Genomic DNA, 57,671 nt, shown 5'->3' on the forward strand with positions numbered 1-57,671 from the left:
ATTTATGTATATAAAAAGGACATAAAAAACGAGCCTCATATTTATATTGCAACGTGTGATTGGAGGGTATTTTTACTAAATAGATGAAACTATTTTAGGCATGGGGATTTTATGCTCCATGCTTTTTTGATATAAAAGATCAAAATATAGAAATATAATTTTGAAAATAGTATAATAAATTTTAAGGTTGACTTTTTTAATTAAACATATTGTAAAAATAGTAAAATTGTTGGTGCAATTTTTATTGTTTCAAACAGGAGAGAAGTGGGGAGCTGAAAGGGGATGACTATAAGTTCGGTATATAATGAAATGTTTGATATAAATCGACAGAAAGATATGAGAAAATTTTTCCTTAATATAGCTATACAGGGATATAAAAAGAGTTTTTTGAAAAATGAAACTATAACAATTAATTATAACAAACCATATATTGCCATAATAACGAAAGGGTTGATAAAGCAATTTATTTCAAATAAAAATGGAAAGATAAAAGTCCTTTATTTGTTGCAACCAGGGGAAATATTTGGAGAATTTTCCTATTTAGGAGGAGGATTTGATTTAATTGAAGGTCAAGCTATAAAAGATAGTGAAATATCTATTATTTTTGAAGATAAATTAAGTTCTATTCTGGAAACAAATCCTGATATGTATAAATATATTGCTCATAGCATGAGCAGAAAATTTAGAATTGTTACTATGCAGATGAGCGATTTAATTTTCAAAGATTCAATGGGAAGACTGTGCGATTTTCTAATTAGATTATTCTATCAACAAGGCAAGAAGATAAAAAAAGGTTATATAATAGATATTCCTTTAACCCATGAGAATATTGCCAATTTAATAGGATGTGATAGAGTAACGGTTACAAAAGGACTAAATAAGTTAAAAAAAGAAGGTTTAATTGAGATAGATGGAAAAAAGATTATAATAAAAGACCTTCGCTACCTTGAAAATTATGTGGATTCATAACATTTAAGCATGATATAATAAATAACAACCCCGCCTTTTAAGTGGCGGGGTTAGTAATTTGTGAAACATATAGTTTACTTAACCTTTTCAATTATGGCTTTTACAAAAGCCACCAAATCATTTGGAGTTCTGGAGGTTATTAAATTTCCATCTACAACTACTTCTTCATCTACATACTGGGCTCCTGCATTTATTAAGTCATCTTTTATTGAGAAAAAGCTTGTCACTCTTTTTCCTTTTAAATTGCAAGCGGAAGCCATAATCCAGGGGCCATGGCAAATAGCCGCTATTGGTTTTTGTAGTTTGTCCATTTCTTTGACAAAATTAATAGTGTCATTACATCTTCTCATGTAATCAGGTGAATAACCCCCAGGGATTATTACTGCATCATAATCTTCTGCTTTTATATCTTTTGAAGCATGGGTGCTTTTCATTGGATATCCATGTTTTCCTGTGTATACTTTGTCTTTTTCTGGACCTATTAAATGTACTTCATATCCTTCTTCTTTAAGTCTATAGTATGGATATAGTAGTTCTGGCTCTTCATACATATTCTCAATTAATATGGCAAATTTTTTCATAAGAATTCACCTCTCTAGGATTTTTATGATTAATATTATTGTAACTTTTATGGCAACTTATGTCAAGAAATTAAAATTTCACATTAACCACCTCATAAGTTTTCACTTATATGTTGTATAAAATTATATTATTTTACTTATGTCAATGCAAGTTTTAAAATATAACTATGAAAGAGGTGGTCAATGTGTTATTAAAAGAAGGGAAAATAGGGAATATTAAGTTAAAAAATAGGATAATTATGTTGCCTACTGTTACAAATTTATCAAATGAGGGGTTTGTAAGCGAAAGAGAAATGGAATATTATAAAAGAAGGTCAAAAGGTGTCTCATTGGTCATTGTGGGTGCAAGTTACGTAAATAAGCTGGGGAAATTTTTTATAAATCAAATAGGAATAGATGATGACGACAAAATACAGGGACTTAGAAGATTATCGGAGGTAATTCACCAAAATGGGGCACAAGCTGCTATTCAACTTGCAATGCACAATCCAAAATACAAGCCATCAGATTTTACAAAACAACAAATACAAGGCTTTGTACAAGATTTTGTAAGTGGAGCAATAAGGGCGAAAAAGGCTGGTTTTGATGCTGTGGAGTTGCATTTTGCTCACGGATGGTTTGTAAATCAATTTTTATCTCCTGATACAAACAAAAGGACTGACGAATACGGAGGAAATTTTGAAGGAAGGACAAAGTTTGCACTTGATATATTGCGAGAAGTTAAAAAAACTATTCCGGAGATGACGGTAATTTGCAGGATTAATGGCAGTGATTTTACAGATAGAGGCTTTACAATTGAAGAGAGTGTAAGATTCGCAAAACTGTTAGAATACCATGGTGCTGATGCTTTAGATATATCGGGAGGTGTATCTTCCACATCGGAGTACCATATCTCTCCTATGGGGATTGAAGATAAGCCTTTGATTGGAATTGTAAAGAGGATAAAAGAAAATGTAACTATACCTGTTATAGCGGTTGATAAGCTCGGCAGTGTTTATGATTGGGAAAAAGTTTTAGAGGATGGCATAGCTGATTTTATAGGGATAGCTCGTGGTTTCATAGGAGATCCGGATTTGGCGGAAAAATTGATAAAAGGACACGAAGAAGATATAAGGTATTGCATTCACTGCAATCAGGCGTGTATTGCATACATTCAAAAAGGACTTTCTGTTTCTTGCATGATTAATCCAGAGGTAGGAAGAGAAAAAGAATTTGAAGTAAAGACCGATAAACCATTAAATATAGCTGTAATTGGCGGCGGGCCAGCGGGCATGTCTGCGGCCAAATATCTCGCAAAAAAAGGCCATAACGTTACTTTGTTTGAAAAAGAAAATAAACTTGGTGGACAACTAAATGTAGCAAAAGTGCCTCCTCATAAACAAGAGATAGGAAAAGTTATTGAATATCTGGAAAATGATTTAAAGAAATACAATGTCAAAGTACATTTAAATAAAAAAATAAGTTTACAGGAAATAAAAGAAATGCCTTATGATAAAATTGTCATTGCTACAGGCTCAAAGCCAGCTAAAATCAATTTGGATGCGGATATAAATCCCTACATGGCTATTGAAGTATTGGAGGGAAATATTCCAAAAGGAAGAGATATTGCAATAATTGGTGGAGGCCTTACTGGACTTGAAACAGCCGAATACCTTGCTGAAAAAGGGAAAAAAGTGACAGTTTTAGAAATGAAAGAAGAAGTTGGCGAAGGGATATACCCAATGGTTAAAAAACTGATTTTAAATAGATTAAAAGAACTTAAAGTTGATATAATCACAAATGCTTTAATAAAAGAAATATCTGGGGGGAAACTCATGTATACTTCCAAGGACACATATAAAGTAGTCAAAGTGGAGGATGTAGTTTTAGCAGTTGGAAATTTACCTGATACTGAATTTGAGGAACTAAAAAATGAGAACAGATATTATTTCATTGGTGACTGCAAAACTGTTGCTTCTGCAGTAGAAGCGATAAGGGATGGAGCAGAGCTTTCACTCATTATATAGAGGTGATTTAAATGGTTATAAAAGGTGAGTATGTAAATATAAAAGGCAGTAAAATTCATTATTTAGAAATAGATAAAGAGAGTAGCAAAGATACAGTGATATTATTGCATGGCAAAAGATACAATGCTTATGATTGGATAAATTCAGGGATAGCTGAAAATTTATCTAATCAAGGATTTAAGGTGATATGCTTTGAGTTTCCCGGATATGGTTCTTCCGAAGAGTGCGATTTAGAAAAGGAAGAGGTTTTATTAGAATTTGTAAAAAAATTAAATATATCTTCTTTTCACCTTGTAGCTCCCTCTTTTAGTGGGGAGATATCTATAAAATTTGCTCTCAAATATGGCGATATGCTTAAAAGCTTGACAATTGTAGATAGCATAAATGTAGATAAATACAAAGAAAAATTAAATGAAATATATGTAAAAACATTGATTGTATGGGGGAAGAAAGATGAAATTGCACCCTATGAATTTGCGGAAATATTGAAAAATAATATTAAAAACAGTACATTGTTTGTGTTTGAAAATTTGGGACATACCTGCTATTTTGATGATGCAAAAAAGTTCTCTGAGGTGTTGATAAATTTTATAAGAGCATAAATTAAAGGGGCTGTCTTTAGGATGGCCTTTTTTTTATGTGCGCCCGGCATGGGCGATAACTAGGCGGTGAAAGTCCGCTGTGGGCTTGGTAGTGGGAACCACTAGCCAAGAGCAAGGGTGTCCATCGTGAGGTGGAATCTGAAGGAAGCTTAAGGCAAAATCTCGGTCTGATGAACAAGAACCAGATAAGAGGCTGAATTGGGATGGATGAGTTTGCGTAACAAAACGAAGTCCAACACTACCCGAATCCCATACAGTAAATCTGGCAGATATATGAGATGAAAGTTATCGTTCTTACCCGGGGAGGTCTCAAGGATAAGTCACTAAAGTGAACTCTGAAGTGACAACCCATACAGTGATGTATGGTTGAACCTTGAGAAGTCAGCAGAGGTCATAGTACTTATCTAGTCATGAATAGATAAGGAAGGGCCGAACGTTAGGAGGTTTTGGAAATCTTATGGACTCGAAAGATATGCAGAGACTGCAGACAACTCAACAAAGAGGCTATCCGTTGAATAGAGAAATGGAATTTCAAAAGACAACGGAAGTGCATAGTATATCATCGGCGTCAAAAGATAGAAGAAACGATGTACAAAGATATACCAGCAAGATGCTTGAAATGATAGTAGAACGAGGAAACATGAGAGCAGCATACAAGCGCGTTGTTGCAAATAAAGGAAGCCATGGAGTCGATGGGATGGAAGTAGATGAACTTCTACCGTATCTCAAAGAAAACTGGGCAACCATAAAACAACAACTGCTGGAGGGGAAATACAAACCACAACCAGTGCGAAGAGTAGAAATTTCCAAACCAGATGGAGGAGTAAGACTACTAGGAATACCTACAGCACTAGATAGGCTAATACAACAAGCAATAGCCCAAATACTAAATAGAGTCTACAACCATACATTTTCTGATAGCAGTTATGGATTTAGACCAGGACGCAGTGCAAAAGACGCAATAAAAGCCGCAGAAGCATATATAAATGAAGGATATACATGGGTTGTAGATATGGACTTAGAAAAGTTCTTTGATAGAGTAAACCACGACATAATAATGTCCAAACTAGAAAAGCGGATAGGAGACAAAAGGGTACTAAAGTTAATACGAAGATACTTAGAATCAGGAGTAATGATAAACGGAGTCAAAGTATCAACAGAAGAAGGGACACCCCAAGGAGGGCCATTAAGTCCCCTATTAGCAAACATAATGTTGGACGAACTAGACAAAGAACTTGAGAAACGAGGGCATAAATTCTGCCGATATGCAGATGACTGCAACATATATGTAAAAAGCAGGTCTGCAGGAAACAGAGTAATGAAGAGCATAAAGAAATTCATAGAAAGCAAATTAAAACTAAAAGTCAACGAAGCAAAAAGTGCTGTAGATAGACCATGGAGAAGAAAATTTCTTGGATTTTCATTCTACACAAAAGAAAACGAAGTAAGAATAAGAATCCATGAAAAATCCATCAAAAGGTTTAAGGAAAAAGTAAGAGAAATAACCAATCGGAACAAGGGAATAAGCATGGAAAACAGAATAAAAAGACTAAATCAAATAACAACAGGATGGGTCAACTATTTTGGATTAGCAGACGCGAAAAGCATAATGAAAACCCTTGACGAATGGATAAGGCGAAGACTAAGGGCATGTATATGGAAACAATGGAAGAAGATAAAAACGAAGCATGATAACTTAGTAAAACTAGGAGTAGAAGAACAAAAAGCCTGGGAATACGCCAATACAAGGAAAGGCTACTGGAGAATATCCAATAGCCCAATCCTAAATAAGACTCTTACAAATAAATACTTTGAAAGCATAGGTTATAAGAGTTTATCCCAAAGATATCTAATTGTACACAATTCCTAATGAACCGCCGTATACCGAACGGTACGTACGGTGGTGTGAGAGGACGCTGAATAAAATAATTATTCAGCTCCTACTCGATATTTGCCTTTCTACTAATTTAATCCTATGCATTGTAGAAGGATGAGAATAAGAAAACCATTCTATAAAAGGCGGCGGAGCTACATCCAATAAACTTTTTTTAGCAAGGTCAATCTGAAGTTTTATTACAAGTTTTTTGTCGCGAAGGTACTCTACAGATAGTAAATCTGCTTGTTTTTCCATCTGCCTTGATATGTAATTTTGTATTGGACTTGTGTCAAAATTTATAAGTAGTATAAACAAATATATCATCGCTAAAACAGCAGGAGTCATTCTTTTACCATAAGGGAGAAATAGGCTTGAGTGAATTAAAATATTAAGAAAATAAAGGCCTATTACAAGTCCTACTATGCCTATTAACATACTTTTTAATACGTGATTTTCTTTCCAATGACCTGCTTCATGAGCTATAACTGCCTTTATTTCATCCTCTGGATAATTTTTTAATAATGTATCATACAATACAATCCTACTTGTCTTTCCAAATCCATAAAAGTAGGCATTGGCAAGAGTAGTCCTTTTACTTGCATCCATTTCTTGAATCTTATCTATTTTTATTCCCGCATTTTTTGATATTTCCTTTACCATGTTTATTATTTTTTGGTCTTTGATTGGGGTGAATTTATTAAATAAAGGTGCTATAAAAGTAGGATAGACGTAAATTTGCACAAACATAATTATCGTCAAAAAGACTGCAGCACTTACCCACCAGTTATTAGGCCATTTATTTAGAGCCACAAATAAGAGCAATACTCCCATTGACGAAAAAACAAAGTCTAAAGCCGCACTTTTAAAATAATCACTCCACCAAGAAGCCATTGTCTGTACAGAAAAACCCCATTCAACTTGAACAGAATGGCTTAAAAGGCTAAAGGGTAGAGATATTAACCTTAAAATTACCCATAAGGCAATGAAATATAAAAAGACATTCACATAGTATTTACCTGAAGCTAATTTTTCAGTATAATATGAAAGCTTGATAGCATTATTCCCAAATACAAACCATATCAAAAAAGCTGCTTTTGTCAAAAAAGAAGTTATGTAAATCAATCGATTTATTCTGTGATACTTTTGCGCTTTTGATATTTCTAAAGGAGAAAAATATTTGTAGACTTCACGAGGTATATTTCCTGGAAATAATGTATAATAAAGGTATAAAGCAGAAAATATTGTGGTAATTAATATAAGTGTCAGCCACAATTTATTGAATTTTATAAAAGACATAGTCTTCAATCCTTTCACAAAGTTTTACCTAACAATATTATATCTCATTAGAGGAAAAAATAGTTTTGCAAATAAAATTATTTGCTTTTTTGTATAAATACTTATATTATATATTTGTAAAATGTAGTAAAATGCGAGGGATATATATGAAAACACTTCTTGTAGGAATCAATGCAAAATATTATCACACCAATCTTGCTATAAGAAATATAAGAAAGTTTTGTCATCCTTATGATATAGAAATTTTTGAGACTACTATAAATGACAGTACAGATTTTATGCTAGAAAGTGTTGTAGAAAAGGAACCAGACGTAGTAGGTATATCTTGTTACATATGGAATATAGAAATAGCATTAAATTTGGCTGAAAATATAAAAAAAATACTTCCGAAAGTAATATTGGTTTTGGGGGGACCTGAGGCTTCTTATGATGTAGATAATCTTTTGTCAAAAGGCTTTATAGATTACATAGTTTTAGGGGAAGGGGAAATTGCTTTTAAAGAATTATTGGAAGCGTTAGAAGGAAAAAGGGATATAAAAGAAGTTGCAGGAATTAGCTATAAGGTTGATGGGCAAATAGTAATTCAACCACAAAAAGATTATGTCAACTTAAATGAAGTTCCCATATCTTATGAGGAAGAGGAAGATTTGAGCAATAAGCTTGTGTATTATGAGACCTCAAGAGGTTGTCCTTTTAAATGTGCTTATTGTCTTTCTTCTATTGACAATAAATTGAGATATGAAAGCCTTGAAAAAGTCGAAGGGGATTTGAAGTGGTTTGTAGATAAAAATGTGAAAATATTAAAACTTATTGATAGGTCTTTTAATTCAAATAGAAAGAGAGCAAGAGAGATTTTAAATATTATGAAAAAAATAGGTGGAGATACTGTATTTCACTGCGAAGTTAACCCTGAGCTTGTGGATAAAGAGTTTATAGAAGAATTAAAAGGGTTGGAAAAAAGAATACAGTTTGAAGTAGGAGTTCAGACTACAAATAAGAATAGCTTAAAAAAAATATCTCGTATTACTGCAGTTGAAAAAGCCTTGAGAGGAATAAAACTGCTTAGAGAAGCGGGAATAAAACTGCATGTAGATTTGATAGCGGGACTTCCTGAAGATAGTTTTGAAACTTTTAGTAAAGCTTTTGATGATGTGTATAATTTAAAACCTGATGAAATACAGTTGGGATTTTTAAAAGTATTAAAAGGTACTCCTTTAATGAGAAAAGTGGAGGAGTTTAAAATAGTTTATGATAATAAGCCCCCCTATGAGATCTTGTATACAAAGGATGTTAGTTATCAAGAGTTAGTCATTTTAAAAGGTATAGCATTCCTTTTGAACAAATACTATAATTCCGGAAAATTTAAAAAAACTCTTGAATATTTGGAGAATAAATTTGAAAGGCCATTTGACTTTTATCTTGAATTTTATAAGTACTGGAAGGAAAACGAGCTATTATATAAAAATCATTCATTAAAAGCCTTATACGATATTTTATATAAATTTTCTATTGAAACACTCGATGTTGATGAGGATTTAATAAAAGACGTTATAAAATTTGATTTTTTGTATTTTAATGCTGCCAAAGATTTACCTGATTGTGTAAAAGAAAAATATGAGAAAGGTCAAGAGATTTTTAAAAAGTATATTAAAGATGAAAATTGGTTAAAAGAAAATCTTCCACAAGCTGTTGGACTTTCCAGCCTTGAATTGTCAAAAAAAATAGTTTATGAATTTTTTAAACACGATGTGACAGCAGATTTTAAAAAAGAAAATTTAATAATAATTTTCCTTCATGGAAAAGAACAAACTTATTATGCAAAATTAATTTTGTGAATTTGTTTTTAAAGGTAAATGTGATAAAATTTGTATAGTAATTGAAAAATGAGGAGGCATATTTATGAAACCTTTAGTAATCGCCCATAGAGGAGATTCAAGAAATGCTCCAGAAAACACATTAGCATCTTTTAAAAGTGCTTTAGAAATGGGAGCTGACGGTATTGAATTGGACGTGCAGCTTACTAAAGATGGACAACTAGTAGTTATTCACGATGAAAGGGTAGACAGGACTACAGACGGAATTGGCTTTGTTAAAGATTTTACTTTAAAAGAGCTTAAGAGGTTAGATGCTGGCATAAAATTTGACAAGAAGTTTGCAGGTGAGAGAATACCAAGTCTTTATGAAGTTTTTGAACTCATTGGACATAAAAATTTTATTGTAAATATAGAGATAAAAAGTGGAATTGTACTTTATCCAGGAATTGAAGAAAAGCTTATCAAAGCGATAGAAGATTATGACTTTGAGGATAGAGTAGTTATTTCTTCTTTTAACCATTATAGCTTAAGGGATGTAAAGAGAATGGCACCGGAGCTTAAAATTGGGCTTCTTTATCAATGTGGGCTTGTAGAACCATGGCACATGGCAATACGAATGAAAGCGTATTCTCTGCATCCTTTTTATTTTAATATAATACCTGAATTAGTAGAGGGATGTAAAAAGAATAATATAAAATTATTTCCTTGGACTGTTGATAGGAAAGAAGACATGGAAATGATGATAAAAGCAGGTGTTGATGCGATTATCACTGACGACCCACAAACTTTGATAAATCTTTTAGAGAAGGGAGAATAATATGTCCTCGCGATTGAATTATTTGAAGATATTTAATTTAGGCCTTGGTTTTATGGTAATTTCCATGATTTGGGCAGCATATAATGCCTATATGCCCATTTTTCTTGGTAATTTTACAAAAAGCAATACTTTAATTGGGTTTGTAATGAGTTGGGACAACATTGCTAACCTTTTTATACTTCCATTTTTTGGAGCTTTAAGCGATAATACGCGAACAAGAATAGGCAGGCGAATGCCATATATACTTGTAAGCATGCCTCTTGCTGGCGTTTTATATGCTTTGCTTCCACTTCAGACAAAACTTTTATCGCTTCTCGTTATAGATTTGTTGTTTAATATTGTTGTAGCTACGTATAGGACTCCTATGGTAGCTTTAATGCCAGATATTGTAGAAGAAGAGCACAGAAGCAAAGCTAATGGAGTCATAAATTTTATGGGAGGATTAGGTTCATTAATAATATTTTTTATTGGATCTCAGCTTTATAAAATAAACAAAGCATATCCCTTCTTTTTGTCAGGGATTTTATCATTAATTATACCTATAGTTTTATTTTTAACAATTAAAGAACCTAAAATAGTTGTTAATGAGGAAAAAAAAGAAAAACAGAGTATTTTAAAGGCACTTGCTACTGTGGTAAAAGATCAAAATAAAGCACCCTTTTATACTCTCCTGTCAATTTTTATGACAATTGCAGGTTTTTCTGCAGTTGAAACTTTTTTCACAAGGTATTGCAAAATAGCTTTAAGGATAGACGAAAGTGTTTCTTCTTTTGCAATGGGTTTTTACGCTTTGGCATTTTTAGTTTTTGCTTTACCTGCTGGATTTATAGCTACAAAAATAGGAAAAAGAAAAACTATGATGATTGGAGCTTTTGGACAAGGAATTTTATTTTTAATATTTATGATAGTACGTGATTTTAGGACAATCCAAATTTTGATGCCTTTTGCTGGAATGTTTAATGCTTTATTTACAATAAATTCTTATCCTCTTGTAGTGAGCTATACTTCAGCTGAAAAAATAGGAACATATACAGGGCTTTATTATTTCTTTTCATCCCTGGCAGCAATAGTTACTCCTTCCTCTTTTGGAGCTATTATGGATTTTATAGGATTTAACAAGTTATTTTTAGCAGCGTCTATATGTTTATTTATATCTTTTGCTTTTCTATGGATAATTGGTGAAAAATATGAAAACACAATGTTGTGAAAATATAGCTTTTTTGTGGTATAATCTTAATTGAAAATAAAAATAAAAATTATAGGGTGATGAAATGAAAGAAAAGATAAAATTAATAAAGGGGAATATTGTGGATCAAGAAGTAGATGCTATTGTAAATGCTGCAAATTCTTCTTTATCTGGAGGTGGTGGAGTAGACGGAGCTATTCATAGAGCGGGTGGCCCTTCTATCGCTGAGGAGTGCAGAGTTATAAGAGAAAAACAAGGGGGTTGTCCTACAGGTCATGCGGTTATAACTGGAGCAGGTAATTTAAAGGCTAAATATGTGATTCACGCTGTAGGACCTATTTGGAGAGGTGGCAATCATAATGAAGATAATTTATTAGCAAGTGCTTACATAGAAAGCCTCAAATTGGCGGATGAATATAATGTAAAAACTATAGCTTTTCCTTCTATAAGCACAGGAGCTTATGGTTTTCCTATAGAAAGAGCGGCAAAAATAGCTTTAAGAGTAGTATCTGATTATCTTGAAGGTAGCGATATAAAAGAAGTGAGATTTATACTTTTTAGTGATAAAGACTATGAAGTGTATTCAAAAGCTTATGAGGAACTGACTTAAAGAGAGATAGACCCTCAATACGGGCCTATCTCTCGATTTATTTTACTATTTTTTCTGCCACAAGTAATATCATCAATACACCTACAGCTAGTCTATAATAAGCAAAAGGTTTTAAAGAATGCCTGGTAAGATAAGATAAGAATTTATCGACGACAAATAAAGCTGTTAAGAATGACGTGATAAAGCCTACTGCCAGGGCTTGCCATTCCAATAAAGACATGGCGCTAAAGCCCTTCAAAAGAGAAAGAGTCGTTGCAGCAAACATTGTAGGTATTGCTAAAAAGAAGGAAAATTCCGCTGCAGCTTTAACTGACAATCCTGCGAGCATACCTCCCATTATAGTAGACGCCGACCGTGACATTCCTGGAAACAGGGACATAACTTGTGCTATACCTATTAACAAAGATTTTTTTGTATCTACTTTGTCCATGTTGTCAATTTTATATCTTTTTCCGAAAGTATCTTCTATGACTATCATCATTATTGCACCTGCGATGAGGGCAATTGCTACAGTGAAGGGCGAAAATAAATGCTCTTCAATGTATTTGTGAGTAAGTAGTCCTATGACAGCTGCTGGTATAAAGGCTATAAAGATTTTGAACCACAAATTAAATCCCCAACTTCCGGGTTTCAAATTTTTAAGAGAAGCAAATATTTTTTTTCTGTAGTGGAATACAACTGCCAAAATAGCACCCAACTGAATGACGATTTCAAACATGGTGGCGAAGTTGCCTGTAAAATGTATAAATTTTCCTACGATGATGAGATGTCCCGTGGAAGAAATAGGTAAAAATTCAGTTAATCCTTCTACTATTCCCATTATAAAAGCTTTGATTAATAGTTCCATTATCATACCCCTTTGTCTTAAATTTTGTAACCTCTATTATTTTATATGATTAATAAAGACTAATCAATCAAAAAAATGTAAATTTAAATTTATTTTTAATTTGCAAAATATGATATAATGTAATCAAGATATGCGAGGTGATTTGCATGGTGATGGAAGGGACTTTTTCGTTTATTGTTGCTATTTTAATATTAGTTTTTATTTTATGGCTTTTAGGTAAGTCTCTGAGATTGATGTTAAAGTTTGTACTAAATGCCTTAGTGGGTTTTGTGATGCTTTTATTTTTTAATTTTTTTGGTGTTCTATTTGGGGTTTACTTGCCTGTCAATATAATTACCTCTTTTATTACAGGAGTTTTTGGGATAGTTGGTATAGTAATTTTGTTAATTCTTAAATATTTATTCCATGCCATTTAGGTTTAAGTTCCTTTTTAGGAACTTTTTTGTTTATTATTTTTTGTTTTGGGTATTATATTAGTGAATCTTACAATTGGAGGTATGTTATGGACATAAAAAAAGCTGTGCTTGACAACTTAAAAGGAAGAACAAAAGAGGAAATCAAAGGGTTTATACAGGAGGTTGTTGACAGCAAAGAGGAAAATGCAATACCAGGATTGGGGGTGATTTTTGAGGCGACGTGGGAAAAGTTGAGCAATGAGGAGAAAGACAGTATGATGAATTTGATAATGAGGGGAATATCTTAAAAGCCGAGGTTTAGTCCTCGGCTTTGTAATTATAATAAAAATATTGTCACAAAATATGCTGCTATAAGACCTGCTATTGCAGGTACCATGTTTTTTTTAGCGATTTTTTCGGCTTCTACGTCTATTACTGTAGAAACAGCTACGGTACTCCAAGGTATTATTGTACCACCTCCTGTCCATATTGCGGCTATCTGCCCTATAGAAGCTAAAATTGCCGGGTTTAGATTTAAAGTTGAAGAAATTGTTTTAGCAATAGCACCTATTAAAGGAAGGCCTGAGAATCCAGAACCAGATAAACCAGTCAGAACTCCTAATGAAAATTCTAATAAAGAAACAGTGTACTTATTTAATGGAATGTGCTGAGATAAATACATTCCTAAATCTACAAGATATCCTTTTGCATGAGGACTTATAACTTCCTTTGCCATGCTTGTTTCTCCAAGGAGAAAAAAAGCGCTGATGACTATAATTGGGGAAAAGGTTCTCATTCCAGTTATAAAACCTTCTCTTAAATATTCGCGGGTTTTGTCTAAAAAATTTTTTTGTACTATTGTAGAGGCAATTAAAACTATTATAGATGTTCCTCCTATCAAAGCAGTGGCCGCGTTAGAGTGAATTCTAAATAAGAGCATCAGAATTATATCCAAAATAAAAAGTACTACTGCGATTATTGAAACCACAAAACTACTAAAAGGAGGAGAAGGTTTGTCAATGCTATTAACATCTAAATGATTGTTTTGCTGTTGTATTTTACTTTGCTGCAATGTGCTAAAATAAAGTATAAGAATGCTTACAGTTGAGGCTGTAGCCCAAATAGGTAAGCTTGTCAATATCAATGTATGAATTGGTATACCTGCTGCCCTGGCTGTTATAGAGGGAGCTCCTTGTATGAAAAAGTCACTTGACAATGCTACCCCAAAGCCAAAAATTGAAACAATAGAGGCAAGACTTATTTTGTTAATACCCGATTTTAAAGCGGGATTGATGAGGACTGTGCCGAGTAAGCCCACTGCAGGTGCAGGCCATATAAAAAATGATAAAAACATCGTTAAAAAGCCGATTATCCAAAAAGAAAAAGTAGGAGTTTTTAAATATTTTATAAAAGGTTTTGTTATGATTATATCTGCGCCTATGTCATCTAAAGCTTTTGACATAGATATTATAAGAGATATTATTACTATGATTTGCCACAGCCTTTTTCCTGACACAAAAATTGCAGTGTAGAGTATTTGAACGGCTTTTAAGATATTTCCAGTTGATAGAAATCCAATTAAAAATATTGCTAATATTATGGGTAGAATTATATCTTTTCTCATTAAAAGTAAAATCAATATAATTAAAATCATTATTAGATATGCTATGTGGGATGCAGTCAAGGTAACCATTTCAACACCTCTCAATATTTTTCATAGTTTTATGATAGCTATATTTTGAGTTTTTATACCTTTTATAAAGTGGTATAATTGTTATGAGGTGTTATAATGAACAAGATTGCAATGATTGCTTTATTAACTTTAAATGTATTTTCTTTTGTTTTAATGGGTATTGATAAATATAAAGCGATGCATAAACTTTGGAGAATAAGTGAAAAGACCTTTTTCTTTTTAGCACTATTTGGTGGTTCAATAGGCGTATGGATTGGCATGTGTTTTTTTAGACATAAGACAAGACATAAATTATTTGTATTTGGCATACCGATGATTATTCTTTGTCAAATTGTTTTAGTTGCTGTCATAAAATACTGGTAAAATAGTGCATATAATAAAAACTTTTAAGGGTCTGTGCAAAATGTCAGCATATTATTCACCTACTAGCTTTTGACACACACCTTTTAAGGAAAATTGTTTTTTTATAAGAGTTTATTTGCTATAATATAGTTGAGAAATTAACAAATAGGAGGGGACATCGATGAAAGCAATGACTATAAAACCAGGAGTAAGTAAAATTGGCGCAGTACATTGGGAAAGAAGATTATTCGACTCTTTAATACCCCTGCCAGATGGTACGAGTTATAATGCCTATTTGGTAGAAGGAAAGGATAAAATAGCCCTTTTAGATACTGTAGATCCGATGACTTCAGAGATTTTGATGGAACAGTTAAAGGATGTAGAAAAAATTGATTATATAATAGCACATCATGCCGAGCAAGACCATTCAGGATGTATTCCTTTAGTCCTTGAGAAATATAAAGAGGCTAAGGTGATATGTACCCCTAAAGCAAAAACTTATTTGATGGATTTACTTTTAATACCTGAAGACAAATTTATTACTGTAGAAGACGGTGAAACTTTAGATTTAGGAGGAAAGACGTTAAAATTCATACATGCCCCGTGGGTACATTGGCCAGAAACAATGTTTACTTACCTTGTAGAAGATAAAATCCTTTTTACGTGTGACTTTTTAGGTTCCCATCTTGCAACTTCTGAACTTTATGCAACAGATGAGTGCAAAGTGTATGAGGCAGCAAAAAGATACTATGCAGAAATAATGATGCCTTTTAGAAACTTTATAGAAAAGGACTTAGAAAAAATAAAAGATTTGGATATAGATATAATTGCTCCTAGTCATGGTCCTGTGTACAATAACCCTAAATTTATCTTAGATGCTTATAATGAATGGGTTTATGCAAAACCTAAAAATATAGTCGTAATACCTTATTCTACCATGCACGGCAGTGTGAAAAAAATGGTGGAATACCTACAGACTGTTCTTGTGGCAAAGGGCGTCATTGTAAAGCCTTTTGATTTGTCTGTTACAGATATAGGTGAATTGGCTATGGCATTAGTGGATGCTGCTACAATAGTTATAGGTACTCCAACAGTACTTACAGGTGCTCATCCAATGGTGGTTTATGCTACTTATTTGGCCAATGCTTTAAAGCCGAAGACAAAGTTTGTTTCAATTATAGGCTCTTATAATTGGGGTAGCAGGGCACAAGATCAGCTTTCTCAAATGATTACCAATTTAAAAGTAGAGGTTATTTCACCAGTTTTCATAAAAGGATTCCCAAAAGAAGAAGACTTTAAGGCTCTTGATAAGTTAGCTGAAGAAATAGTGAAAAAACATGAAGAGGCTGGAATTTTATAATTTAAAAGCACTCGTGATTAGTGCGAGTGCTTTTTTATGTCTTCTATCAAATTTTTTACATTTTCTTTGATTATATCTCTTATTTCACGAAATTTATTTAAAACTTCTTCTTCTGTGCCTGTTGCTCTTGCAGGGTCTTCTAAGTCCCAATGGAGGCTTTTTATTGAAGGAGGCAAAGCAGGACATTTATCTCTTGCATCACCACATAAAGTTATCACATAATCTGCTTTAAAAAGGATATTTTCATCCAATAAATCGGAAGTTTGATTGCTTAGGTCAATTCCTATTTCCTTCATAACTTGTACAGCTTTTGGGTTTAAACCGTGAGCTTCTACACCACCACTATATACTTCAAAATCATCTTTTCCATAATATTTGCCAAAACCTTCTGCCATTTGACTTCTACAGGAATTGCCAGTGCATATAAAATATAAAATTTTTTTATTTTTTGACACGTAACATCCCCCTTTTTTGTTTATTCACAAATTATTATAGATGATTGTAGATTATAAAACAATCCGCTTTTTGTTAAGAATATGTTAAATTCTTTTGAGTAAAATAAAGTAGAGGTGATGTTTAATGTTGAATTATCCATACGGGCAAAATTCCATAGCGCCTGGTATAATTGTTACACCAGACAATGGAAATGCAAATTTAAAAGTACCGACAGATACATTTAGTATATATGTAAATGGGGAATATGTGGGAGAAAAAATCCTTATTGCACAAGGAGATTTAGGGGAAAACTCTGTAAAAGAGTACCTTATGAATCAAGGTTTTACGGATTTTAGCTATACAACTGATGGGAAAAATATTTATATAGACACATATGAAGAAAATGCTAAAAATATGATAAATTATTTAAAAGTGTATTTAAGAATAAGGTAAAAGGGACTAAAATGGGTCCCTTTTTAAATTTTGTTATATTGCAGATAAAAACAAGGAAAAATAATAGTGTAAAGGTATTAAGCAGGGTTTTTCCCTGCTTTTTAAATGAAAGCATGTGAATTTCGTCATTTAAAATTTTAAAATGTGTGATATAATTATATAACACCCTCAAGTAAAAAATATCACATAACAATAATTATTATTAAGGAGGATTTATATGAAGGTAGGTTTAATTGGATTAGGACGAATGGGATTTAATCTTGCTTTAAATATGAGAGACCATGGGCATGAGGTAGTGGTATATAACAGGTCACCTGAGAAAATAAAAGAGGCTGAAAAGGAAGGAATAAAAGGAGCTTATACAATTGAAGATTTAGTAAAAAACCTTGAAAGAAGAAGAATAATATGGCTTATGGTACCTGCAGGAGACCCTGTTGACGAAATGATAGAAAAATTAGTTCCCTTGCTTGAAGAACATGACATCATAATAGACGGCGGCAATTCCTACTATAAAGATACTTTAAGAAGGTATGAGATGCTTAAAGAAAAGGGAATTGATTTTGTAGATGTTGGAACAAGCGGAGGAATTGAAGGAGCAAGGCATGGGGCTTGTACCATGATAGGAGCAGAAGATGAGGTCTTTAAATATATTGAACCTCTAATTAGGGATATAAGTGCGGAAAACGGTTATTTACATACAGGAAAAAACGGTTCAGGACATTTTGCAAAAATGGTTCATAACGGCATAGAATACGGAATGATGCAGGCTATAGGAGAGGGTTTTGAAGTTTTAGAGAAGAGTCAGTTTGATTTTGATTTAAAAGAAGTGGCTAGAGTTTGGAGCCATGGCTCAGTAATTCGCGGATGGCTTATGGAGCTTATGGAAAAAGCTTTTGAAAAAGACCCTAAATTATCTGGGATAAAAGGAATAATGCACTCTTCTGGAGAAGGACTCTGGACGGTAGAAGAAGCTTTAAACCTCAAAGTGCCAGTGCCTGTAATTGCACAGTCTTTATTTATGAGATATCGTTCAGAGCAAGAAGATACCTTTGCAGGAAAGGTTGTAGCTGCTTTGAGAAATGAGTTTGGAGGACATGCGGTGGAAAAGAATTAACACGAGGTGGTTTATATGGTTAAAAATAATATATCTAATATAATGGTTATATTTGGCGGGACAGGGGATTTAACTCACAGAAAACTTATACCTGCTTTGTACAATTTGAAATACCAAAAAATTCTTCCTGAAAATTTTGCTATTGTATCCATAGGAAGGAGAGATAGAACAGAAGAACAATATAGAAACGAAGTATTAGAGTCAATTAAAAATTATTCGAGATTTGACATTGATGAGAAAGTTTGGCAAAATTTAAGTGAGAGGATATTTTATAAAAGGTTTGATTTTGTATACGATAATGGATATATAGAGCTAAGTTCTTTTTTAAAGGACCTCGATGAAGAATATAATACAAAAGGCAATAGGATATATTATCTTGCAGTAGCTCCAGAATATTTTGGTATAATTGTTGAAAAACTTTATAGGCACGGCATGGTAAATAATGAGACCTCTTGGCAAAGAGTGGTTATAGAAAAACCTTTTGGAGAAAACTTGGAATCGGCGCGGAAATTAAATAAAATGATAACTGATGTTTTTACAGAGAGAAATACCTATAGGATAGATCATTATCTGGGAAAAGAAATGCTTCAAAATATAATGGTAATTAGATTTGCTAATGTATTTTTTGAGCCCGTATGGAACAGAAGGTATATTGATAATGTTCAGATTTCTTCAAGTGAAACAGTCGGAATAGAAAATCGCGGTGGATATTATGAAAAAGCTGGGGCCTTACGAGATATGGTACAAAATCACATGATGCAACTTCTAACTTTAACGGCAATGGAACCGCCTGTAAATCTCGATACAGAGTCTATAAGAGATGAGAAGGTAAAAGTTCTGAAGTCTTTAGAGATATTTACTCGCGAGGCTGTTGAGAAAAATGTTGTGAGAGGGCAATATGTAGGATATAGACAAGAAGACAAAGTTTCCCCTACTTCTAATACAGAGACATTTGTAGCTTTGAAAGTGCATGTGGAAAATTTTCGCTGGGCAGGAGTACCTTTCTACATTCGCACAGGCAAAAGAATGCCGGAAAAGTCTACACAAATTGTAATACAGTTCAAACCGTTGCCAGGAATCTTGTATTTTAAAGAATATAAAAATTTATTGCCAAATTTATTAGTTATAAAAATTCAACCTGAGGAAGGTGTAAAGCTTCAATTTAATGCAAAAGTTCCTGGGGCAGGAGATATCACCATACAACCTGTAGATATGGATTTTTGTCAAAATTGCCAGATTTCTAGTAATTCTCCAGAAGCTTATGAAAGACTTCTTTACGATGTCATGAGAGGAGATTCTACTTTATTTACGCGATGGGATGAGGTAGAATATTCTTGGAAGTTTGTAGATGCTATTGCTGAAGCATGGAAAGACAAAACGCCTGACTTTCCTAATTATCAACCGGGGACATGGGGACCTAAAGAAGCAAGTGAGCTGTTACTAAGGGACAATAGAATGTGGTGGAATGTATAAAAAAAGGGGGTAAATTAAATGAAAATATACGATATTTCGATGGAAATTCACGAAAATATGACTGTTTACAAAAATAAAAAAGAAAAAAGGCCTAAACATACTATTACCGTTGATAGTGGCGATGTGAGAGAGTCCCGTATTAGCATGGACATGCATACAGGAGCGCATATTGATGCTCCTCTACACATGATTAGGGGAGGAGATACAGTAGAAAATATAGACCTCAATAAGGTTATAACTAAATGTAAAGTATTTGACTTTACAAATATATCTGATAAAATAACATCGGAAGACCTTGCAAGTAAAGACATTCAAAAAGGAGATTTTATAATATTTAAAACAAGAAATTCTTTTAGAGAGGATTTCGATTTTGAATTTGTCTATTTAGATAAAAGCGGTGCCCAGTTTTTAAAAGAAAAAGGTGTAATTGGTGTAGGTATTGATGCATTAGGAATTGAGAGAAATCAGCCAGAGCATGAAACTCACAAGATTCTTTTAGGAGCAGGTATAGTTATTCTTGAGGGACTACGGTTAAAAGATGTAGAAGAAGGAGAATATTTCTTATATGCTGCGCCTTTAAAAATTAGAGGTGCCGAAGCCTCCCCTACAAGAGCTGTTTTGATAAAGGAAGAGTAAAAAATCATGAAGTTAAAATGGTCTAAGGGCAAAAATTTTGTTTTTGGAAAAATCTCATATGATGAAGAAAATACAGATGAATATATAGAGCTTTTATTTGAAAAATTCGGCAAAGAATTTTTTGAAGAAGTATATTTAGAGTATCAAAAAGGTACGACTATTGACGTAGCTTTTAAAGAGGTGCTAATCAAGCATAATAAGCTAAAACCCTTAAATATAAAAAAATTGAAAATAAAAAAGCAATAAGTCAGATTTACTGGCTTGTTGTTCTATTGCATTTTTATAGGGCTAAAGGTACAATATAGTTAAGAAAACTTTTACGTAAGGGGATTTTGTATGAGAGAATACAGTGTATTTGATATTATGGGGCCTGTGATGATTGGACCCAGCAGTTCTCATACAGCAGGGGCCGCAAGGCTTGCGAAAATTGCTCGTGAAATTGTGGAAGAAGATATATCAGAAGTGGAATTTGTATTGTATGAATCTTTTGCCCGTACATATAGGGGACATGGTACGGATAAGGCTCTTGTGGCAGGGATATTAGGTTTTGACCCAGATGATGAGAAACTGCCTCATTCTTTTGAAATAGCAAGACAGCAAGGGATAAAGTTTAAATTTACTGAAAGTGACGAAGAATCACCACATCCCAATACTGTAAAAATGATAATAACAGGTAAAAGTGGACAGAAAAACAGCATTTTAGGATGTTCTATTGGTGGAGGAAATGTGCTTTTAAAAGAGATAAATGGCATAGAGGTAGAGTTTACTGGTGAATATGAAACGTTGATTACAAATCACATAGATAGACCAGGGATAGTGGCAAATGTCACTAAAATTTTTGCAGATTACAAAATAAATATAGCTTTTATGAGAGTGTACAGGCATTCAAAAGGTGACAAAGCTATTATGGTCATAGAATCAGACCAAAAAATACCTGATGTTGCAAAAGAAACCATAAAAAACATTGATGGAATTTTAAATGCCATAATAATAAATCCTATGTAATGGAGGTATAAAATGTATCAATTTAATCATGGTTATGAACTATTAGAACTTACAAAAAAATTTAACTTACCAATATCGCAAATTGTGGTGCTAGCGGAGCAAGAAAAGACAGGAGAAGACCTTGATACAATTTTTCAAAAGATGAGAAATAACCTCAAAGTAATGAAAGAAGCTATTAATAAAGGTTTAAATGAAGATTTAAAATCAGTAAGTGGTTTATCAGGTGGAGATGCAAAAAAACTATATGAAAGAATAATCATTGGCAATACTCTTTCTTGTGAAACAATGGCAAAAGCTGCTGCTTCTGCTCTTGCAGTGACAGAAGTAAATGCTTCTATGGGTAAAATTGTTGCTGCTCCTACTGCAGGTTCCAGTGGAGTTATTCCGGGAGCTCTTATTACGGTGGCGAGAAAATTTGGCAAAAGTGATGATGATATGACAAGAGCTCTTTTCACTGCTACCGGCATAGGTATTATAATAGCTAAAAATGCTACTTTATCTGGAGCTGAGGGGGGATGTCAAGCAGAAGTAGGTTCTGCTTCAGCGATGGCTGCAGCAGCTTTAGTAGAACTTATGGGGGGAACACCAGAACAGTGTTTGACGGCAGCTTCTTTTGCTATAATGAATTTGCTAGGGCTTGTATGCGACCCAGTTGCAGGGTTGGTAGAAATCCCTTGTGAAAAGAGAAATGCCCTTGGGGCGCTTAATGCTATGATATGCGCTGATTTTGCAATAGCAGGAATGGACAGTGTCATACCCTTTGACGAAGTGGTAGAAGCTATGTATAAAGTAGGGAAAGCTATACCTTACGCTTTAAGGGAAACTGCAGAAGGGGGACTTGCAAAGACTCCTACAGGGATAAGGCTTAAGAAAGAGATATTTGAAAAAGTTGAACGGGGGGATTAAAGTGGAGGTTTTAAAAGATAGAAGCGAAATTGAAGATAAGTATAAATGGCGACTTGAGGATATATATGAAAATGAGAATTTGTGGGAAGAAGACTATAACAAGACAAAAGAGCTTTTAAAAGAAATTGTAAAGTTTAAAGGCAAAATTAACACTTCAAGAAATTTATTAGAGGTACTAAAACTTAATGACCAAATTGGGATGACAGCCAGCAAAATTTTTGCCTATGCCCGTATGAGAAGAGACGAAGATAATACTAATCCCAAATATCAAGCTTTGACTGACAAGGCCATGAGACTCAATATTGAAGTTATGAGTGCTACTTCTTTTATAGCTCCAGAGATTTTATCCATTGATACACAAAAATTAATGGAAATGATAGAAGGATTAGAAGAATTAAAGATTTATAAGCAATATCTTGAAGATTTAATCAGGTTTAAACCTCATGTACTTTCATCGGAAGAAGAAAAAATATTAGCAGAAGCAGAAACATTGGCAGAATCTGTTTCAAATGTATATACTATGTTGAATAATGCTGACATGAGATTCTCCACTATTAAAGATGAAGAAGGCAAAGAAGTAGAATTAACTCATGGCAATTTTGTACGCTTCATGCAGAGTAAAGACAGAAACGTCAGAAAAGCCGCATTTAACGCCATGTATGACACATACAAAAAATTTATAAATACTTTTGCTTCTACAATGGCAGGAAATGTAAAGAAAGATATTTTCTACGCGAAGACACGGAAATATAATTCTTCATTGGAAGCCTCACTATTTGAAGATAATGTAAGTGTAGAAGTTTACAACAATCTTATAGAGACAGTACATAGTAGACTTGATGTATTACATAGATATGTGAGGCTTAAAAAGAAACTTTTAGGTTTAGACGAACTTCACATGTATGACTTGTATGTGCCCTTGATACAGGAATATGATAAGAAATTTACATATGAAGAAGCAATTAACCTCGTGCTAGAAGGACTACAACCGTTAGGAGATGAATACATAAATTTACTAAGGAAAGGGTTTAATTCCCGTTGGGTAGATGTTTATGAAAACCGAGGTAAAACTTCTGGAGCTTATTCATGGGGAACTTATGGCACCCATCCTTATGTACTTTTAAACTATCAGGGCAAATTAAATGATGTATTTACAATTGCCCATGAAATGGGACATTCTTTGCATACGTATTATTCAAATGCGACACAACCATATGTGTATGCAGGATATAAGATTTTTGTGGCAGAAGTAGCTTCTACTTGTAATGAGGCTCTACTGATGGATTATCTTTTAAAAAATTCAAAAGACGAAAAAGAAAGACTTTATCTTTTAAATCACTTTTTTGAGGAATTCAGAGGAACAGTCTATAGGCAGGTTATGTTTGCTGAGTTTGAAAAACTCATACACGAAATGGCAGAAAGAGGAGAACCTCTTACAGCGGAAGTGTTAAACAAAAAATATTATGAATTAAATAAGCTCTACTATGGAGATGACATAGTAGTAGATGAAGGAATAAGCTATGAGTGGGCGAGAATCCCACATTTTTATAGAAATTTCTATGTCTATAAATATGCTACTGGATTTTCTGCGGCAATAGCTATTTCTCAGATGATACTAAATGAGGGGGAAAAAGCTGTAGAAAGATACAAGGAGTTTTTAAAGAGCGGGAGCTCTGATTATCCTTTAAACCTTTTAAAGAAGGCAGGAGTGGATTTAACTACTCCAAAACCAGTAAACGATGCTTTGGATGTTTTTGAAAAATTGCTTGATGAGTTTGAAAAAATGCTATAATGAATCAAGAGGGCAGTAAAAGAGACTGTCCTTTTTTGTTTTTTAATAATCAGTAGAACCAGAATTTGAAGACATGTACCTCTTTTATTTTGATAAAGAGCCAGAAGAAGTTTAAGCTGAAATATTGTTTTACTCATTTTGCTTAACTTTTTCTTTTTAATGATGTATAATATTAAAATAAAAAAGTGTGAGGTGTGAACTTTGGATTTTATAACAATTGATTTAAAAGAAAGGTCTTATCCTATTTATTTTGCCTATGATTCTTTTGATAAATTAGGAGAAATAGTAAAGAAACATGTAAGAAGTAGTAAAACATTTATAATAACTGATTTTAATGTTTATCCTTTGTATTTTGAAAAACTCAATGAAAGTCTTAAAAAAAGTCGTTTTGATGTGTCATATGAAGTTATTCCTGCAGGGGAAACAAGTAAAACAATGGAAATGGCACAAAGGCTTCTTGAAAAAGCTTATGACTATGGACTTTTAAGAGACAGTTCAGTTATAGCTCTTGGAGGAGGCGTTGTAGGAGACATAGCGGGATTTGTCGCAGCAACTTACATGAGGGGAATAGACTTTGTGCAAATTCCTACGACTTTGTTGGCGCAGGTTGATAGCAGTGTAGGGGGCAAAGTAGCAGTCAATCTAAAAAAAGGCAAAAACATAATAGGAGCTTTTCATCAACCTAAAATGGTATATATAGACACCGCCGTTTTAAACACGTTAGATAAAAGAGAAATACTTGGTGGATTAGCTGAAATAATCAAATATGGTATTATATGGGATTTTAGTTTATTTGAGTATATTGAAAGCAACATTTATGAAATTTTAGATTTAGAAGAAGATAAATTAAGGCATATAATCAAAAAATCTTGCGAAATAAAAGGGAAAATCGTATCTCTTGATGAAAAAGAAGAAAACCTGCGTTCAATATTAAATTTTGGCCATACAATAGGACATGCCATTGAAGCTTTAACAGGTTATGAGAGGTATATTCACGGTGAAGCTGTTGCTATAGGTATGGTATACGCTTGTAAACTTGCATTAAATTTAGGGTATATTGATGAAAAATATTTTGAAAGAATTTTTTCTTTAATACAAAGGACAGGATTACCTACAGATTATGAGGATTTGCACAAAGAAGACATCGTAGAGGCTATAAAACTTGATAAAAAGAGTAGAGAAGCCAAAATAAATTTTGTTCTTCTTCGTGGTTTAGGAAAAGCTGAAGTTACGACTGTTAAAGAGGAAGAAATCTTAAAAGTTTTAAAATAAGCGGGTAACCGCTTTTTTCTTTATCTTTTTTAGACTTTATGAAAAATTTACTTGACTCTACTTATGCAAAGTATTAAAATATCACTAATATTATAATTTGCAAGGGGGTGTTGGATGAAAATTGGCTATTTGGGTCCTAAAGGAACATTTTCTGAAGAAGCTGTTATAAAATACACACAAGGTGTTGAAAACTGTGAAGTTGTAGAGTTTAACACCATTCCGGAAGTCATAAATTGTATAAGCAATAGCTTATGCGAAGAGGCAGTAATTCCTATTGAAAACTCTATCGAAGGTTCTGTAAATATTGCCGTAGATATGCTGATAAACGACGCAAATGGGATAATGATAAAAGGAGAGGTGATAATACCTATTTCCCATTGCTTGATTTCGGATGCTCCAGTTGAATTTAAAGATGTACATTGTATACTTTCTCATCAGCAGGCAATTGCTCAGTGCAGGGAATATATATCTAAAAAATTTCCCAATGCGGAAGTAAAAGCTACAGACAGTACTGCCCAAGCAGTCTTAGGTGTCAAATCTAAACCCGGAGTAGTGGCGATAGGTCCTGAAAGAGCAGCTGTTATTTACGGCATGAGAATAATTGATAGAAACATACAAGATGTGAAAGAAAATTATACGAGATTTTTAATTCTTTCTCAAAAAGATTGGGTTGTCACAGGTAAAGACAAGACCTCAATAGTATTTTCTGTTCCCAATGTTCCAGGCAGTTTATATAACGCTTTAGGTGTTTTGGCCAACAAAAAAATTAATATGACAAAAATAGAATCTCGACCTTCAAGGAAAAAACTTGGGGAATATGTTTTTTGGGTGGACATTGAGGGGCATAGAGAAGATGAGATAGTAAAGGATGCCTTAGAGGAGTTAAAAGGTAGAACGGATTTTTTAAAAGTATTAGGTTCATATCCTAAATTTAAGTAGAACGGTAGAATGGAGGAATTGAAAATGGTAATTGTTATGAATATTGATGCCACTGATAAGCAAATCTCTGATATTACAAATCTTTTAACATCTCTCGGTTTAGGTTACCACATTTCAAAAGGTGAAGAAAAAATAGTCATAGGTGTTATAGGTGATAAGAAAAAATTAGAAGGTAAGGCTATAGAAATGATGGAGGGAGTAGAAAAAGTCATTCCTATTGTGGAGCCTTACAAACTCGCCAGCAGAATTTTCAAACCAGAGCCTACCATCGTGGAAGTAGAGGATGTAAAAATAGGTGGAAACAACATAGTTATAATGGCAGGACCTTGTGCAGTAGAAAGCAGAGAACAACTTTTTGAAAGTGCTATGGCGGTTAAAAAAGCGGGAGCTCAATTTTTAAGAGGAGGGGCATTTAAACCGAGAACATCTCCTTATTCTTTCCAAGGTCTTGAAGAAGAGGGTTTAAAGATGCTTAAGGAAGCAAAAGAACTCATTGGACTTAAGATTGTGACAGAGGTCATGGATGTACATTCAGTTGAACTAGTGGCACAATACGCGGATGTTCTACAGATAGGTGCGAGAAATATGCAGAATTTCCCATTGCTTAAAGCAGTGGGTAGAATTAACAAGCCTGTTTTATTGAAGAGGGGACTTGCTGCAACATTAGAAGAGTGGTTAAGTGCTGCTGAGTATATTTTAAGTGAAGGCAACAAAGACGTTATCCTCTGTGAAAGAGGAATAAGGACTTTTGAAACTTATACGCGAAATACTTTAGATTTAAGTGCAGTTCCAGCTATAAAAAAATTGAGTCATTTGCCTATAGTTGTTGACCCCAGTCACGGCACTGGGAAATGGCACCTTGTAGCTCCTATGGCTAAAGCTGCTATAGCAGCAGGAGCTGATGGACTCATTATTGAGGTACATCCAGACCCCAAAAATGCCTTATCCGATGGGGCTCAATCCCTTACCCCAGAAAATTTTGAAGCCTTATGTCAAGATATAAAAGTTATCGCTAAAGCGGTAGGACGGGATTTTTCATGATAAAAAAAGCGGTTATTGTAGGATTGGGTCTTATAGGGGGATCAATGGCAAAAGCATTAAAAAAATACACAGATATAGACATTATTGGTGTTGATATAAATAGAGACAGTTTACAAAAAGCATTAGAAGAAGGAGTAATTTCTTACGGCGTGACAGACATCGATTTTCAAGTAGATGCTGATATAGTTTTTATATGTACACCTGTTGGAAAAGTCGTTGAAAGCGTAAAAAATATAATTCATTATTTAAAAAGAGGCTGTATTGTAACTGACGTTGGAAGTACAAAAAAAGTCATAATGGAAGAAGTACAAAAATTTTTACCCGATGAAATTTTTTTCATCGGGGGCCATCCCATGGCTGGCACAGAAAAAGCAGGTTATGACAACGCTGATGCAGATTTATTTGTCAATTCAAATTATTTGTTGACACCTTTTGATACTACAAATGATGAGGTTTTGGATCTGTTTATAAAAGAAGTAATAATAAAAATAGGTGCAAAACCGATGATAATGGATTATAATAAACACGACACTATTGTGGGAGTTATAAGCCATGTACCTCATATCATTTCTGCTATACTGACGAATTTTGCTTATAACAAATGTAATGAAGCCTTTAAATACGCAGCTGGTGGTTTTAAAGATACTACGCGAATTGCATTATCTCAAACTGAGATATGGAAAGATATAATTTGCACAAACAGGGAAATTATTTTAGATTTATTAAAAAATTATAAAGAAGTCTTGACTGACTTTATTAGTTATTTAGAAAATGATGATATTGAGAGTATACAAAAATTTCTTGAAGATGCGAGAAAATATCGAAACACTATAACTTGAGGTGTTGTTATGGATATTGAAGTAAAGAAGAAAAGATTTTTAAAAGGTGTTATCTCTGTCCCAGGAGATAAGTCAATATCTCATAGAGCTGTAATGATTGGGTCAATTGCAGAAGGAATTACAGAGATTGAAAATTTTCTTTTAGGAGAAGATTGTATATCTACTATTAACTGTATGAAAAATTTGGGTGTTGACATTGAATTAAAAGGCACAAATGTTAAAGTTCAAGGAAAAGGACTTTATCTAAATAAAAGTGAAAAAATTCTTGATGTAGGAAATTCGGGTACTACTATTCGGCTTTTGATGGGTATTCTCGCTGGTCAAAAATTTGAGACAACGCTTACAGGCGATGATTCTATAAAGAGACGCCCTATGGGAAGAGTGATAACTCCTCTTAGTATGATGGGAGCGAAAATAGAAGCAAGAGAAGGAAATTTTGCACCTCTTACGGTTTTTGGAAACAAACTTAAAGGCATATATTACAAAATGCCAATTGCCAGTGCACAGGTTAAGTCCAGTATAATGTTGGCAAGCCTTTACGCCGATGATAAAACGACTATTGAAGAGCCCTACCCTTCAAGAAATCACACGGAACTCATGTTTAGTTCTTTTGGTGCTAAAGTGGAGGTAAATGGCACAAAAATAACTTGTTACCCTGGCTACAAATTACAAGGGCAGAAAGTTATTGTACCAGGGGATATATCGTCAGCAGCATATTTTATTGTTGCTGCAACTCTCGTTCCAAATTCGGAGGTTACTATAAAAAATGTAAATGTAAATCCTACAAGAACCGGTATTATTGATGTGATAAAAGAGATGGGAGGAGACATTGTCTTAACAAATGAAAGAACTATAAACAATGAAAAAGTAGCGGATATAACAGTTAAGACTTCAAGGCTAAAAGGAATTGAAATTGGAGGAAGTCTTATTCCAAGGCTTATTGATGAAATTCCAGTAATAGCAGTTGCAGCAGTCTTCGCAGAAGGGAAAACAGTGATAAAAGATGCCGAGGAGTTAAAAGTAAAAGAAAGCAATAGAATAAATACAATCACTTCAGAATTAAAGAAAATGGGAGCTAAAATTTTTGAAACAGAAGATGGGATGATTATAGAAGGCACGGGATTTTTGAAAGGGAATACAGTGGAAAGTTACAATGACCACAGGATTGCCATGTCTTTATGGGTTGCTGGACTTATGGCAGAAGGAGAAACTAAGATAAAAAATGCTGAATGTGTAAATATTTCGTATCCGGATTTTTATAAAACCTTTGATATGCTTTAATATCATTGGTGATGAATAATCAAAAAATGTAAGTTTTACAAAAAAAAGCAGAAGGATGTTATTTTTTTGTCAAACTTTGCTCTTGAAATCCTATATATTGTGTGTTATTATAATAATACAACAATATATAGAGGTGATTAAAATGAAAAACCAAGTGGCAGAGGATAAAAAACAGCTAAAAGAAAATAAAGCTGATCAAAATAATGTAAATGTGTTTGCATGTCCGGATTGCGGTGCTAAATTGGTTCATGAAGGAGGATGTGTTTTTTGTCCTTTCTGTGGCTATAGTGAGTGCCAGTAAGTACCTATCTTTCCACCAGTTTAATATGGACACAAATTAGATATCCGGTTATAATTTAGTTAAAAATATGCCGAATCCCCGATAAGGGGTACGGGGGAACTAAATTGGGGTGAATCCACTTTCGTGGTAGGGTGGCCCTCACCCGAACCCGTCAACTAACCTCGGAGGCGAAAGGGGGAACAACATGTTTAATATTCACATCAAGGTCAAACCTCTCATCGCATCAGTTATAGGCGGATTGTTTATTTTCCAATCAATATTTGCCGCAACTTACACAGTTAAACCCGGCGATACCTTATGGGGTATAAGCCAAAAATATGGAACTACCTATACTAAGTTGATGTCTTTAAACGGCCTTCAAAGTACCGTAATATACCCAGGACAAGTTTTACAAGTGCCGGGAAGTGATAACACATATGTTGTCCAAAAAGGTGACAGCTTGTACTTAATTGCTTTAAAATACGGCATTACTGTTGATATGCTCAAATCTGTAAACGGATACAAAAGCGACATAATATATCCTGGACAAGTCTTTATTATACCCAGTGCTACTTCTTCTAATAGGACATATCAGGATGTCAGCAGAGGTTCTATTGAAAGGGGTGTAATCCCCTACACAAAAGAGGAATTTGACCTCCTTGCGCGACTTGTTACCGCGGAAGCAGATGGAGAACCATACCAGGCTAAAGTAGCAGTTGCGGCCGTAGTAATAAACAGAGTTAAAAGTGGTATTTTCCCTAATACTATAAAAGACGTGATATATCAAGTCGATGCATACGGAAATTACCAATTTACTCCTGTGTTAAATGGGTGGATAAATAGACCTGCCTCAGCTGATGCTATAAGTGCGGCAAGAGATGCGTTGAGTGGTGTTGACCCAACAAACGGAGCGTTATATTATTTTGACCAGAGTTCTACAAATGCGTGGCTGTGGTCACTTCCTATAGCGGCAAGAATAGGAAATATGGTTTTCTGTTACGGCAGGTAAAACTTCCGATGAGAGGGTCAAAAACGGGTACAACTTAAGTACCCGTTTTTGACTTAGAAAAACAATTTATACAAAGTAGAAAGACCAAAGGCGATGAATATGAAAGAAGATAGATATTTTAAATATTTTGAAGGGATTCTTTTATTAAAATAAATGCCCACAATTATCCCTAATACATCTGCTAAAAATATTCCCAGAGTAGTACCTATTAATATGTACAGAGGACTGTTATATGATGCAGTCAAAGCTATAGCAGCCAATTGCGTTTTGTCTCCAAATTCTGATAGTACATATGTACTTATAATAGTTGCAACAGGACCGTATTTTGAATTTTTTATTTTTTCCTGTTTTGTTTCTTCCTCTATTAAAGTTGAAATTCCAAAAAACAAAAATAATAAAGCAGCTGAAAATTTTATATAAAAAATGGGAATGTATTCGGTGATATACGAACCAAATATCACAGCAATACCATTGTTTATTAAGGCTGCGATAAATATACTTATAAGAACAGTCCTTACTTTAAAAAGAGTAGCAAAGGCCATTGACATGAGCTGTGACTTATCTCCCATCTCAGAAGTAAAGATAAGGACAAATGATGTGACAAGTGCCTCCATTTTATTGCCTCCCCAACTATTATATTTGCTCTATAAATAAATTAGGACCTTTACATAATATGTAAAACATATTATGTAAAGGTCTCGTTCTTTAAGGTAAAGCCAGGGTTTCCCGATATGTTGACTTTACCACATATAAGCTATGCGAACTACTCCCCTTTACTCAATATATTGTAAAAAATTTATCATAAAATGTCAACTTATTTGATTGTAACATGTCTGTCAAAATTTTGAAGGTTGCTGAGTTTTTGCATAGTTATATTTTTAGACTAAAATTTTACACACATTATTGTAACCTTTTTAAAAAAGTGCTATTTTAAAATTGTGAGATATTTAGGAGGCGATTGTATGTACTTAGTAAACTATACTTCTGATGACTTAGAATGCTATTATTTCTAATGGAGCAATAATAAAGGGAGAATGCTATATTAGGAATTATTGTAATATCAATATAAAAACTATTTCAAGAAGATAAACTAAACCTTTATCAGGATATCCTAAAAAAATAATGTTTTCCTCTTTTACTCCTAAGTATTTTAAGGTAGAGAGAGTTTCTTTTTGTCTATCGTATCCAAGACGCAAAAAATCATGAGGGGTTGGAAAAGGAATGTCATAATTTTCAATAACTGCCCTTTTAAAGGAATCTCCATTAGTTATTATTACGACTTTTACTTCACCACCATATCTCATAGTGTCTTGAATAAGGCCAGCTGAAGCCAATGTTTCATCATCAGGGTGAGGTGCAAAGACTAATACTCTTTGATAAATTTGAGGAGTTGGATAAAGTTTTTTAACAGGAGTTTTGCACAAAGGCTATAAAAGTATTAAAGTAATTATTGCAATGTATTTCATTTTTTTATTCATTATAAGGCACCTTCCTTGTATATTTGTAGTCTCAAAATTTATTATTTACATTTTTCAAATTATTATGGTATAATAATTACAAGAAAATGTTCGGATATCGAACTAATTTTTTAGATAATTAGTTCAGATAATGAACTAATGGAGGCGAGATATTGAAAGACTATACTAAAGGCACTTCAGGGTTAATTAAAAATATCAATAAAGCCAATGTTTTAGATGTTATTAAAAAGATGCAACCCATATCGAGAATAGAGGTTTCTAAAGTTTTAAAAATGAGCAAATCTACTATTTCTGCCATTGTAGATGAGTTGATTGAAGAAGGTTTGGTAATAGAAAATGGTTACGGAGAAAAAGGTACAGTAGGGAGAAAGCCTATACAGCTTTCTTTTAATCCTGATGCTAGATTTGTTATAGGGATAAGCGTTGAATCTACAAATTCGATAGGAATTCTGACTAATTTAGAGGGGAAAATTTTAAAAAAGATAAAATGGGAAACTGGCATTAAAGAACAGGCTTTTAATGGAATTGTGAAAGGGATAAAAGAACTTGCTGAGGAAGATAAAAATATAATAGGAATTGGTATTGGTCTTCCAGGAATCACAGATATACAAAAAGGAATTGTTGATGCACCAGGATTGAAATGGAGTAATTTTGATTTAAAGAAAAGGTTGAGTGAAATTTTTAATTATAACATCTACGTGGACAACAGTGTAAATTATGCTGCACTGGGCGAGAGATGGATTGGTTGTTGCCGTGAAATAGAGAATTTTGTGCTTATAAACATAGGAAATGGTATAGGCTCGGGAATATATGTAAATGGTACTTTATTACGAGGCAATAGTTACGCTGCAGGGGAAGTAGGGTACATGGCCATAGGAGAGGATGCTTTTGAAAGAGTTTATTCTTACGAGGATTATGGTTATTTTGAAAGAAAGGCTTCTTTGTCTGCTTTAGTTGAATCAGTTTCTAAAAGTTTGCCTTATGTAAAAACTATGGAGGGTGTAGTAAAAGAATATAAAAAACAAAATCCTGCTTGTGTACAAGCTGTATCTCAATTTATTAAAAATTTAAGCATGGGTATTGCCAATATTGTAAGTATCTTAAACCCAGAAGTGATAATAATTGGAGGAGACATTTTAAACTATGAAATTGATATACGCCAGGAGCTAAAGGAGAAAGTGAAAAGGATTGTGCCTTTTGATTTTGACATTAAAGTAGCTCAACTTGGTGAAGATGCTTCTGCTATTGGGGCGGTAGCCGATGTGCTTTTAAATACAAATAATTTAATTTTACTATAAGGAGGCCATAAGATGAAAGTAATTATAACTGTAAATTATGAGGAAATGAGTAAAAAGGCAGCAGAAATTGTGAAAAAGCAAATCAAAGAAAAACCTAATACGGTTTTAGGGCTTGCTACAGGTTCTACGCCTCTGGGGATGTATAAACATTTAATTGAGATGTATAAAAGAGGGGAAATAGATTTTTCTAATGTCATTACTTTTAATTTAGACGAATACATTGGTTTATCTCCAGACCATCCTCAAAGCTATCATTATTTTATGTTCCACAATTTTTTCAATCATATTAACATTAAAAAAGAAAATGTTCATATTCCAAATGGTATAGCCGAGGATTTAGAAGAAGAATGTAGAAAATATGAAGAAGAAATAGAAAAAGCAGGAGGAATTGATTTACAGATATTAGGAATTGGTATAAATGGACATATAGGGTTTAATGAGCCAGATGAAAGTATAGAGACAAAAACACATGTGGTTACTTTGACTGAAAAGACGATAAATGCTAATAAGAGATTTTTTAAAAGCGCAGAGGAAGTGCCAAGAAAGGCGATTACTATGGGACTTGGAAGTATCATGAAAGCAAAGAAAATTGTCCTTTTGGCATCTGGAAAAAATAAAGCAGAGGCAATAAAAGAAACTATAAAAGGACAATTGACTACTAAAGTGCCTGCTACTGTTTTAGCTTTACATCCCGATGTAACTATAATAATTGATAAGGAGGCTGCTTCACTTATACCCGATGAAGATTTAAAAGAAATAGAAGTAATTGTTTAATAGGCGAAAGCCTGTTTTTTTATATTTTCAAAAGATAACTGTATAATTTATAATGTAAGGAAAAAATGGTTATAGATAGGTAAAAACATGAATAGCGGTGTTTTATTATATATGAACGCTATTGTATTGTAGTTATAATTGTAATATAATATTTGATAGTTATACCCTATAGGGGAGGGAGGTGTAGATGTGCCAATTTACACTGCATTTTTAGCAGGAATTGTTTCTTTTTTATCACCCTGTGTTTTGCCTTTAATTCCCGCTTATGTGTCATATATTTTTGGAAATAAAAAGAATAATTTAATAAATTTGCTTCTCTTTGTTTTGGGATTTAGCATAGTGTTTGTTTTAATGGGGGCGACTGCAAGCCAACTAGGAAAGCTTTTTTTAGCCTATAAAGACATTTTTAGGAAAGTAAGTGGGATAATAATTGTGCTTTTTGGACTTCAAATGACTGGGATTTTTAGACCAATATTTTTAAACAAAGAAGTCAAATTAATAAATATGGAAAAGGTACAGACCGGTTATATAGGGTCATTAGTATTGGGTATAACTTTTGCAGCAGGATGGACACCTTGTGTAGGTCCAATTCTCGCTTCGATATTGTTGTATGCTGGGTCTGTCAGTACTTTAAGTGTAGGCGTGATATTGCTTTTTGCATATTCTATGGGGCTTGGTATACCTTTTATAATTACAGCCTTATTGATTGACAAGTTTAAAAGTATGTATAAAAGGATTAACAAAATATTGCCTTATATAGAGGTAATAAGTGGGGTTATTCTCATAATATTTGGAGTTCTCTTATATTTTAACATGCTAATCAAGATAAGTGGATATTTTTATTAAGAGGTGGTTAGTGTGAAAAATAAAAGTTTAATTTTTACTATAATTGCTGTGATAGTTATAGGGGCACTTATTTTTGTGTTGAATAATTACACAAAAAGTGTGCAGCCTGCACCTTCTCAAGTGGCAGAAAATAATTCTCCTAGCAATAATGAAGATCAAAATACAAGTTCAAATGTAAATTCAAATACAACTGAGCAAAGTGAGCCTAAGATAGGGAATCAAGTAGGAGATATAGCACCAGATTTTACGTTAAAAGATTTAGATGGCAATACTGTGACCTTGTCGAGCTTAAGAGGAAAAAAAGTTATACTAAACTTTTGGGCAACAACTTGTCCTTATTGCATAATTGAAATGCCAGCTTTAAATCAGTTTATAAAAAGCCATAAAGATGATACGGTTTTACTTGCAATAGATTTGGGTGAAAGCCCATCAAAAGTAAAGCAGTATTTAGAAGGAAAAGGATATGAATTTACTGTACTACTGGATACTGACTTAAGTACTATTTACGATTATCAGGTTCAATTTATACCTATGTCCTATTTTATAGATAAAAACGGGATTATAAGAGCAATTAGCAATGGGGCTATGACATATGACGAAATTGAAGAGTATTATAAATCAATTTCTCGATAAATGAAAATGTACAAAAGCAAGTAGAAGGAGTGTATACACAAATGAAACCAGTAAATGTCACAGATGAGACTTTTGCAGAGGAAGTATACAATTCTAATAAACCTGTTTTAGTAGATTTTTGGGCTAAATGGTGTAGACCCTGTTTAATGATGGCTCCAGTGTTAGAGGAGTTTGCGGAAGAATACGCAGATAAGATGAAAGTGGCAAAACTGGATGTAGATGAAAATCCAGTAATCGCTTCTAAATATAGAATTATGAGCATACCTACGATGGGAGTTTTTGTAAATGGAAAAATGGTAGACAAAGTTATAGGTTTTATGCCTAAAGAGCATTTAGTTGAAAAGCTGTCAAAATATTTAAAATAGCTACTAAAAAAGGAGTATCTTTTTGTGAAAGATACTCCTTTTTTAGTAAAACATTATGCTATCACGTTTAAAACTTGCCGGTCATTTACTACTTTTATATAATTTACTTCCGGGTCTTCGGTGCCTTGTATGCTTAAGTTAGCTTCTTTCATTTTATCTACATATTCTATAATTTCTAATGTTATTCTTTCCCCTGGGCAAAGCACTGGAATACCTGGAGGATAAGCCATCAAAAACTCGGCACTTATTTGCCCTACACTTTCTCTTAAAGGTAGTGCAACAGTGGAGGAGCCAAAAGCATATCTTGGTGATACTACTTGTTCTGGTATTTCTGGTATATCTATAGGTTTCGCTATTTCAATGTTTTCATTGTATAATTCATCGCTTATTTCTCTTAAAGCCCTTAAGAGATAATCGACTTTTTCCTTTGTATCACCAATAGAGAATACACATAAAACATTATACATATCTGATAGTTCAGGTTGTATATAATATCTTTCTGCCAATATTTTCTCTAACTGATGGCCGCTTATTCCAAGGCCTTTAGCTGTTATTGTAACTTTTGTGGGGTCAAAGTCATAGGCACCATCTCGGCCAACAATTTCTTCACCAAAACAGTAGAGTCCTTTTATATTGTTTATCTCTTTTCGAGCGTACTCTGCTAATTCTATTGTTTTATCTAATAATTCTCTTCCTTCTGTAGCCATTTGCATTCTTGCAACATCTAAGGAAGCCAACAATATATATGAAGGACTTGTTGTCTGGAGTAAACTCATTACTTGTTTTACTCTATTAATATCAATTCTATCGCCTTTAACGTGAAGCATCGAGCTCTGCGTCATTGAGCCAATAATCTTATGAGTGCTCTGTGCACAGATATCGGCTCCTGCTTCCATCGCTGAAATAGGCAATTTTTCGTTAAATTTAAGGTGTGGTCCGTGAGCTTCATCCACCATGAGTATAGCGCCATAATCATGAACAATTTCAGCAATTTTTACTATATCCGTAGAAACTCCGTAATAAGTCGGGTTTATTATTAAAACAGCTTTTGCATCGGGATGTTCTCTTAACGCTCTTTCTACTGTTTCTGGGGTGACATTTAATGCAACACCGATATTTTTATCAATTTCTGGTTGCATATAAACAGGTATAGCACCACTTAATATAATTCCTGACGTTACAGATTTATGAATATTTCGAGGAACGATAATTTTTTCTTCTTCTCCCATTACACTTAAAATCATTGCTTGAATTGCACCAGATGTTCCGTGTATAGAGAAAAAGGTAGCGTCGGCACCAAAAGCTTCTGCTGCTAATTCTTGGGCATACTTAATTGGTCCAGTAGGTTTGTGCAAGCTGTCTACTTGCTGAAACACTGTTACATCCATTGACAATACATTTTTGCCCACAAAGTCTAAGAACTTTTTTGCCATTCCCACACCTTTTTTATGGCCTGGCACGTGAAAAGGGATAGTATTGTTATTTACATATTCCATTAAGGCATCAAATAAAGGAGTTTGGGTTTGATCTAACTTTTTCAACGCATCTAACACCTTCTTTCATAAGTTTTGGCTCAGAATAAAAGCCTAAAACCTTGATATAAGTAATTCAAAGGCATAGGCTTTGCAGAGCATCGCTGCTCCTTAAAAATAATTTCAATTCATTATAAGACATATTGTTGTAAATTTCAATAATAAGTTTGCTTTAATTTAAAAATTTTTTAGAGAAATTTTAAACTGCTAATCTATTTTTAATTACACTATACTATATAGTATGAGAAAAACCCTGAAATGTCAAATGCATTTTGTGATAAGTAGAGCATTCCTGTAATGAATAAAAAATAAGGGAGAATGAACTTTGAAAAAATAAGTACCTCCTGATAAAATACAGAGTGTAAGTTCTAGAACTTACCTCGAATTATCAAAATAAACAGGAGGTACCTAAAATGAAGTATACACAAAATGAAAAGATTTTGCAAGTAACAGAAGACACATTAATTGCGGGAGTAGACATAGCAAAAGAAAGCCATTATGCCAGAGCATTTGACTACAGAGGAGTAGAATATGGAAAATACCTAAGATTTGAGAACAATAGAGAAGGTATAACAAAATTTCTTAGATGGGCAAAAGACTTGATGGAGAGACATAAGAAAAACAAACTAATAGTAGGGATAGAACCGACAGGGCAATATTGGCTATGTTTTGCCCAATACCTTAAAGACAATAACATAAAGGTAGTATTGGTTAATCCATTCCATGTAAAGAGGAGCAAAGAATTAGATGACAATTCTCCCACAAAAAGCGATAAAAAAGACCCAAAAACAATAGCAATGCTAGTAAAAGACGGGAGATATGTAGAACCGACAATACCTGAAGGAGTATATGCAGAATTAAGGGTAGCGATGGACATAAAAGACAGGTTGAACAAACAAATAGGGATGACAAAAAATCAAATAACAAGATGGATGGACATATACTTTCCGGAGTTTAACACCGTATTTTCAGACTGGGAAGGGAAAGCAGCACTTATCACATTAAGAGAATTTCCAACGCCTGAGAAGATAGCAAAAAAGAGTGCTGAAGAAATAATATCGATATGGAAGAAAGAAGTACAAAGAGGGGTAGGAGAAAAAAGGGCTATAAAGCTGATAGAAACTGCTAAGGAGAGCATAGGGAAGAAGCAGGGCATAAAGATGGCGGAATACGAGATAAAGACTCTCATTGAACAATACGAATTTCTCAAAAAACAAATTGAAGAAATAGAGAAGAAGATGGAAGAATTAATAGTTGAGATACCAGGGGTTAAAGAACTACTAGAAATCAAAGGGATAGGGATGAATACAGTAGCAGGGTTTATTGCAGAAGTAGGAGACATTGAGAAATATGAACATCCAAAACAGATACAAAAACTAGGAGGATTAAACCTAGTAGAGAATAGCTCTGGTAAGTATAAAGGAGAAACAACAATAAGTAAAAGAGGGAGGAAACGATTGAGGAGAGTACTATTTACTGCAGTAATGGCCTTGGTTGCAAAAACGAAGAGTTTCGTGAACTTCACAAATATTACACTACCAGAGCGCAAAACCCGTTAAAAAGAAGCAATCACTAATAGTATTGTGCAACAAACTGATAAGGATATTTTATGTCATATTAAAGAAAGGAGTAAAATATGACCCAATCAAGATGATGAAGGATATAAAGAGGCCAGCCTTACAGGAAGCTGCATAAAAAGTGCCAACATACTATAAAATCAATTAAGGGTTAATTATCTTCTCTTCAGCTTTAACTTACTCACATCTAAAAAGCTGATCCTTAAGAAGAATTAATTTTTAGGGAAAACGAAAGTGTGAACGACGTGACATAAAAGGTAAAGGAAGAAATAAAGCAAAAACAACTAGTCAAGATGGTATATTGACAACAAGAGCGGGAATTGTCATAAAAAATAATCACCATACGGGCAAAGACCCTGCAATGGAGCAGAAATGACATCCACCTCATGGCAGGTAGAACGAAGGAATTAAGGACGGAGATCCAGTGAGACATGGGAGGGTAAACCCCATGAGATAAGTGGAGCTATCCCGCCATAATATGGAAATAGGATATGAGGTTTATTAAACTTACCTATTTAATGGTTAGATAAGTAAGAAATGATAATATAAGCCATGAGATGCTCTTGTTGTGATGAGAAAATTAAAGAAAAACTAAGATATTAAGAGAAAATAAAAGATAATAGAGGGAGGTTTTCTATATAAATTTTTATTTGCGATTTTTACTATAGAAATTTATAATAATAAACAAAACGGTATGACAATATGGGATTTAATGAGGTGTGGAAATGTTTAGTAAAGATGTTGTGCAAAAAGTAAAAGACTTGTCATTAGAAAAATTAAAAAACATGAATTTTGATGTGGATCAATATTTAATTGAGGAAGCAACTGGCGAAGTACAAAATTTGATAGATTACAAAATGATTCACCAAGTATGTGATAATTTTCATATTGATGAGAGAGAAAATAAAATAATCTTTAAAACTGGAGATTATTTGTTTGGGGATTATATAGTAAAAAATTTAAAAGAAGCGGAATATATAATTTTAGCAATCATTACACTGGGAGATAGAATAGATAAAAGGGTAAATGATTATTTTTCAGAAAGTAATTACACAAAAGGAATGATTTTAGATGTTATTGCAGGCGTGTTCCTTGAAATATTGACGAATAATTTTTGGGAAGAGGTAAGAGAAAACGCGCAAAAGTATGGTAAAGAAGTTACAGATATTTTTTACCCAGGAAATAAATGGGACATAAAAAATCAGGCTGTGATTTGTAAACTTGTGGACAGTTCAAAAATCGGTGTAAATATTAATCACAGTTTTATCATAACACCCCAAAAAACAGTGTCTTTTGTATGTGGAGTAGGGGAAAATGTCAAAAGACTTGTAAAAAAATCAGTCTGTGACGATTGTGAAGCAAAAGATTGTATTTATAGAAATGTTCCCGGTGAATCTAAATATAAAGTGACTGTACATTTTAGTAGTAATACAAAAGTTATTGAAGCAAATGAAGGAGAAAATTTGTTTCATATTCTTGTAAGAAATGGAATAGGACTTAACAATTTTTGTGGTGGTAGTCGGATCTGTGGTCAATGTAAAGTTATATTAAATGAGGAACTTGATATCTCTGATGATGAAAAATACTTTTTGACAGATAAAGAAATAAAAAACAATGTTCGGCTTGCGTGTTTTGTTGAGATAGATAGGGATTTAGAGGTCAAAGTACTTTCTGAAGAGCAAAAAGCAAAGATATTGACGAAAGAAAATAATTTGTTAAGTATTGAGTCACACCCTCGCATAAAAACTTCTACAGTAGATATTAGAAGACCAACTTTAAACGACCAAAGAGACTATGTTAAAAGAATTAAAGAGGCTGTGGGTGGAGAAATAGAAATTCCTTTAGAGCTTTTAAGTAATCTTCCTGAAGTTTTAGAAGAAAATGATTATAAGGTAAATATTACTATTAGAAAAAATGAAATAATTTCTATTAAAAAAGCTGCTTCAAAACAATACAACTATGGTATAGCATTAGATATAGGAACTACTACTATTGCTGCTTATTTGTATGACTTAGATGAAGGTAAGGAAGTAGATGTGTATTCATGTTTAAATCCACAGAGAACTTTTGGGGCTGATGTTATAACGAGAATAACTTATAGTATTTCTAATTCTCAAGGATTATATCAGTTGCATTCAGCTCTAATAAATAAAATAAATGAGATTGTAGAAGAGTTTTGTGTAAAAAATTCCATAGACAAAAGCGATATACATGAAATTGTGGCAGTGGGTAATCCTACAATGATACATTTTCTTTTAAATGTATCTTCCAAGAATATAGCAGTATCTCCGTATGTGCCGACTTTTACCTCAAAGATAGAAGTAAAAGCAAAAGAAATTGGCATAAACATAAACAAGGAAGGATACGTAATAACATTACCGCTTATATCTTCTTATGTAGGAGCAGATACTGTGGCAGCGGTTTTGGCAAACAAAATTGACCAATCTCAGGAACTATGTTTGCTTGTAGACATAGGAACCAACGGCGAAATGGTATTGGGGAATAAAGATAACCTTATTGCTTCTTCGGCAGCAGCAGGCCCTGCTTTTGAAGGAGCAGGAATAACTTTTGGACTAAATGGCGTAGAAGGAGCTATAGACCATGTAGATTTTAGTAAAAGACCTTTTTATACTACAATAGGGAATAAAAAAGCTAAAGGAATATGTGGCTCCGGTATTGTAGATATTATTTCTGAACTTTTGAAGTACGGCATTGTTGATATTACTGGCAGATTTTTGTCTAAAGAAGAAGTTAAAAATGTACCTGTTGATATTGCAGAAAGGATAACTGTTTACAAAGGTGAACCGGCATTTTTGATAGAAGATGGAATATATGTGACACAAAAAGATATAAGGCAAATACAACTGGCAAAAAGTGCCATACTTGCTGGCATTAACATCATGATAAAAGAAATGGGCATTGATGTAAATGAAATAAAAAAAGTTTTTTTGGCAGGAGGATTTGGAAATTATATTCTTCCTGCGAGTGCAATAGCAATTGGGCTTTTACCAAAGGAACTTCAAGGCAAAATCCTTCAAGTAGGCAATAGTGCTGGAGTTGGTGCGATAATGGCATTGCTTTCTGATAAAGAATTGGAAAGAGCTATACATCTACAAAGTAAAATAAGCTATATAGAACTATCAACTCATGAAGATTTTCAAAATGAATTTGTAAAAGGAATGTATTTTTAATAAAAGTGGAAATTAGAATATAAAAAATGTATGGAAATTATAACAAAGGAGTGTTTACAGATGACAAAAGAATACCTTAAGAAAAAGCTTGATAAAATAGATGGAAAGGGGTATAAAGCTTACAAAGACCTTGAAGGAGAATATGAGTTTGAAAAATTTATACTGTATATTGACCATGTTCAGGGAGACCCTTTTGCACCTCCTTCAAGGATAAGGGTTAAAGTGCCTCAAAATATAGCTGATTTTGAGTTTTCCATGTATAACAATCCCTCAAGGCAAGTTGCTTTAGAAGATTTTTTGACAAGGTCAGTTTTTGAAGTTATAAAAAGGTTGCCTTCTTTAAAAGGTACAGGACATAGTGGGGATATTTACATAGACAAAGGTGGTCAACAAATAATTAAAAGAAGTGCAATGGTAGTTAACAAAGATTATGTAGAAGCAAGATTGAGCATAGGACTTCCTGCTTTTGGTAGACGAATAAATAGCAGTGGTGCCCAAAGAATATTTCTTGAATTTTTACCTCAAATTGTAGAAAAAAGTCTTTTAAAAAAGAGCCTCGACGTACAAGATATATGGCTATGGGTTGAGACAGTGGAAGACCAAGATTACCTTAGAAGTCAACTAAAAGAGAGAGGGCTTGTGGCTTTTGTGGCTGATGGTGCGATTCTTCCTAGAGAAAGCGGCATAAGTGATAGACCTTTAAAAGGCGGTAATGTAGTACCTTTTGAGTCGCCGGATAGCTTGAGGATTAAGTTTCAACTTCCAAATCGAGGAGAGATAACGGGGATGGGAATACCCGAAGGAGTTACGCTTATTGTGGGCGGCGGTTATCACGGCAAGTCTACCTTGTTACAAGCTATTCAAAAAGGGGTATACAATCACATACCAGGTGATGGCAGAGAGTTTGTTATAACTGTAGCTGATGCAGTAAAAATAAGAGCAGAGGATGGCAGAAGGATAGAAAAAGTAGACATAAGTCCTTTTATAAATAATTTGCCAAATAACGTAGATACCACAAGGTTTACTACCGAAAATGCCAGTGGCAGTACTTCTCAAGCAGCAAATATTATTGAGGCGATAGAAATAGGCACTAGCTTACTGCTTTTGGACGAAGATACTTCAGCTACTAATTTTATGATAAGGGATGCGAGGATGCAAAAACTGATTGCAAAAAAAGAAGAACCTATAACTCCTTTTATTGATAGAGTAAAACAGCTATATAAAGATAATGGCATTTCTACGATTTTAGTTATGGGTGGCAGTGGAGATTATTTTGATGTTGCAAATTGCGTAATTAAAATGCACAACTATAGACCTTATGATGTGACACAAGAGGCAAAGAAAATTGCTGAACAATTTAAAACAAATAGGGAAGTTGAGGGAAATAATGAGCCTATAGTTATAAAACCAAGAATTCCTCTTAAAAAAGGGCTTGAGGTAAAAGGCAAAAAGATAAAGTCAAAAGATGAGGATACTATTAGATTTGGATACCAAGAAATCGAATTGGATTATGTGGAACAATTAGTAGACAAAAGTCAAACAAATGCAATAGGGGAGATAATACGCTATATTGCTAGTAAATATGTAGATGAAAAAAGCAGTATAAAGGAAATATTAAAAAAGGTATATAAGGATATATACGAAAAAGGACTGGACGAGGTATCTTCTTTTTATGGTAAGCATCCGGGCAATTTGGCATTGCCAAGACTTCAGGAAGTAGCTGCTGCATTAAATAGGTTGCGAAGCTTTACTGTAAAATAAAAATAACCTCCCCAGCAACACCGAACTCGCTTGAGGAGGCTAATCCTTCATTTCTAATTGGTGCCGAAGGTGGGAGTCGAACCCACACGGGGTGTGAGCCCCACTGGATTTTGAGTCCAGCGCGTCTGCCAATTCCACCACTTCGGCGAGTTATTACATTTGATATATTATCACAGGTCAGTAAAAAATTCAATACCCTTTTTATATTTTTGTGTAGGTGTTTTTATTTGTAATCTATTCAAATTCGACATTATTTTTTAAAAGCCTTCTTATTTTCAACATATGGAAGAATTTTCTACGGAGATTTTTTTAAAAAAAGCAGGATTTTTAATGATTAGTGTAGAATATTAGGTTATGTAAAGAACGCAGGAATACTTAGTAAAGTATTTTAAAAAGATGACGATATAACTTATTGGATTGGTGTCTCTTACTTTATATACATAATCTAAAAAAACGTAATTTTTAATGTCTTCCTAAGTTGAAACACTTGGGAAGAAGGGAGAGGAGAAGCTATAATGAATAACAAAAAAGTAATTAGCGTTTTACTTTCTTCAACTTTAGTTTTGTCATTAGCTAATAGTGCTTATGCTGCTACAATTTTAAAGTATGGAATGCGCAGCCCAGAAGTTAGGCATCTACAGCAAAATCTCAATAAGGCAGGTTACTTTGTTACTGCTAATCCTACTGATTATTTTGGACCAGCTACTAAGAATGCTGTTATGCGTTTGCAGAAGGATTATAATTTAGTACCGGATGGTATTTATGGGCCGTTAACAGAAAAAGCTCTTATGGATAAATTAAATGCTATTTCTAAGGCAACAACTCAAACTTCTAATACTTCACTGCAAACTCAAAGTACAGTGACAAGGACTTTGAAGTATGGAATGCAAGGGAACGATGTAAAAGAGCTTCAAAATGCTCTTGCAAAATTAGGATATTTTAATACTACACCGACAGGCTATTTTGGTTCGATAACACGGGATGCAGTTATAAAATTTCAAAAGGCAAATAATTTGACTCCGGATGGAATTGTGGGACCTCTCACACAAAAAGCTATTTCGGAGAAGTTAAATGTAAGTTTACCTTCCAGAGGAGATGTAAATAGAAGTACTAACACGACACAGAACTCCAGCAATTCAAACCAAACTCAAAGTACAGTGACAAGGACTTTGAAGTATGGAATGCAAGGGAACGATGTAAAAGAGCTTCAAAATGCTCTTGCAAAATTAGGATATTTTAATACTACACCGACAGGCTATTTTGGTTCGATAACACGGGATGCAGTTATAAAATTTCAAAAGGCAAATAATTTGACTCCGGATGGAATTGTGGGACCTCTCACACAAAAAGCAATACAAGGTTTATTGGCTGGAAAAGACCAGCAAGCATCTCAACCTACAGACTCACCAAAAATTCAGTATCCCAGTGGGTTTTCAAGGAATATGAAAAAAGGGGATACTGGCGATGATGTAAAATTATTACAAACATTACTTAAGGAAATAGGCTATTATACAAAAGATATTACAGGAACTTATGATGATAATACATTAAATGCAGTAATGGATTTTCAAAAATATTATTCTTTAGCTGTTGACGGAATTGCTGGTATAAATACTATCACAAAAGTAATAGAAATAAACAATCAGGTGAAAGCTGTAAAAGGTTTTTATGTCCAAGGAAAAGGCGGATATGGCCATGGAGTGGGTATGACTCAATTTGGTGCAAAGGGTATGGCGGAACAAGAATATAAATATGATGAGATAATTAAGTACTATTATACAGGTGTCAATATAGAAAAACGTAATACGGATAATGTTAATATCAAAGTAAAGATTTCTTTAGATTTAGGAAGTCCAGATATAAACATTACCAGCGACCAGCCGTATAGTGTAGTATACAAAACAAAAGATAACGTTACAGAACAAATAGTAGAAAACCAAATAGCGTGTCCAGCACAATCTACAACATCTTTCAAATATATGGATGGAAATATTGTAATTACCAATGATAAAGTAATAGATGATAGTACTCAACTTCCACAAACGATAGTAAGCATAGATGCTGTTAGAGTAATACCAAGTGACACGGGGGTACTGTCATACATAAATAAAGGTAATCCACTTCCTTATGCAGGCGAATTTAAGATATATCCAAATAATAGTTCTAAGAATTTGGATTTAATAAACATATTGCCTTTAGAAGAATATTTAAGAGGTGTAGTACCTGCAGAAATGCCTTCTTCTTGGCATGAAGAAGCTTTAAAAGCTCAAACATTAGCAGCCAGGACATACGCGTTAATACGGATTAGTGATAAAAAGATTTTTGATGTATATGATTCTACATTATCACAAGTATATAAAGGACTTTCTGTAGTAAATGATAAGGTCGATAATTTGATAAAAGCTACTAAAGGTGAAGTTGTAACTTACAATGGTGGCTTAGCAGATACTGTGTACAGTGCATCTGCAGGAGGATATACAGTGGATTCGACTTTTGCATGGGGTGGTAGCGATGTTCCTTATCTAAAAGGAAAACCCGATCCTTATGATAATTCTAAATATGCTACATACTGGTGGAATGTAAATATTACAAGAGATCAAATATCGTCAGCATATCCTCAAGTAGGTGTTGTTTTAAATGTAGAGATTACAAATAAGATGTTTGATAGGCCAGTAGAGCTCAAAATTACAGGAACAAAAGGTACTATTGTAGTAAAAAATAAAGATTTCAGAGATGCCATAGAAAAGGCCGTAGGTAAAAAGTTATTTATCTCAGAGTATTATACTATTAGTTTACAAAAATAAAAAATAATATAAAGAGGGAGCCTTTTAAAATAGAAAGAAGGCTCCTTTTTATCTGGAACCATAATTTAAAAAGAATTGCTTTTTGTCTAAAAATAAAATATATTATAGTTACAAAGTTTTTTAGGCTGGTGATGTTATGGAGGAATTAAATAGAGAAGGATATAAAGAACGAGCTATTTTAGTAGGAATTGTTTCTACACCTGAATATGAGGAAAGTATGGAGGAATTAAAGGAGCTTGCTTTAACAGCTGGAGCTGAAGTAGTAGGAATAATGACACAAAAGCGCAATACAATTGACAAAGCTCACTATATTGGTAAAGGAAAGCTGGAAGAATTAAAATTCTTTGTTGAAAATCAAGAAGTTGACCTTGTCATTGTCAATGATGAACTTACCGGTACACAAATTAAAAATATAGAAGACTTTTTAAATGTAAAAGTTATTGATAGAACAAATCTTATCCTTGATATATTTGCAAAAAGAGCAAAGTCAAGAGAAGGAATGTTACAAGTTGAATTAGCTCAATTAAAGTATCGCTTGCCCCGACTTGTAGGTCTTGGTGGACAACTTTCAAGATTAGGTGGTGGAATAGGTACAAGGGGTCCTGGTGAGACAAAATTAGAGACAGATAGAAGGCATATAAAGAATAGAATAAAAGCGATAGAAAAGAAGTTAGAAGAAATAGAAAGGCATAGAAGTTTACAAAGGGAAAGGCGTAAGAAAAACCGTATTCCTGTGATAGCGATAGTAGGGTATACAAATGCAGGAAAATCCACGCTGCTTAATGCTTTAACTAATGCGGAAGTGTACGTAGAAGATAAATTATTTGCAACCCTTGACCCTACTGCGCGAAGACTTGTTTTGCCTTCAGGGAGAGAAGTGATTTTGATTGATACTGTAGGTTTTATTAGAAAATTGCCCCACGACCTAGTGGAAGCTTTTAAATCTACATTGGAAGAGGCTAAATATGCAGATCTATTGCTTCATGTAATTGATGTGACTTCGCCAGATATGGAGGAAAAGATAAAGGTTGTAGAAAAGGTTCTTTCAGATTTAGATGTTATTAATACTCCAAGAATAAATGTTTTTAATAAAATTGACCTTTTAGATGTAGTGCCAAAAGGGAATGAAAAAGAAATTTACATTTCTGCTAAAAACAAAATAGGACTTGATAAATTATTGCAGGCAATAGAAAAAGAGATTTTTAAAGACGTAGAAATAGTTAATTTCCTCCTGCCTTATGATAAAACCAAAGAATACAATTATTTAAAAGAAAAAACAAAAGTAATTGAAGAAAGTTATGATGAAAAAGGGATAATAATAAAAGCGGAGGTACAAAAAGAAACAAAAGAAAGATTTAAAGATTTTATCATCGTTTAATAGCATTGTATTCTGCTTTTTCTTGAGCTTTTACATTTTTAACTATTTGAACAATTTTTTTATAAGCTTTTTGCGTACCATAAATGACTAAAGGCCTTCCTATAACAGGAAATTTTAAGGCTATAGAAGTAAATCCTCCAATCTTCATGATCCAATTGGTAGCAGCAGTAGTGTCAATTAACAGAAGACCTTCATTTGTGTTAAAAATATGATAATACAAATCTTTGAGAGCTGGTTCAATCAATTTTTTAGCATTTTTTACTCCCATAGAGTATATATTGTTTCCATACTCATCTGTGCCAATTGGGACAATGTGACCAGGGTCGTTTTGACCATTTAATTTATCAAACAAAGGTATGTTTTCTATTTCTTCTCGAGAGGGAATTTTGTCCATTGACAGTTTTCCGGTATGTATATAAGCGGCTATAACAGAAGTATGTGTTCCACCATAACAGTGATAAATTATATGCATTTAAAACTCTCCTTCCTTGTTTTGTACATTAGATATTTTTTATTAATTTGAAGATTTTTATACTGGTAAATTAATTTTATGATGGGAAAATTAAATTTTGATGTATAATTGTGGAGATATGCGGAAAAATAAAAATAAAATTAAAAATTTGAGAAGGAATTTAAGAGTTTTTAAAGAATATTATATTAAGAGAAAAAATAAAAATTTTAGGGGGCTTGGAAATGTTAATAAGAGATTGCGCTGGAGGAGTTGTATTTAAAGGAGATAATGTATTCATCCTCAAAAATGAGAAGGGGGAGTGGGTGTTACCAAAAGGGGTTATTAGAAATAATGAATTGCCTATTGATGTGGCCATAAGAAGAGTCTGTGCTGAAACAGGTCTTAAATCTGTTGAAGTCCTTTCTACTGCTGGTGAAACCAGCTACGAATTCTATTCTGTTACCCGTCAACGTCCTGTCTTTAATAAAATCATTTGGTATCTCATGACTACCGCCGATGAGGAATTTAATATTAGCAAGGAAGATGGTTTTGTTGATGGAGGATTTTATCCTATAGACAAGGCTTTGGAGATGATTACCTATAGTCAAGACAAATCACTTGTAAACGTTTCTTACTTTAAATATAAGACGTTGACGAAGGCTCTGGCATAAAGCGGAAAAGCTTTAATAAAGCCTAATAAAGCCTAATAAAGCCTAATAAAGCCGGCAACGGCTTTATTTTTTGATTATAATTTGGTATAATGACAAAGGGGTGCTATTTTGGCTAAAAGTTATAAAACACTATATTCTTACGGAGTTGCTGAAATTGAAATAAAGCGTTCCAAATTTATTGGACATGCTAAACCAGTTTCTTCAGAGGAAGAGGCAATAAAATTTATAGAGGAAATTAGGGCAAGTCACAGAATGGCAACCCATAACGTTTACGCTTATGTTATTGGAGAAAATGATGAAATTCAGCGTTTTAGTGATGATGGAGAGCCTTCTGGCACAGCAGGCATACCTGTATTAAATGTAATAAAAAAAGAAGGATTAAAAAACGTTGTTGTTGTAGTTACAAGGTATTTTGGCGGAATATTGTTAGGAGCAGGAGGCTTAGTGAGAGCTTATACAAAAGGGGCAAAAGTAGGTATTGATGCTGCTGGAATAATAGAAAAAATACCTGCGAAAAGTGTTATACTCACTTTTGATTATACTTTCCTGGGAAGAATTCAAAATGAGCTTTTAAAAAAAGGTTATTACATTAAGGATATTATATATTCAGATAGAGTTTCTATAGTATTACATATTGAAGAAGACCATCTATTAGAATTTCAAACTTTTATAAATGATTTGACAAGTAAAAGGTGTGATATAAAAATTGAGGAAGATGTATACCTTTTTAAAAAAGGCGATGAATATTATGGGACATAAACTTTATCCCTTATAAAAGGAAGAGAGAAAAGTAAATGGGGGCGCATTAATTAAGACCCTATTGAATTTAGGAGGTTAAAAAGAATGGAGTGGGATTATTCCTACATAGATTACGTGGAAGAAGCTATGAAAAGAAAGGTGTGGGCTGTAGTAGGAGCACTCCCTCGAGAGAGTAAATATGGCTATCAAATTTATCGAACTCTTAAATTGAACGGGTATACAGCTTATCCTGTTAATCCAAAATTTCAAGAAGTAGATGGAGATCCTTGCTATGAGTCTTTATCGAGCTTACCTGTAATACCAGAAGTTGTAGATATGGTAGTTCCTCCTAATAGAGGTGGACAGTACCTAGAGGAAGCGGCAAAATTAGGTGTGGAATTTATTTGGTTCCAACCGGGGGCAGAAAGTGAGGAACTGGTGGAAAAAGCTAAAAACCTTGGGCTAAAAGTTATTTATAATACCTGTGTAATGTTGGAAACCGATAAGAGGAAGTAAGAGGAGAGCCATCTCCTCTTATTTGATTATTTGCGAGGTTTTGAGAAAAATTCGTATATTCCCATACAGAATAAAAAAACAGCGAATATTTTTTTTAATATAAAGGCTTTTGTGATTGCTGCTATAATAGCTCCAACAAAACTTCCTATCATTCCACCTATTATTATAAGCAATATGATTTTATACTTTATGTTTTTACTTTTAAAATGGTATATTAATGCGATAATTGCTGTAGGAATAAAAGAAAAAAGATTAACGCTTTGAGCAATGTGTTGCTCGGTTCCAATAAAGATTGTCAAGGCAGGAATGAGAATTGTCCCTCCTCCAATTCCCATTCCTCCTACAATTCCTGAAAAAAGTCCTATTAGAAATAGTTTCATGATATCCACATCCTGACGGAAGCTATAAGCATTATTATTCCAAAAATTTTTCTTAATAAAGGTATGGAGAGTTTATTAAGAAAATATGCGCCAATAATTCCTCCTATCGTACTTCCTATAGCTATGTTAATAGTTAAAGGGATGTCGATTATTTTATTTTGCAAATACACTAAGCTACTGACTAGAGTGATAGGAAGTATAATTGAAATTGCTGTAGCATGAGCCTTATGGTCTTCTATGCCAAGCAAAAATACCAATGCTGGGACTATTAAAGTGCCTCCTCCTGTACCTAAAAGACCGTTTACGATACCAGTTATAAAGCCTATAGAGAAAAGTTTTAGTTTATCAGTCATTTTTATCACCTTTTACAGCTTGATATTATTATTTTTTCACTAAATTCTTTTGATATTCTAATTTCCATTTGACATGTTTAGCTTAGAAAGTTTAAAATTTTTATAGTAATGTGCAAATGGAGGTAAATTTTATGATTGCCAACAATGTTTTTGAGCTGATTGGAAAAACGCCAGTTGTTAAGTTAAATAAAATTGTTGAAAAAGAATGGGCGGAAATTTATTTAAAATTAGAATTTTTTAATCCGGCAGGCAGTGTTAAAGATAGGGTAGCTTTTTCCATGATAGAAAAGGCAGAAAAAGAAGGAAAATTAAAAAAAGGAAGTGTAATTATTGAACCTACCAGCGGAAATACAGGGATAGGGTTAGCGATGGTAGGGGCAGCAAAAGGGTATAAGGTAATAATAGTTATGCCCGATACTATGAGTATGGAAAGAAGAATGCTTTTAACGGCATATGGGGCAGAAGTAGTTCTTACCCCTGGCAAATTGGGGATGGAAGGCGCTATAAAAAAAGCGGAAGAATTAGTAAGGCAGAATAAAAACTATTTTATGCCACAACAGTTTGAAAATTTTGCAAATCCGTTAATTCATGAAGAGACTACTGCCAAAGAGATAATTGAAGATTTTAACGAAGGACTTGATGTTTTTGTTGCAGGTGTAGGTACGGGAGGAACTATTACAGGAGTAGGAAAAATATTAAAAAATAAATTTTCTAATATAAAAATTATTGGAGTAGAGCCCTATTCAGCAGCAGTACTTTCTGGTAAAGAGCCTGGTCCTCATAAGATTCAAGGGATTGGGGCAGGCTTCATTCCTAAGGTGTTAGATAAAAATGTCATAGATGAAGTAATTGCTGTAAAAGATGAAGATGCCTTTGAGGTGACTCGTCTTTTAGCAAAAAAAGAAGGCATACTTGGAGGAATTTCTACAGGTGCTTCCTTATGGGCAGCAATTGAAGTTGCTAAGAAATTAGGCAAAGGTAAAAAGGTTTTAGCAATAGCTCCTGACAGTGGAGAGAGGTATTTAAGCACACAACTTTTTAGAGAGGATTAGATTTACAAGCCTTATATTATTGTGTTAAAATATTTTAGACACAGTAAAGGAGGTTTTTTTATGTCAGGGCATTCAAAATGGGCTAATATAAAACACAAAAAAGAGAAAATGGACGCTAAAAAGGGGAGAATTTTTACAAAGCTTACCAAAGATATTATAAAAGCGGCTAAAGAAGGCGGTGGAGACCCTAACACTAACAGTAAATTAAGAGATGCTATAGAAAAGGCAAAAGCTAATAATTTGCCAAATGAAAATATACAAAGGGCTATTAAAAAAGGTACCGGTGAATTAGGAGGAGCTAATTTAGAAGAAGTAATATATGAAGGATACGGTCCTTCTGGTACTGCCATAATTGTTGAAGCTTTGACTGACAATAAAAACAGAACTGCTGGTGAAATAAGGCATATTTTTGATAGGCATGGTGGTAGTTTAGGAGCAGCTGGTTCTGTTACGTGGATGTTTGACAAAGTCGGAATTATAATTGTTGAAAAAGATAATTCTATTGATGAAGACGAGTTAGCGATGGTTGCAATAGATGCCGGCGCGCAAGACTTTTCTGCAGAAGATGAAGAATTCGAAATAATCACTGAACCTTCAAATTTTCAAGAAGTAAAAGAAGCGATTGAAAAAGCGGGGTATAAGATTTCAGAAGCAGAAGTTACTATGCTTCCTAAAAATACTATACAACTAAGTCCTGAAGACTATGAGAAATTCGAAAAATTAATTGACAAATTAGAGGAAAATGACGATGTACAAAACGTTTATCACAATGTGGAAATAGAAGACGAAAATGACGAATAAAAGAAAGAGATAGAAGAGGCTACATTTCTTCTATCTCTTTCTTTTCTTTTTCTGTTAAAACTTTATGTAAGTCTAAGTTGATTATTAATCTGTCGTTTAAATTGATAATAGATGTTATATACTCTTTCCCAATTCCTTTTATTATGTCTGGAGCTTCTTGGATGGAACTATCGTCTATATGTAAAACTTCTGTTACTGAGTCTACGATGAAACCTACTGGTCTGTTAGTGACATTTACTACAATAATCCGATTGTTGTCATTTTTTTCTGATAAAGGCAAATTAAAACGCTTTTTTAAATCTACAATAGGAATAACTGTTCCTCTTAGATTAGTTATGCCTTCTACAAAAGAAGGGGCATCAGGTACTTTAATAATCGTCTGAAGCCGTATAATTTCTATTACCTGATTAATGTCTACGCAAAAGTCTTCATTGTTTAATTTAAAAACTACAATTTGATTTGCCACTTTATCATCTCCTCCCTTATAGATATTATTCGATATTTTTTGACAAAATCCTGCAAAGAGAATAAATTTTTTAAAATTGGTTATAATTACATAAAACAGGAGGAGATGCTATGAAAAAGTTAATTTCCTATAAATTGGTTATGATATATTTGTTAGCTATATTTATAGGAGTGATGGTTGGGTATTTAATTAACGTTAAAGATAGGGAGCAGCAAAAAACAGAAAAAAATATAACTTATGAACAGAAGATTACTTCTCAGCAAGAAGCTCTTGCCAAAAAATTAATTTCTCAAAGTAAACTTATATTTGAAACTAAATATCTTGAAAATGGAGAAATAGTGCGTGAAGTTCAAAATTTAACCCCTTCTCTTTATGGAAAAAGCAAGGAAGAAATTGCAAAGATATATAGTAGTTGGAAAGTTAAAAGTTTTGATGAAGAGGAAATAGTTCTCTATAGAGAAAAAGAAGGGTTGCCTGCAGATTATTATATAATTTCTAGTATAAATGGATATGTGGTTTTATTAAAAAGTGACGGAAATGGCAATAAGGAAATTGTAGAGAAAACCGACATACCACTGGACAGTTTAACACCTTTTGACAGAGAAAGAGTGATGGAAAATATAATTACAAAAGACAAAGACGAAGCATACCAAATATTAGCAAATTTAAGCTCTTAAGTTCTCCTATGTTTTTAGGAGAACTTTTTCTTGTTTATAAAGGTCATTGATGTTAAAATAAATAAAAGGAGAGGGGATATAATGAGGGTATTAGGGATAGATCCTGGAATTGCCATAATGGGCTATGGTATAATAGATTACAAATCCAATAAGTTTACTGTTATAGACTACGGTGCAGTTACTACAAAAGCTGGTATTGATAAGGCTTTGCGCCTACACGATATATATAATGGAATTATATCACTTATAAAATCATACAGCCCTGATGTAGTGGCTATAGAAGAGCTTTTTTACAATAAAAACGCAAAGACTGTCATAACTATTGGAGAATCCAGAGGAGTTTCTATTTTAGCCGCTGTCAATTCGGGAATAAAGGTTTTTGAATATACTCCTTTGCAAGTTAAACAAGCAGTGGTAGGGTACGGAAGAGCAGATAAACATCAAGTTCAACAAATGGTGAAGGCTTTATTAGATCTTGAGGAAATTCCTAGACCTGACGATGTAGCTGATGCCTTGGCAGTTGCTATATGCCATTGTCACAGTAACAATATGATTGAAAAGCTGGGGTATTCAAGATGATTGAGTATGTTAGAGGGATAATTGAAGATATTGGACAAGATTACGTAGTGATTGACTTTATGGGTATAGGTATAAAGGTTTTTGTTCCCTTTTCTACTTTAAAAGTTTTACCTTCTAAAGGAAATATAACCAAGCTTTATACATATTTACAGGTGAGAGAAGATGGTTTTCAAATTTTTGGCTTTAAAACAAAAGAAGAGCTAGATTTGTTTGAAAAATTATTGTCTGTTAGTGGTGTAGGGCCGAAAGGAGCTTTGTCTATTTTGTCCGTGGTTTCTATTGACAATTTTGTAAAAGCAGTTAACGCAGGCGATTATAAAGCTCTTACAGTAGCTCCGGGAATAGGCAAAAAGACTGCTGAGAGAATTATTTTGGAATTAAAAGATAAGCTTCCAAAAGAAATAGTTTTTGAAGGTGATAATAATTTTTCAAATGAGGCTTTAGAAGCTTTATTAGCGTTGGGTTACACCAAGAGTGAAGCTATTTATGCTTTGGCAGATATCACCTGTGATAGCGTAGAAGATGCTGTAAAGCAAGCTTTGAAAAAATTAATGAAATAGGGTGAATTAAATGGAGGAAAGAATACTAACTCAAAATTTTACACAGGAAGATGCCTCCGAATACAGTTTGCGTCCTAGGTGGCTTTCTGAGTATATAGGTCAGCAAAAGATAAAAGAGGAATTAAAAATTTACATAGAAGCCGCTAAGATGAGGAAAGAGCCCCTTGACCATGTCCTATTATATGGTCCTCCTGGCCTTGGGAAAACGACTTTAGCCACAGTAATTTCTAATGAAATGGGAGTAGGAATAAAAATAACCTCAGGTCCTGCTATAGAAAAGTCGGGAGATTTGGCAGCAATTTTGACTAATTTACAGGAAAATGACATACTTTTTATAGATGAGATTCACAGGCTTAATAGAAGTGTAGAAGAGATTCTATATCCTGCAATGGAAGACTTTGAATTGGATATAGTAATAGGAAAAGGTCCAAGTGCCAGGTCTATAAGGCTTAGCCTTCCACGTTTTACTTTAATTGGTGCTACCACAAGAGCTGCGCTTATGACTTCTCCTTTGAGAGACAGATTCGGGGTTATAAACCGTTTGGATTACTATTCTGTGGAGGAATTAAAAGAAATAATTAAAAGGTCAGCGAATATTTTAAACATTGGAATTGATGAAAAGGCCGCTTTGGAGATTGCTAAAAGGTCACGGGGGACTCCCAGAATTGCCAATAGACTTTTAAAACGGGTGAGAGATTTCGCACAAGTAAGAGGAAATGGATACATTGATTTTAAAACTTCCAAAGAAGCTTTAGACGTATTAGGTGTAGATGAGATAGGATTAGAATACATTGATAGAAAGATTTTGGTTTCTATTATAGAAAAGTTTGGGGGTGGTCCTGTAGGAATCGATGCTATTGCTGCATCAATAGGAGAAGATGGGGATACAATAGAGGATGTTTATGAACCTTATCTTTTGCAAATAGGTTTTTTAAACAGGACTCCGCGAGGGAGAGTTGTTACAAAATTGGCTTATGATTACCTTAAATATCCTTATATAGAACAGGGGAGGATAGAAGGTGTTTGATAGTTTTGGCAAAATGTTGATATTTATGGGAGCTATATTAATTTTAATAGGGGTGCTTTTTTCCGTGGGTTCAAAAATTGGCTTAGGACGTTTGCCGGGAGATATAGTTTATCAAAAAGGAAATTTCACTTTTTATTTTCCTATTATGACAAGCCTTTTATTAAGTCTGTTTTTAACATTAATTTTTTGGCTTTTTAGAAGATAATTTTTTGTCTATTGAAAAAAATTTGATTTAAAGGTATAATCAGTACCATGTTCGTATGCTATAGATTTATAAAATAAGTTTTTTATGGACAAATTATAAACAAAACAATAAAAGGATGGAGTAAGATATGAAGCGCAGTGAGTTTTACTTTGAACTACCAGAAGAATTAATTGCACAAGAACCTTTAGAAGACAGAGCAAGTTCTCGATTAATGATTTTAAATAAAAAAACCGGTGAAATAGAACATGATATTTTTAAAAACATAACAAAATATTTAAAACCAGGGGATTGTTTAGTACTCAATAACACTAAAGTAATTCCTGCACGCCTTATTGGAAGAAGAGAAGACTCGGGTGGAAAAATAGAATTTGTTCTTTTAAAAAGAATATCCAATAATGAATGGGAAATATTAGTAAAACCCGGAAGGCGAGCCAAAATAGGGTCAAAATTTGTGTTTGGAAATGGAGAGTTAATAGCAGAAATTTTGGATACTACAGATGTAGGGGGAAGGATAGTAAGATTTTATTATGAAGGAGTATTTGAAGAAGTATTGGATAAATTAGGCGAAATGCCTGTTCCCCCTTATATCAAGAAAAAATTAAAAAATAAAGACAGATACCAAACTGTTTACGCAAAATATGAAGGTTCTGCAGCTGCTCCTACTGCAGGGCTTCATTTCACAGAAGAGT

59 protein-coding genes, 1 tRNA gene, 1 pseudogene and 1 riboswitch (1 of these 62 cut by a window edge) are annotated in these 57,671 nt (G+C 33.5%); of the genes and pseudogenes, 48 read left to right on the forward strand and 13 right to left on the reverse strand.

Annotated elements, in window-relative coordinates:
• The first annotated feature begins 282 nt into the window (after nucleotides 1-282).
• Nucleotides 283-969, forward strand: coding sequence for a Crp/Fnr family transcriptional regulator (locus THEBR_RS04885; protein WP_012269250.1), 687 nt, complete (start codon nucleotides 283-285; stop codon nucleotides 967-969).
• A 74-nt stretch (nucleotides 970-1,043) separates the two neighbouring features.
• Here THEBR_RS04885 and THEBR_RS04890 read toward each other — a convergent pair whose 3' ends face one another.
• Nucleotides 1,044-1,550, reverse strand: coding sequence for a type 1 glutamine amidotransferase domain-containing protein (locus THEBR_RS04890; RefSeq protein WP_012269251.1), 507 nt, complete (start codon nucleotides 1,548-1,550; stop codon nucleotides 1,044-1,046).
• A gap of 185 nt (nucleotides 1,551-1,735) precedes the next feature.
• Here THEBR_RS04890 and THEBR_RS04895 point away from each other — a divergent pair, with 185 nt between their 5' ends.
• The 3 genes from THEBR_RS04895 (at nucleotide 1,736) to ltrA (ending at nucleotide 6,028) form a co-directional block, all read left to right on the forward strand.
• Nucleotides 1,736-3,556: an NAD(P)/FAD-dependent oxidoreductase gene (locus THEBR_RS04895; RefSeq protein WP_012269252.1), complete on the forward strand. Its 1,821-nt coding sequence runs from the start codon at nucleotides 1,736-1,738 to the stop codon at nucleotides 3,554-3,556.
• Nucleotides 3,557-3,567: 11 nt separating this feature from the next.
• Nucleotides 3,568-4,158 carry an alpha/beta fold hydrolase gene (locus tag THEBR_RS04900; protein WP_004406808.1) on the forward strand — a complete coding sequence of 197 codons (591 nt, stop codon included), beginning with the start codon at nucleotides 3,568-3,570 and terminating at the stop codon, nucleotides 4,156-4,158.
• 457 nt (nucleotides 4,159-4,615) lie between these two features.
• A complete protein-coding gene (gene ltrA / locus THEBR_RS04905) occupies nucleotides 4,616-6,028 on the forward strand; it encodes a group II intron reverse transcriptase/maturase (protein WP_012269208.1) in 1,413 nt (470 codons plus the stop codon).
• 63 nt (nucleotides 6,029-6,091) lie between these two features.
• On the opposite strand, the gene THEBR_RS04910 is transcribed toward ltrA, so the two are convergent.
• Nucleotides 6,092-7,330, reverse strand: a complete 1,239-nt coding sequence (locus THEBR_RS04910; RefSeq protein WP_012269253.1) for a M48 family metallopeptidase — start codon at nucleotides 7,328-7,330, stop codon at nucleotides 6,092-6,094.
• A 146-nt stretch (nucleotides 7,331-7,476) separates the two neighbouring features.
• Here THEBR_RS04910 and THEBR_RS04915 point away from each other — a divergent pair, with 146 nt between their 5' ends.
• The 4 genes from THEBR_RS04915 to THEBR_RS04930 all read left to right on the forward strand — a co-directional run bounded on the left by THEBR_RS04915 (nucleotide 7,477) and on the right by THEBR_RS04930 (nucleotide 11,757).
• The gene (locus THEBR_RS04915; RefSeq protein WP_003868822.1) at nucleotides 7,477-9,165 is read left to right on the forward strand and encodes a B12-binding domain-containing radical SAM protein; all 1,689 of its coding nucleotides are present in this window, start codon (nucleotides 7,477-7,479) and stop codon (nucleotides 9,163-9,165) included.
• A 64-nt stretch (nucleotides 9,166-9,229) separates the two neighbouring features.
• The gene (locus THEBR_RS04920; RefSeq protein ID WP_003868821.1) at nucleotides 9,230-9,961 is read left to right on the forward strand and encodes a glycerophosphodiester phosphodiesterase; all 732 of its coding nucleotides are present in this window, start codon (nucleotides 9,230-9,232) and stop codon (nucleotides 9,959-9,961) included.
• 1 nt (nucleotide 9,962) lies between these two features.
• Entirely contained in the window at nucleotides 9,963-11,168 is a 1,206-nt protein-coding gene (locus THEBR_RS04925) for an MFS transporter (protein WP_009052275.1), read from the forward strand.
• Nucleotides 11,169-11,232: 64 nt separating this feature from the next.
• A complete protein-coding gene (locus THEBR_RS04930; RefSeq protein ID WP_009052276.1) occupies nucleotides 11,233-11,757 on the forward strand; it encodes an O-acetyl-ADP-ribose deacetylase in 525 nt (174 codons plus the stop codon).
• Between the two features lie 37 nt (nucleotides 11,758-11,794).
• Here the strand turns inward: THEBR_RS04930 and THEBR_RS04935 are convergent, their stop codons facing one another.
• The gene (locus THEBR_RS04935; protein ID WP_012269254.1) at nucleotides 11,795-12,604 is read right to left on the reverse strand and encodes an undecaprenyl-diphosphate phosphatase; all 810 of its coding nucleotides are present in this window, start codon (nucleotides 12,602-12,604) and stop codon (nucleotides 11,795-11,797) included.
• Between the two features lie 146 nt (nucleotides 12,605-12,750).
• Between THEBR_RS04935 and THEBR_RS04940 the strand changes: the two genes are divergently transcribed.
• Both THEBR_RS04940 and sspI read left to right on the forward strand, forming a co-directional pair.
• Nucleotides 12,751-13,020, forward strand: coding sequence for a pro-sigmaK processing inhibitor BofA family protein (locus THEBR_RS04940; RefSeq protein ID WP_009052278.1), 270 nt, complete (start codon nucleotides 12,751-12,753; stop codon nucleotides 13,018-13,020).
• 86 nt (nucleotides 13,021-13,106) lie between these two features.
• Nucleotides 13,107-13,307 (forward strand): small acid-soluble spore protein SspI, encoded by a 201-nt coding sequence (sspI, locus tag THEBR_RS04945; protein ID WP_003868635.1) that lies wholly within the window; start codon nucleotides 13,107-13,109, stop codon nucleotides 13,305-13,307.
• A 29-nt stretch (nucleotides 13,308-13,336) separates the two neighbouring features.
• Here the strand turns inward: sspI and THEBR_RS04950 are convergent, their stop codons facing one another.
• Nucleotides 13,337-14,692 (reverse strand): hypothetical protein, encoded by a 1,356-nt coding sequence (locus THEBR_RS04950; RefSeq protein WP_012269255.1) that lies wholly within the window; start codon nucleotides 14,690-14,692, stop codon nucleotides 13,337-13,339.
• Between the two features lie 96 nt (nucleotides 14,693-14,788).
• On the opposite strand from THEBR_RS04950, the gene THEBR_RS04955 reads away from it, so the two are divergent.
• Entirely contained in the window at nucleotides 14,789-15,055 is a 267-nt protein-coding gene (locus tag THEBR_RS04955; RefSeq protein ID WP_003868633.1) for a DUF1294 domain-containing protein, read from the forward strand.
• A gap of 160 nt (nucleotides 15,056-15,215) precedes the next feature.
• Complete coding sequence (locus THEBR_RS04960; protein WP_009052279.1) at nucleotides 15,216-16,394, forward strand: FprA family A-type flavoprotein; 1,179 nt, start codon at nucleotides 15,216-15,218, stop codon at nucleotides 16,392-16,394.
• A 17-nt stretch (nucleotides 16,395-16,411) separates the two neighbouring features.
• Here THEBR_RS04960 and arsC read toward each other — a convergent pair whose 3' ends face one another.
• Nucleotides 16,412-16,849: an arsenate reductase (thioredoxin) gene (gene arsC / locus THEBR_RS04965; RefSeq protein WP_012269256.1), complete on the reverse strand. Its 438-nt coding sequence runs from the start codon at nucleotides 16,847-16,849 to the stop codon at nucleotides 16,412-16,414.
• Between the two features lie 124 nt (nucleotides 16,850-16,973).
• Between arsC and THEBR_RS04970 the strand changes: the two genes are divergently transcribed.
• The 15 genes from THEBR_RS04970 (at nucleotide 16,974) to THEBR_RS05035 (ending at nucleotide 30,869) form a co-directional block, all read left to right on the forward strand.
• Complete coding sequence (locus THEBR_RS04970; RefSeq protein ID WP_003868629.1) at nucleotides 16,974-17,282, forward strand: hypothetical protein; 309 nt, start codon at nucleotides 16,974-16,976, stop codon at nucleotides 17,280-17,282.
• A 217-nt stretch (nucleotides 17,283-17,499) separates the two neighbouring features.
• Nucleotides 17,500-18,396 (forward strand): phosphogluconate dehydrogenase (NAD(+)-dependent, decarboxylating), encoded by an 897-nt coding sequence (gene gnd / locus THEBR_RS04975; protein ID WP_012269257.1) that lies wholly within the window; start codon nucleotides 17,500-17,502, stop codon nucleotides 18,394-18,396.
• A 15-nt stretch (nucleotides 18,397-18,411) separates the two neighbouring features.
• Nucleotides 18,412-19,869 (forward strand): glucose-6-phosphate dehydrogenase, encoded by a 1,458-nt coding sequence (gene zwf / locus THEBR_RS04980; RefSeq protein ID WP_012269258.1) that lies wholly within the window; start codon nucleotides 18,412-18,414, stop codon nucleotides 19,867-19,869.
• 18 nt (nucleotides 19,870-19,887) lie between these two features.
• Nucleotides 19,888-20,505 (forward strand): cyclase family protein, encoded by a 618-nt coding sequence (locus tag THEBR_RS04985; protein WP_004404010.1) that lies wholly within the window; start codon nucleotides 19,888-19,890, stop codon nucleotides 20,503-20,505.
• A gap of 6 nt (nucleotides 20,506-20,511) precedes the next feature.
• Nucleotides 20,512-20,751 (forward strand): hypothetical protein, encoded by a 240-nt coding sequence (locus tag THEBR_RS04990; RefSeq protein ID WP_003868625.1) that lies wholly within the window; start codon nucleotides 20,512-20,514, stop codon nucleotides 20,749-20,751.
• Between the two features lie 90 nt (nucleotides 20,752-20,841).
• Nucleotides 20,842-21,510 (forward strand): L-serine ammonia-lyase, iron-sulfur-dependent subunit beta, encoded by a 669-nt coding sequence (gene sdaAB / locus THEBR_RS04995; protein ID WP_004404013.1) that lies wholly within the window; start codon nucleotides 20,842-20,844, stop codon nucleotides 21,508-21,510.
• 12 nt (nucleotides 21,511-21,522) lie between these two features.
• Complete coding sequence (gene sdaAA, locus THEBR_RS05000) at nucleotides 21,523-22,416, forward strand: L-serine ammonia-lyase, iron-sulfur-dependent, subunit alpha (RefSeq protein WP_004404018.1); 894 nt, start codon at nucleotides 21,523-21,525, stop codon at nucleotides 22,414-22,416.
• Nucleotide 22,417: 1 nt separating this feature from the next.
• The gene (gene pepF, locus THEBR_RS05005) at nucleotides 22,418-24,208 is read left to right on the forward strand and encodes an oligoendopeptidase F (RefSeq protein WP_012269259.1); all 1,791 of its coding nucleotides are present in this window, start codon (nucleotides 22,418-22,420) and stop codon (nucleotides 24,206-24,208) included.
• Between the two features lie 201 nt (nucleotides 24,209-24,409).
• Complete coding sequence (aroB, locus tag THEBR_RS05010; protein ID WP_012269260.1) at nucleotides 24,410-25,480, forward strand: 3-dehydroquinate synthase; 1,071 nt, start codon at nucleotides 24,410-24,412, stop codon at nucleotides 25,478-25,480.
• Between the two features lie 114 nt (nucleotides 25,481-25,594).
• Nucleotides 25,595-26,419 carry a prephenate dehydratase gene (gene pheA, locus THEBR_RS05015; protein WP_012269261.1) on the forward strand — a complete coding sequence of 275 codons (825 nt, stop codon included), beginning with the start codon at nucleotides 25,595-25,597 and terminating at the stop codon, nucleotides 26,417-26,419.
• Nucleotides 26,420-26,443: 24 nt separating this feature from the next.
• Nucleotides 26,444-27,460 (forward strand): 3-deoxy-7-phosphoheptulonate synthase, encoded by a 1,017-nt coding sequence (gene aroF / locus THEBR_RS05020; RefSeq protein WP_012269262.1) that lies wholly within the window; start codon nucleotides 26,444-26,446, stop codon nucleotides 27,458-27,460.
• Entirely contained in the window at nucleotides 27,457-28,299 is an 843-nt protein-coding gene (locus THEBR_RS05025; protein WP_012269263.1) for a prephenate dehydrogenase, read from the forward strand. The genes aroF and THEBR_RS05025 overlap by 4 nt, the downstream gene beginning before the upstream one ends.
• Before the next feature lie 9 nt (nucleotides 28,300-28,308).
• A complete protein-coding gene (aroA, locus tag THEBR_RS05030; protein ID WP_003868616.1) occupies nucleotides 28,309-29,580 on the forward strand; it encodes a 3-phosphoshikimate 1-carboxyvinyltransferase in 1,272 nt (423 codons plus the stop codon).
• A gap of 142 nt (nucleotides 29,581-29,722) precedes the next feature.
• A complete protein-coding gene (locus tag THEBR_RS12385) occupies nucleotides 29,723-29,881 on the forward strand; it encodes a hypothetical protein (RefSeq protein WP_009052284.1) in 159 nt (52 codons plus the stop codon).
• 58 nt (nucleotides 29,882-29,939) lie between these two features.
• A riboswitch (cyclic di-AMP (ydaO/yuaA leader) is annotated at nucleotides 29,940-30,066 on the forward strand.
• Nucleotides 30,066-30,869: a cell wall hydrolase gene (locus tag THEBR_RS05035; RefSeq protein ID WP_012269264.1), complete on the forward strand. Its 804-nt coding sequence runs from the start codon at nucleotides 30,066-30,068 to the stop codon at nucleotides 30,867-30,869. It overlaps the preceding riboswitch by 1 nt.
• Nucleotides 30,870-30,922: 53 nt before the next feature.
• On the opposite strand, the gene THEBR_RS05040 is transcribed toward THEBR_RS05035, so the two are convergent.
• Complete coding sequence (locus THEBR_RS05040; protein ID WP_003869452.1) at nucleotides 30,923-31,483, reverse strand: TMEM165/GDT1 family protein; 561 nt, start codon at nucleotides 31,481-31,483, stop codon at nucleotides 30,923-30,925.
• A 435-nt stretch (nucleotides 31,484-31,918) separates the two neighbouring features.
• A complete protein-coding gene (locus THEBR_RS05045; protein ID WP_003868754.1) occupies nucleotides 31,919-32,293 on the reverse strand; it encodes a PIG-L family deacetylase in 375 nt (124 codons plus the stop codon).
• A gap of 206 nt (nucleotides 32,294-32,499) precedes the next feature.
• Between THEBR_RS05045 and THEBR_RS05050 the strand changes: the two genes are divergently transcribed.
• From THEBR_RS05050 to trxA, 5 genes are all read left to right on the forward strand, one after another.
• Nucleotides 32,500-33,645 carry an ROK family transcriptional regulator gene (locus THEBR_RS05050; RefSeq protein ID WP_003868753.1) on the forward strand — a complete coding sequence of 382 codons (1,146 nt, stop codon included), beginning with the start codon at nucleotides 32,500-32,502 and terminating at the stop codon, nucleotides 33,643-33,645.
• 12 nt (nucleotides 33,646-33,657) lie between these two features.
• Nucleotides 33,658-34,419, forward strand: coding sequence for a glucosamine-6-phosphate deaminase (gene nagB, locus THEBR_RS05055; RefSeq protein WP_012269265.1), 762 nt, complete (start codon nucleotides 33,658-33,660; stop codon nucleotides 34,417-34,419).
• Between the two features lie 189 nt (nucleotides 34,420-34,608).
• The gene (locus THEBR_RS05060) at nucleotides 34,609-35,265 is read left to right on the forward strand and encodes a cytochrome c biogenesis CcdA family protein (RefSeq protein WP_003868751.1); all 657 of its coding nucleotides are present in this window, start codon (nucleotides 34,609-34,611) and stop codon (nucleotides 35,263-35,265) included.
• A 12-nt stretch (nucleotides 35,266-35,277) separates the two neighbouring features.
• Nucleotides 35,278-35,898 carry a peroxiredoxin family protein gene (locus tag THEBR_RS05065; RefSeq protein ID WP_003868750.1) on the forward strand — a complete coding sequence of 207 codons (621 nt, stop codon included), beginning with the start codon at nucleotides 35,278-35,280 and terminating at the stop codon, nucleotides 35,896-35,898.
• A gap of 29 nt (nucleotides 35,899-35,927) precedes the next feature.
• Nucleotides 35,928-36,263 carry a thioredoxin gene (trxA, locus tag THEBR_RS05070; RefSeq protein WP_341852832.1) on the forward strand — a complete coding sequence of 112 codons (336 nt, stop codon included), beginning with the start codon at nucleotides 35,928-35,930 and terminating at the stop codon, nucleotides 36,261-36,263.
• 53 nt (nucleotides 36,264-36,316) lie between these two features.
• Here the strand turns inward: trxA and THEBR_RS05075 are convergent, their stop codons facing one another.
• Nucleotides 36,317-37,804 carry an aminotransferase class I/II-fold pyridoxal phosphate-dependent enzyme gene (locus THEBR_RS05075; RefSeq protein ID WP_012269266.1) on the reverse strand — a complete coding sequence of 496 codons (1,488 nt, stop codon included), beginning with the start codon at nucleotides 37,802-37,804 and terminating at the stop codon, nucleotides 36,317-36,319.
• A gap of 404 nt (nucleotides 37,805-38,208) precedes the next feature.
• On the opposite strand from THEBR_RS05075, the pseudogene THEBR_RS05080 reads away from it, so the two are divergent.
• The 3 genes and pseudogenes from THEBR_RS05080 to THEBR_RS05090 all read left to right on the forward strand — a co-directional run bounded on the left by THEBR_RS05080 (nucleotide 38,209) and on the right by THEBR_RS05090 (nucleotide 44,324).
• Nucleotides 38,209-39,490 (forward strand): annotated as a pseudogene (locus THEBR_RS05080) (IS110 family RNA-guided transposase).
• 607 nt (nucleotides 39,491-40,097) lie between these two features.
• On the forward strand, nucleotides 40,098-42,563 hold the full coding sequence (locus tag THEBR_RS05085; protein ID WP_012269268.1) for an ASKHA domain-containing protein: 2,466 nt from the start codon (nucleotides 40,098-40,100) through the stop codon (nucleotides 42,561-42,563).
• Between the two features lie 60 nt (nucleotides 42,564-42,623).
• Nucleotides 42,624-44,324 (forward strand): ABC-ATPase domain-containing protein, encoded by a 1,701-nt coding sequence (locus tag THEBR_RS05090; protein ID WP_012269269.1) that lies wholly within the window; start codon nucleotides 42,624-42,626, stop codon nucleotides 44,322-44,324.
• Between the two features lie 58 nt (nucleotides 44,325-44,382).
• Here THEBR_RS05090 and THEBR_RS05095 read toward each other — a convergent pair.
• A tRNA-Leu gene (locus tag THEBR_RS05095) sits at nucleotides 44,383-44,471 on the reverse strand.
• 368 nt (nucleotides 44,472-44,839) lie between these two features.
• Here THEBR_RS05095 and THEBR_RS12775 point away from each other — a divergent pair.
• Both THEBR_RS12775 and hflX read left to right on the forward strand, forming a co-directional pair.
• Complete coding sequence (locus tag THEBR_RS12775) at nucleotides 44,840-47,128, forward strand: peptidoglycan-binding protein (RefSeq protein WP_012269270.1); 2,289 nt, start codon at nucleotides 44,840-44,842, stop codon at nucleotides 47,126-47,128.
• 136 nt (nucleotides 47,129-47,264) lie between these two features.
• Nucleotides 47,265-48,506, forward strand: a complete 1,242-nt coding sequence (hflX, locus tag THEBR_RS05105; protein ID WP_012269271.1) for a GTPase HflX — start codon at nucleotides 47,265-47,267, stop codon at nucleotides 48,504-48,506.
• On the opposite strand, the gene THEBR_RS05110 is transcribed toward hflX, so the two are convergent.
• Nucleotides 48,496-48,978 carry a DUF3189 family protein gene (locus THEBR_RS05110; protein WP_012269272.1) on the reverse strand — a complete coding sequence of 161 codons (483 nt, stop codon included), beginning with the start codon at nucleotides 48,976-48,978 and terminating at the stop codon, nucleotides 48,496-48,498. The genes hflX and THEBR_RS05110 overlap by 11 nt on opposite strands.
• Before the next feature lie 221 nt (nucleotides 48,979-49,199).
• Between THEBR_RS05110 and THEBR_RS05115 the strand changes: the two genes are divergently transcribed.
• From THEBR_RS05115 to THEBR_RS05125, 3 genes are all read left to right on the forward strand, one after another.
• Complete coding sequence (locus THEBR_RS05115) at nucleotides 49,200-49,628, forward strand: NUDIX hydrolase (protein ID WP_009052287.1); 429 nt, start codon at nucleotides 49,200-49,202, stop codon at nucleotides 49,626-49,628.
• A gap of 108 nt (nucleotides 49,629-49,736) precedes the next feature.
• A complete protein-coding gene (locus THEBR_RS05120) occupies nucleotides 49,737-50,387 on the forward strand; it encodes a YigZ family protein (protein ID WP_003868529.1) in 651 nt (216 codons plus the stop codon).
• A gap of 84 nt (nucleotides 50,388-50,471) precedes the next feature.
• Nucleotides 50,472-50,882: a CoA-binding protein gene (locus tag THEBR_RS05125; protein WP_003868528.1), complete on the forward strand. Its 411-nt coding sequence runs from the start codon at nucleotides 50,472-50,474 to the stop codon at nucleotides 50,880-50,882.
• A gap of 26 nt (nucleotides 50,883-50,908) precedes the next feature.
• On the opposite strand, the gene THEBR_RS05130 is transcribed toward THEBR_RS05125, so the two are convergent.
• Together THEBR_RS05130 and THEBR_RS05135 are read right to left on the reverse strand one after the other, a co-directional pair.
• Nucleotides 50,909-51,262, reverse strand: coding sequence for a sulfite exporter TauE/SafE family protein (locus tag THEBR_RS05130; RefSeq protein ID WP_009052288.1), 354 nt, complete (start codon nucleotides 51,260-51,262; stop codon nucleotides 50,909-50,911).
• Entirely contained in the window at nucleotides 51,259-51,615 is a 357-nt protein-coding gene (locus THEBR_RS05135) for a TSUP family transporter (protein ID WP_003868526.1), read from the reverse strand. Before THEBR_RS05135 ends, THEBR_RS05130 begins: the two co-directional genes overlap by 4 nt.
• Before the next feature lie 131 nt (nucleotides 51,616-51,746).
• Between THEBR_RS05135 and cysK the strand changes: the two genes are divergently transcribed.
• Complete coding sequence (gene cysK / locus THEBR_RS05140; protein ID WP_003868525.1) at nucleotides 51,747-52,667, forward strand: cysteine synthase A; 921 nt, start codon at nucleotides 51,747-51,749, stop codon at nucleotides 52,665-52,667.
• A gap of 60 nt (nucleotides 52,668-52,727) precedes the next feature.
• Complete coding sequence (locus THEBR_RS05145) at nucleotides 52,728-53,468, forward strand: YebC/PmpR family DNA-binding transcriptional regulator (RefSeq protein WP_003868524.1); 741 nt, start codon at nucleotides 52,728-52,730, stop codon at nucleotides 53,466-53,468.
• Between the two features lie 19 nt (nucleotides 53,469-53,487).
• Here the strand turns inward: THEBR_RS05145 and THEBR_RS05150 are convergent, their stop codons facing one another.
• The gene (locus THEBR_RS05150; protein ID WP_003868523.1) at nucleotides 53,488-53,934 is read right to left on the reverse strand and encodes a chemotaxis protein CheW; all 447 of its coding nucleotides are present in this window, start codon (nucleotides 53,932-53,934) and stop codon (nucleotides 53,488-53,490) included.
• Between the two features lie 110 nt (nucleotides 53,935-54,044).
• On the opposite strand from THEBR_RS05150, the gene THEBR_RS05155 reads away from it, so the two are divergent.
• The 6 genes from THEBR_RS05155 to queA all read left to right on the forward strand — a co-directional run.
• A complete protein-coding gene (locus THEBR_RS05155; RefSeq protein ID WP_003868522.1) occupies nucleotides 54,045-54,611 on the forward strand; it encodes a hypothetical protein in 567 nt (188 codons plus the stop codon).
• An 81-nt stretch (nucleotides 54,612-54,692) separates the two neighbouring features.
• On the forward strand, nucleotides 54,693-55,190 hold the full coding sequence (gene ruvC, locus THEBR_RS05160; protein WP_009052289.1) for a crossover junction endodeoxyribonuclease RuvC: 498 nt from the start codon (nucleotides 54,693-54,695) through the stop codon (nucleotides 55,188-55,190).
• Entirely contained in the window at nucleotides 55,187-55,750 is a 564-nt protein-coding gene (ruvA, locus tag THEBR_RS05165) for a Holliday junction branch migration protein RuvA (RefSeq protein ID WP_003868520.1), read from the forward strand. The genes ruvC and ruvA overlap by 4 nt, the downstream gene beginning before the upstream one ends.
• A gap of 10 nt (nucleotides 55,751-55,760) precedes the next feature.
• Nucleotides 55,761-56,777 carry a Holliday junction branch migration DNA helicase RuvB gene (ruvB, locus tag THEBR_RS05170; protein WP_003868519.1) on the forward strand — a complete coding sequence of 339 codons (1,017 nt, stop codon included), beginning with the start codon at nucleotides 55,761-55,763 and terminating at the stop codon, nucleotides 56,775-56,777.
• A complete protein-coding gene (locus THEBR_RS05175; protein WP_003868518.1) occupies nucleotides 56,770-56,982 on the forward strand; it encodes a DUF2905 domain-containing protein in 213 nt (70 codons plus the stop codon). Before ruvB ends, THEBR_RS05175 begins: the two co-directional genes overlap by 8 nt.
• A gap of 127 nt (nucleotides 56,983-57,109) precedes the next feature.
• Nucleotides 57,110-57,671, forward strand: partial view of a tRNA preQ1(34) S-adenosylmethionine ribosyltransferase-isomerase QueA gene (gene queA, locus THEBR_RS05180; protein WP_003868517.1) — the 5' portion only. It continues 464 nt past the right edge of the window; 562 of the gene's 1,026 nt are visible here — the first part of the coding sequence; its start codon is at nucleotides 57,110-57,112; its stop codon lies off the right edge, out of view.

This window comes from Thermoanaerobacter brockii subsp. finnii Ako-1, assembly GCF_000175295.2.
GTDB classification, from domain to species: Bacteria; Bacillota; Thermoanaerobacteria; order Thermoanaerobacterales; family Thermoanaerobacteraceae; genus Thermoanaerobacter; species Thermoanaerobacter pseudethanolicus.

What these genes read in the sequence shown, in the direction of transcription:
- THEBR_RS04940 (WP_009052278.1), top strand. Translation starts at nt 12,751, where the DNA reads ATGGTGATGGAAGGGACTTTTTCGTTTATTGTTGCTATTTTAATATTA.
- ruvC (WP_009052289.1), top strand. Translation starts at nt 54,693, where the DNA reads ATGAGGGTATTAGGGATAGATCCTGGAATTGCCATAATGGGCTATGGT.
- THEBR_RS05035 (WP_012269264.1), top strand. Translation starts at nt 30,066, where the DNA reads ATGTTTAATATTCACATCAAGGTCAAACCTCTCATCGCATCAGTTATA.
- THEBR_RS04900 (WP_004406808.1), top strand. Translation starts at nt 3,568, where the DNA reads ATGGTTATAAAAGGTGAGTATGTAAATATAAAAGGCAGTAAAATTCAT.
- THEBR_RS04950 (WP_012269255.1), bottom strand. Translation starts at nt 14,692, where the DNA reads ATGGTTACCTTGACTGCATCCCACATAGCATATCTAATAATGATTTTA.
- THEBR_RS04915 (WP_003868822.1), top strand. Translation starts at nt 7,477, where the DNA reads ATGAAAACACTTCTTGTAGGAATCAATGCAAAATATTATCACACCAAT.
- THEBR_RS05085 (WP_012269268.1), top strand. Translation starts at nt 40,098, where the DNA reads ATGTTTAGTAAAGATGTTGTGCAAAAAGTAAAAGACTTGTCATTAGAA.
- THEBR_RS04990 (WP_003868625.1), top strand. Translation starts at nt 20,512, where the DNA reads ATGAAGTTAAAATGGTCTAAGGGCAAAAATTTTGTTTTTGGAAAAATC.
- THEBR_RS04935 (WP_012269254.1), bottom strand. Translation starts at nt 12,604, where the DNA reads ATGGAACTATTAATCAAAGCTTTTATAATGGGAATAGTAGAAGGATTA.
- THEBR_RS04910 (WP_012269253.1), bottom strand. Translation starts at nt 7,330, where the DNA reads ATGTCTTTTATAAAATTCAATAAATTGTGGCTGACACTTATATTAATT.
- sdaAA (WP_004404018.1), top strand. Translation starts at nt 21,523, where the DNA reads ATGTATCAATTTAATCATGGTTATGAACTATTAGAACTTACAAAAAAA.
- THEBR_RS04985 (WP_004404010.1), top strand. Translation starts at nt 19,888, where the DNA reads ATGAAAATATACGATATTTCGATGGAAATTCACGAAAATATGACTGTT.
- THEBR_RS05040 (WP_003869452.1), bottom strand. Translation starts at nt 31,483, where the DNA reads ATGGAGGCACTTGTCACATCATTTGTCCTTATCTTTACTTCTGAGATG.
- hflX (WP_012269271.1), top strand. Translation starts at nt 47,265, where the DNA reads ATGGAGGAATTAAATAGAGAAGGATATAAAGAACGAGCTATTTTAGTA.
- THEBR_RS05130 (WP_009052288.1), bottom strand. Translation starts at nt 51,262, where the DNA reads ATGAAACTATTTCTAATAGGACTTTTTTCAGGAATTGTAGGAGGAATG.
- aroA (WP_003868616.1), top strand. Translation starts at nt 28,309, where the DNA reads ATGGATATTGAAGTAAAGAAGAAAAGATTTTTAAAAGGTGTTATCTCT.
- THEBR_RS05090 (WP_012269269.1), top strand. Translation starts at nt 42,624, where the DNA reads ATGACAAAAGAATACCTTAAGAAAAAGCTTGATAAAATAGATGGAAAG.
- aroF (WP_012269262.1), top strand. Translation starts at nt 26,444, where the DNA reads ATGGTAATTGTTATGAATATTGATGCCACTGATAAGCAAATCTCTGAT.
- THEBR_RS05125 (WP_003868528.1), top strand. Translation starts at nt 50,472, where the DNA reads ATGGAGTGGGATTATTCCTACATAGATTACGTGGAAGAAGCTATGAAA.
- nagB (WP_012269265.1), top strand. Translation starts at nt 33,658, where the DNA reads ATGAAAGTAATTATAACTGTAAATTATGAGGAAATGAGTAAAAAGGCA.
- THEBR_RS04930 (WP_009052276.1), top strand. Translation starts at nt 11,233, where the DNA reads ATGAAAGAAAAGATAAAATTAATAAAGGGGAATATTGTGGATCAAGAA.
- THEBR_RS12775 (WP_012269270.1), top strand. Translation starts at nt 44,840, where the DNA reads ATGAATAACAAAAAAGTAATTAGCGTTTTACTTTCTTCAACTTTAGTT.
- sspI (WP_003868635.1), top strand. Translation starts at nt 13,107, where the DNA reads ATGGACATAAAAAAAGCTGTGCTTGACAACTTAAAAGGAAGAACAAAA.
- THEBR_RS05025 (WP_012269263.1), top strand. Translation starts at nt 27,457, where the DNA reads ATGATAAAAAAAGCGGTTATTGTAGGATTGGGTCTTATAGGGGGATCA.
- THEBR_RS05155 (WP_003868522.1), top strand. Translation starts at nt 54,045, where the DNA reads ATGAAAAAGTTAATTTCCTATAAATTGGTTATGATATATTTGTTAGCT.
- gnd (WP_012269257.1), top strand. Translation starts at nt 17,500, where the DNA reads ATGAAGGTAGGTTTAATTGGATTAGGACGAATGGGATTTAATCTTGCT.
- THEBR_RS05110 (WP_012269272.1), bottom strand. Translation starts at nt 48,978, where the DNA reads ATGCATATAATTTATCACTGTTATGGTGGAACACATACTTCTGTTATA.
- THEBR_RS04955 (WP_003868633.1), top strand. Translation starts at nt 14,789, where the DNA reads ATGAACAAGATTGCAATGATTGCTTTATTAACTTTAAATGTATTTTCT.
- THEBR_RS05115 (WP_009052287.1), top strand. Translation starts at nt 49,200, where the DNA reads ATGTTAATAAGAGATTGCGCTGGAGGAGTTGTATTTAAAGGAGATAAT.
- THEBR_RS04925 (WP_009052275.1), top strand. Translation starts at nt 9,963, where the DNA reads ATGTCCTCGCGATTGAATTATTTGAAGATATTTAATTTAGGCCTTGGT.
- ltrA (WP_012269208.1), top strand. Translation starts at nt 4,616, where the DNA reads ATGGACTCGAAAGATATGCAGAGACTGCAGACAACTCAACAAAGAGGC.
- THEBR_RS05145 (WP_003868524.1), top strand. Translation starts at nt 52,728, where the DNA reads ATGTCAGGGCATTCAAAATGGGCTAATATAAAACACAAAAAAGAGAAA.
- cysK (WP_003868525.1), top strand. Translation starts at nt 51,747, where the DNA reads ATGATTGCCAACAATGTTTTTGAGCTGATTGGAAAAACGCCAGTTGTT.
- THEBR_RS04890 (WP_012269251.1), bottom strand. Translation starts at nt 1,550, where the DNA reads ATGAAAAAATTTGCCATATTAATTGAGAATATGTATGAAGAGCCAGAA.
- pheA (WP_012269261.1), top strand. Translation starts at nt 25,595, where the DNA reads ATGAAAATTGGCTATTTGGGTCCTAAAGGAACATTTTCTGAAGAAGCT.
- THEBR_RS04970 (WP_003868629.1), top strand. Translation starts at nt 16,974, where the DNA reads ATGTTGAATTATCCATACGGGCAAAATTCCATAGCGCCTGGTATAATT.
- zwf (WP_012269258.1), top strand. Translation starts at nt 18,412, where the DNA reads ATGGTTAAAAATAATATATCTAATATAATGGTTATATTTGGCGGGACA.
- THEBR_RS04920 (WP_003868821.1), top strand. Translation starts at nt 9,230, where the DNA reads ATGAAACCTTTAGTAATCGCCCATAGAGGAGATTCAAGAAATGCTCCA.
- sdaAB (WP_004404013.1), top strand. Translation starts at nt 20,842, where the DNA reads ATGAGAGAATACAGTGTATTTGATATTATGGGGCCTGTGATGATTGGA.
- ruvA (WP_003868520.1), top strand. Translation starts at nt 55,187, where the DNA reads ATGATTGAGTATGTTAGAGGGATAATTGAAGATATTGGACAAGATTAC.
- THEBR_RS04885 (WP_012269250.1), top strand. Translation starts at nt 283, where the DNA reads ATGACTATAAGTTCGGTATATAATGAAATGTTTGATATAAATCGACAG.
- ruvB (WP_003868519.1), top strand. Translation starts at nt 55,761, where the DNA reads ATGGAGGAAAGAATACTAACTCAAAATTTTACACAGGAAGATGCCTCC.
- THEBR_RS04960 (WP_009052279.1), top strand. Translation starts at nt 15,216, where the DNA reads ATGAAAGCAATGACTATAAAACCAGGAGTAAGTAAAATTGGCGCAGTA.
- THEBR_RS05135 (WP_003868526.1), bottom strand. Translation starts at nt 51,615, where the DNA reads ATGACTGATAAACTAAAACTTTTCTCTATAGGCTTTATAACTGGTATC.
- THEBR_RS12385 (WP_009052284.1), top strand. Translation starts at nt 29,723, where the DNA reads ATGAAAAACCAAGTGGCAGAGGATAAAAAACAGCTAAAAGAAAATAAA.